Annotated in this window: 55 protein-coding genes and 1 tRNA gene (1 of these 56 only partly in view); 36 read left to right on the forward strand and 20 right to left on the reverse strand. The window is 67.7% G+C overall.

Annotated features, from left to right (window positions below):
• A partial coding sequence (locus IEX50_RS15420; RefSeq protein WP_188699489.1) for a polyprenyl synthetase family protein occupies positions 1-289 on the reverse strand: 289 nt, incomplete at its 3' end.
• A gap of 93 nt (positions 290-382) precedes the next feature.
• On the opposite strand from IEX50_RS15420, the gene IEX50_RS15425 reads away from it, so the two are divergent.
• Positions 383-694: a chorismate mutase gene (locus IEX50_RS15425; protein WP_157177790.1), complete on the forward strand. Its 312-nt coding sequence runs from the start codon at positions 383-385 to the stop codon at positions 692-694.
• The gene (locus IEX50_RS15430; RefSeq protein WP_157177789.1) at positions 691-2016 is read left to right on the forward strand and encodes a serine hydrolase; all 1326 of its coding nucleotides are present in this window, start codon (positions 691-693) and stop codon (positions 2014-2016) included. Before IEX50_RS15425 ends, IEX50_RS15430 begins: the two co-directional genes overlap by 4 nt.
• 244 nt (positions 2017-2260) lie before the next feature.
• Here IEX50_RS15430 and IEX50_RS15435 read toward each other — a convergent pair whose 3' ends face one another.
• Genes IEX50_RS15435 through IEX50_RS15445 form a run of 3 tightly spaced genes read right to left on the reverse strand, consistent with a single transcriptional unit; the run spans position 2261 to position 4652 of the window.
• Positions 2261-3046, reverse strand: a complete 786-nt coding sequence (locus IEX50_RS15435; protein WP_157177788.1) for a LysR family transcriptional regulator — start codon at positions 3044-3046, stop codon at positions 2261-2263.
• A complete protein-coding gene (gene apaG / locus IEX50_RS15440) occupies positions 3043-3441 on the reverse strand; it encodes a Co2+/Mg2+ efflux facilitator ApaG/CorD (RefSeq protein WP_157177787.1) in 399 nt (132 codons plus the stop codon). The genes IEX50_RS15435 and apaG overlap by 4 nt, the downstream gene beginning before the upstream one ends.
• Positions 3438-4652: a trans-sulfuration enzyme family protein gene (locus IEX50_RS15445; RefSeq protein ID WP_157177786.1), complete on the reverse strand. Its 1215-nt coding sequence runs from the start codon at positions 4650-4652 to the stop codon at positions 3438-3440. The genes apaG and IEX50_RS15445 overlap by 4 nt, the downstream gene beginning before the upstream one ends.
• Before the next feature lie 124 nt (positions 4653-4776).
• On the opposite strand from IEX50_RS15445, the gene IEX50_RS15450 reads away from it, so the two are divergent.
• Positions 4777-5319, forward strand: coding sequence for a glutathione peroxidase (locus tag IEX50_RS15450; protein ID WP_157177785.1), 543 nt, complete (start codon positions 4777-4779; stop codon positions 5317-5319).
• Between the two features lie 298 nt (positions 5320-5617).
• Here the strand turns inward: IEX50_RS15450 and IEX50_RS15455 are convergent, their stop codons facing one another.
• The gene (locus IEX50_RS15455) at positions 5618-6892 is read right to left on the reverse strand and encodes a glycosyltransferase (RefSeq protein WP_157177784.1); all 1275 of its coding nucleotides are present in this window, start codon (positions 6890-6892) and stop codon (positions 5618-5620) included.
• Positions 6893-7104: 212 nt separating this feature from the next.
• Between IEX50_RS15455 and IEX50_RS15460 the strand changes: the two genes are divergently transcribed.
• The gene (locus tag IEX50_RS15460; RefSeq protein WP_157177783.1) at positions 7105-7266 is read left to right on the forward strand and encodes a hypothetical protein; all 162 of its coding nucleotides are present in this window, start codon (positions 7105-7107) and stop codon (positions 7264-7266) included.
• Positions 7267-7287: 21 nt separating this feature from the next.
• On the opposite strand, the gene leuB is transcribed toward IEX50_RS15460, so the two are convergent.
• Together leuB and recO are read right to left on the reverse strand one after the other, a co-directional pair.
• A complete protein-coding gene (leuB, locus tag IEX50_RS15465; protein WP_157177782.1) occupies positions 7288-8331 on the reverse strand; it encodes a 3-isopropylmalate dehydrogenase in 1044 nt (347 codons plus the stop codon).
• A 37-nt stretch (positions 8332-8368) separates the two neighbouring features.
• Complete coding sequence (gene recO, locus IEX50_RS15470) at positions 8369-9100, reverse strand: DNA repair protein RecO (RefSeq protein WP_157177781.1); 732 nt, start codon at positions 9098-9100, stop codon at positions 8369-8371.
• Between the two features lie 115 nt (positions 9101-9215).
• Between recO and IEX50_RS15475 the strand changes: the two genes are divergently transcribed.
• From IEX50_RS15475 to IEX50_RS15495, 5 genes are all read left to right on the forward strand, one after another.
• Positions 9216-9944: a class I SAM-dependent methyltransferase gene (locus IEX50_RS15475; protein WP_157177780.1), complete on the forward strand. Its 729-nt coding sequence runs from the start codon at positions 9216-9218 to the stop codon at positions 9942-9944.
• 73 nt (positions 9945-10017) lie between these two features.
• Positions 10018-11550, forward strand: a complete 1533-nt coding sequence (gene ubiB, locus IEX50_RS15480) for a 2-polyprenylphenol 6-hydroxylase (protein ID WP_157177779.1) — start codon at positions 10018-10020, stop codon at positions 11548-11550.
• A 181-nt stretch (positions 11551-11731) separates the two neighbouring features.
• Positions 11732-12757, forward strand: a complete 1026-nt coding sequence (locus IEX50_RS15485; protein ID WP_157177778.1) for a sugar kinase — start codon at positions 11732-11734, stop codon at positions 12755-12757.
• A gap of 60 nt (positions 12758-12817) precedes the next feature.
• Positions 12818-13867, forward strand: a complete 1050-nt coding sequence (locus tag IEX50_RS15490) for a serine hydrolase domain-containing protein (protein ID WP_157177777.1) — start codon at positions 12818-12820, stop codon at positions 13865-13867.
• 46 nt (positions 13868-13913) lie between these two features.
• On the forward strand, positions 13914-15113 hold the full coding sequence (locus IEX50_RS15495; RefSeq protein ID WP_157177776.1) for a M20 metallopeptidase family protein: 1200 nt from the start codon (positions 13914-13916) through the stop codon (positions 15111-15113).
• Positions 15114-15230: 117 nt separating this feature from the next.
• On the opposite strand, the gene IEX50_RS15500 is transcribed toward IEX50_RS15495, so the two are convergent.
• Complete coding sequence (locus tag IEX50_RS15500) at positions 15231-15824, reverse strand: NADPH-dependent FMN reductase (protein ID WP_157177775.1); 594 nt, start codon at positions 15822-15824, stop codon at positions 15231-15233.
• A gap of 15 nt (positions 15825-15839) precedes the next feature.
• A complete protein-coding gene (locus IEX50_RS15505; protein WP_157177774.1) occupies positions 15840-16322 on the reverse strand; it encodes an SH3 domain-containing protein in 483 nt (160 codons plus the stop codon).
• Positions 16323-16502: 180 nt separating this feature from the next.
• Here IEX50_RS15505 and IEX50_RS15510 point away from each other — a divergent pair, with 180 nt between their 5' ends.
• Positions 16503-16790 (forward strand): hypothetical protein, encoded by a 288-nt coding sequence (locus tag IEX50_RS15510; RefSeq protein WP_157177773.1) that lies wholly within the window; start codon positions 16503-16505, stop codon positions 16788-16790.
• A gap of 141 nt (positions 16791-16931) precedes the next feature.
• On the opposite strand, the gene IEX50_RS15515 is transcribed toward IEX50_RS15510, so the two are convergent.
• From IEX50_RS15515 to IEX50_RS15530, 4 genes are all read right to left on the reverse strand, one after another.
• Complete coding sequence (locus tag IEX50_RS15515) at positions 16932-17627, reverse strand: glutamine amidotransferase (protein ID WP_229674106.1); 696 nt, start codon at positions 17625-17627, stop codon at positions 16932-16934.
• 2 nt (positions 17628-17629) lie between these two features.
• Positions 17630-19033, reverse strand: coding sequence for an NAD(P)H-dependent flavin oxidoreductase (locus tag IEX50_RS15520; protein ID WP_157177772.1), 1404 nt, complete (start codon positions 19031-19033; stop codon positions 17630-17632).
• Between the two features lie 91 nt (positions 19034-19124).
• Entirely contained in the window at positions 19125-20255 is a 1131-nt protein-coding gene (locus IEX50_RS15525; RefSeq protein ID WP_157177771.1) for a glycosyltransferase, read from the reverse strand.
• Positions 20256-20531: 276 nt separating this feature from the next.
• On the reverse strand, positions 20532-21395 hold the full coding sequence (locus IEX50_RS15530) for an alpha/beta fold hydrolase (RefSeq protein WP_157177770.1): 864 nt from the start codon (positions 21393-21395) through the stop codon (positions 20532-20534).
• A gap of 50 nt (positions 21396-21445) precedes the next feature.
• On the opposite strand from IEX50_RS15530, the gene IEX50_RS15535 reads away from it, so the two are divergent.
• The 5 genes from IEX50_RS15535 (at position 21446) to cysK (ending at position 27538) form a co-directional block, all read left to right on the forward strand.
• A complete protein-coding gene (locus IEX50_RS15535; protein WP_157177769.1) occupies positions 21446-22834 on the forward strand; it encodes a protein adenylyltransferase SelO family protein in 1389 nt (462 codons plus the stop codon).
• Positions 22831-24294, forward strand: coding sequence for a succinylglutamate-semialdehyde dehydrogenase (gene astD, locus IEX50_RS15540; RefSeq protein ID WP_260161351.1), 1464 nt, complete (start codon positions 22831-22833; stop codon positions 24292-24294). The genes IEX50_RS15535 and astD overlap by 4 nt, the downstream gene beginning before the upstream one ends.
• A gap of 82 nt (positions 24295-24376) precedes the next feature.
• A complete protein-coding gene (locus tag IEX50_RS15545) occupies positions 24377-25198 on the forward strand; it encodes an alpha/beta fold hydrolase (protein ID WP_157177767.1) in 822 nt (273 codons plus the stop codon).
• Between the two features lie 124 nt (positions 25199-25322).
• A complete protein-coding gene (locus IEX50_RS15550) occupies positions 25323-26621 on the forward strand; it encodes an MFS transporter (RefSeq protein WP_229674107.1) in 1299 nt (432 codons plus the stop codon).
• Positions 26618-27538, forward strand: a complete 921-nt coding sequence (gene cysK / locus IEX50_RS15555; RefSeq protein ID WP_157177766.1) for a cysteine synthase A — start codon at positions 26618-26620, stop codon at positions 27536-27538. Before IEX50_RS15550 ends, cysK begins: the two co-directional genes overlap by 4 nt.
• 85 nt (positions 27539-27623) lie before the next feature.
• Here cysK and IEX50_RS15560 read toward each other — a convergent pair whose 3' ends face one another.
• Positions 27624-28493, reverse strand: coding sequence for an HpcH/HpaI aldolase/citrate lyase family protein (locus tag IEX50_RS15560; RefSeq protein ID WP_157177765.1), 870 nt, complete (start codon positions 28491-28493; stop codon positions 27624-27626).
• 77 nt (positions 28494-28570) lie between these two features.
• Between IEX50_RS15560 and IEX50_RS15565 the strand changes: the two genes are divergently transcribed.
• From IEX50_RS15565 to IEX50_RS15590, 6 genes are all read left to right on the forward strand, one after another.
• Positions 28571-29461: a hypothetical protein gene (locus IEX50_RS15565; RefSeq protein ID WP_157177764.1), complete on the forward strand. Its 891-nt coding sequence runs from the start codon at positions 28571-28573 to the stop codon at positions 29459-29461.
• Between the two features lie 48 nt (positions 29462-29509).
• Positions 29510-29585: transfer RNA gene (locus IEX50_RS15570), tRNA-Thr, on the forward strand.
• A 321-nt stretch (positions 29586-29906) separates the two neighbouring features.
• Entirely contained in the window at positions 29907-30764 is an 858-nt protein-coding gene (locus tag IEX50_RS15575) for a galactosyltransferase-related protein (protein WP_229674108.1), read from the forward strand.
• Positions 30761-31834: a glycosyltransferase gene (locus IEX50_RS15580; protein ID WP_157177762.1), complete on the forward strand. Its 1074-nt coding sequence runs from the start codon at positions 30761-30763 to the stop codon at positions 31832-31834. Before IEX50_RS15575 ends, IEX50_RS15580 begins: the two co-directional genes overlap by 4 nt.
• Complete coding sequence (locus tag IEX50_RS15585; RefSeq protein ID WP_157177761.1) at positions 31831-32763, forward strand: polysaccharide pyruvyl transferase family protein; 933 nt, start codon at positions 31831-31833, stop codon at positions 32761-32763. Before IEX50_RS15580 ends, IEX50_RS15585 begins: the two co-directional genes overlap by 4 nt.
• Positions 32760-33725, forward strand: a complete 966-nt coding sequence (locus IEX50_RS15590; RefSeq protein ID WP_157177760.1) for a glycosyltransferase family 2 protein — start codon at positions 32760-32762, stop codon at positions 33723-33725. The genes IEX50_RS15585 and IEX50_RS15590 overlap by 4 nt, the downstream gene beginning before the upstream one ends.
• A 127-nt stretch (positions 33726-33852) precedes the next feature.
• Here IEX50_RS15590 and IEX50_RS15595 read toward each other — a convergent pair whose 3' ends face one another.
• Both IEX50_RS15595 and IEX50_RS15600 read right to left on the reverse strand, forming a co-directional pair.
• Positions 33853-34041, reverse strand: coding sequence for a hypothetical protein (locus IEX50_RS15595; RefSeq protein ID WP_157177759.1), 189 nt, complete (start codon positions 34039-34041; stop codon positions 33853-33855).
• A gap of 189 nt (positions 34042-34230) precedes the next feature.
• Positions 34231-34974: a hypothetical protein gene (locus IEX50_RS15600; RefSeq protein ID WP_198350721.1), complete on the reverse strand. Its 744-nt coding sequence runs from the start codon at positions 34972-34974 to the stop codon at positions 34231-34233.
• A 531-nt stretch (positions 34975-35505) separates the two neighbouring features.
• On the opposite strand from IEX50_RS15600, the gene IEX50_RS15605 reads away from it, so the two are divergent.
• The 10 genes from IEX50_RS15605 (at position 35506) to IEX50_RS15650 (ending at position 49304) form a co-directional block, all read left to right on the forward strand.
• Positions 35506-36054 (forward strand): Lrp/AsnC family transcriptional regulator, encoded by a 549-nt coding sequence (locus IEX50_RS15605; RefSeq protein ID WP_157177758.1) that lies wholly within the window; start codon positions 35506-35508, stop codon positions 36052-36054.
• A gap of 356 nt (positions 36055-36410) precedes the next feature.
• Positions 36411-39389 carry a TonB-dependent receptor plug domain-containing protein gene (locus IEX50_RS15610; protein WP_229674109.1) on the forward strand — a complete coding sequence of 993 codons (2979 nt, stop codon included), beginning with the start codon at positions 36411-36413 and terminating at the stop codon, positions 39387-39389.
• Between the two features lie 26 nt (positions 39390-39415).
• Positions 39416-40990, forward strand: a complete 1575-nt coding sequence (locus IEX50_RS15615) for an amidohydrolase (protein WP_229674110.1) — start codon at positions 39416-39418, stop codon at positions 40988-40990.
• A gap of 38 nt (positions 40991-41028) precedes the next feature.
• Entirely contained in the window at positions 41029-42627 is a 1599-nt protein-coding gene (locus tag IEX50_RS15620) for an amidohydrolase (protein ID WP_157177756.1), read from the forward strand.
• Between the two features lie 450 nt (positions 42628-43077).
• Positions 43078-43701, forward strand: a complete 624-nt coding sequence (locus tag IEX50_RS15625) for a hypothetical protein (protein WP_157177755.1) — start codon at positions 43078-43080, stop codon at positions 43699-43701.
• Positions 43702-43720: 19 nt separating this feature from the next.
• Positions 43721-44206, forward strand: coding sequence for a hypothetical protein (locus tag IEX50_RS15630; protein ID WP_157177754.1), 486 nt, complete (start codon positions 43721-43723; stop codon positions 44204-44206).
• A 12-nt stretch (positions 44207-44218) separates the two neighbouring features.
• A complete protein-coding gene (locus IEX50_RS15635) occupies positions 44219-46771 on the forward strand; it encodes a TcfC E-set like domain-containing protein (protein ID WP_157177753.1) in 2553 nt (850 codons plus the stop codon).
• A 13-nt stretch (positions 46772-46784) separates the two neighbouring features.
• The gene (locus tag IEX50_RS15640; RefSeq protein WP_157177752.1) at positions 46785-47492 is read left to right on the forward strand and encodes a fimbrial biogenesis chaperone; all 708 of its coding nucleotides are present in this window, start codon (positions 46785-46787) and stop codon (positions 47490-47492) included.
• Between the two features lie 158 nt (positions 47493-47650).
• Positions 47651-48799, forward strand: coding sequence for a zinc-dependent alcohol dehydrogenase (locus tag IEX50_RS15645; protein WP_157177751.1), 1149 nt, complete (start codon positions 47651-47653; stop codon positions 48797-48799).
• Between the two features lie 13 nt (positions 48800-48812).
• Positions 48813-49304, forward strand: a complete 492-nt coding sequence (locus IEX50_RS15650; protein ID WP_157177750.1) for a hypothetical protein — start codon at positions 48813-48815, stop codon at positions 49302-49304.
• 69 nt (positions 49305-49373) lie between these two features.
• Here IEX50_RS15650 and IEX50_RS15655 read toward each other — a convergent pair whose 3' ends face one another.
• On the reverse strand, positions 49374-50252 hold the full coding sequence (locus IEX50_RS15655; RefSeq protein WP_157177749.1) for a carotenoid biosynthesis protein: 879 nt from the start codon (positions 50250-50252) through the stop codon (positions 49374-49376).
• Positions 50245-50820: a TetR/AcrR family transcriptional regulator gene (locus IEX50_RS15660; protein WP_184075334.1), complete on the reverse strand. Its 576-nt coding sequence runs from the start codon at positions 50818-50820 to the stop codon at positions 50245-50247. Before IEX50_RS15660 ends, IEX50_RS15655 begins: the two co-directional genes overlap by 8 nt.
• 405 nt (positions 50821-51225) lie before the next feature.
• Here IEX50_RS15660 and IEX50_RS17705 point away from each other — a divergent pair, with 405 nt between their 5' ends.
• Entirely contained in the window at positions 51226-51972 is a 747-nt protein-coding gene (locus IEX50_RS17705; RefSeq protein ID WP_157177747.1) for a Hint domain-containing protein, read from the forward strand.
• Positions 51870-52577 carry a Hint domain-containing protein gene (locus tag IEX50_RS17570; RefSeq protein ID WP_268237811.1) on the forward strand — a complete coding sequence of 236 codons (708 nt, stop codon included), beginning with the start codon at positions 51870-51872 and terminating at the stop codon, positions 52575-52577. Before IEX50_RS17705 ends, IEX50_RS17570 begins: the two co-directional genes overlap by 103 nt.
• A 242-nt stretch (positions 52578-52819) precedes the next feature.
• Here IEX50_RS17570 and mntR read toward each other — a convergent pair whose 3' ends face one another.
• Positions 52820-53233 carry a manganese-binding transcriptional regulator MntR gene (gene mntR, locus IEX50_RS15670; RefSeq protein WP_157177745.1) on the reverse strand — a complete coding sequence of 138 codons (414 nt, stop codon included), beginning with the start codon at positions 53231-53233 and terminating at the stop codon, positions 52820-52822.
• A 109-nt stretch (positions 53234-53342) separates the two neighbouring features.
• Between mntR and IEX50_RS15675 the strand changes: the two genes are divergently transcribed.
• Positions 53343-54701 (forward strand): Nramp family divalent metal transporter, encoded by a 1359-nt coding sequence (locus IEX50_RS15675; protein ID WP_157177744.1) that lies wholly within the window; start codon positions 53343-53345, stop codon positions 54699-54701.
• A 119-nt stretch (positions 54702-54820) separates the two neighbouring features.
• Here the strand turns inward: IEX50_RS15675 and IEX50_RS15680 are convergent, their stop codons facing one another.
• Positions 54821-56014: a phospholipase A gene (locus IEX50_RS15680; protein ID WP_157177743.1), complete on the reverse strand. Its 1194-nt coding sequence runs from the start codon at positions 56012-56014 to the stop codon at positions 54821-54823.
• Between the two features lie 119 nt (positions 56015-56133).
• On the opposite strand from IEX50_RS15680, the gene IEX50_RS15685 reads away from it, so the two are divergent.
• Both IEX50_RS15685 and IEX50_RS15690 read left to right on the forward strand, forming a co-directional pair.
• The gene (locus tag IEX50_RS15685; RefSeq protein ID WP_157177742.1) at positions 56134-56565 is read left to right on the forward strand and encodes a DUF488 domain-containing protein; all 432 of its coding nucleotides are present in this window, start codon (positions 56134-56136) and stop codon (positions 56563-56565) included.
• A gap of 80 nt (positions 56566-56645) precedes the next feature.
• Positions 56646-56670 carry the 5' portion of a Gfo/Idh/MocA family protein gene (locus IEX50_RS15690; protein ID WP_157177741.1) on the forward strand. It continues 1115 nt past the right edge of the window, so only the first 25 of its 1140 coding nucleotides appear in the window; the start codon lies at positions 56646-56648; its stop codon lies beyond the right edge, outside the window.

Below are 56670 nucleotides of genomic sequence, written 5' to 3' on the forward strand. Positions count from 1 at the left end.
CGTGCAGCAGCGTCGCGGTGTGGATGAACTCCACCGCCGCCGCCAGCATGTGATGCCGCGTGCCGGGATATTCGAGCAGCCGCGCACACGCCAGGGTCAGCATCGGCCGCATCCGCTTGCCCCCGCCGGCGATCAGATGGCCCGCCAGCTCCGGGATCAGCGGCACCTGCGACTGCATCCGGTCCAGGATCACGCGGTTCACCGCGTGCATGTCGCTCGCCACCAGCGCCATCAGCGCATCGAGGCTCGGCGGCCGGCCTTGCCGGATCGGGATCAAGGTCGCTGTCATGCGATCCCAAGTGGCCTGCGTTCCTTACAAGTGCAAGGCCGCTTGGCAGCCCCGTCGCCACCCGCAATAAGGGCGTGCCCGAGGAGACACAGCATGCCCGATACGCCGAACACCGCAGCGGACGCCGCCCCAGACCCGGTCCTCGGCAACTACCGCCAGAGCATCGACAATATCGACGCCGCGCTCGTCTTCCTCCTCGCCGAACGGTTCAAGGTCACCAAGGCCGTCGGCGCGCATAAGGCGGCGACTGGCCTGCCCCCCGCCGACCCCGGCCGCGAGACCCGCCAGATTGAAAGGCTCCGCGCGCTTGCCAAGACCGCGGACCTCGACCCGGACTTCAGCGAGGCCTTCCTCCGCTTCATCATCGGCGAGGTCATTCGCCATCATGAACGCGTGCAGGGGTGAACCGACCGCACCCTGCCCTGCTCGCCCTCGCGCCCGCACTCGCCATCGTCCAGATCGCCGCGCCGGCGCATGCAGCCCCGGCGGACCAGGCGGCCGCGACCCGCGCCAACGACCTCATCGCGATCCTCAACGGCGGCGGCCGCCTCGTCGACAGCTTCACGCCGACCTTCCTCGCCGACGTGCCCGCCGCGCAACTCCGCTCGCTCGCCGCGCAGATCGTCAACGAGGGCGGCCGCGCGCTCCGCATCGGCAGCGTCACCCCGGCCGGCACCAACCGCTACGCGCTGACCATCGTCCAGGAACGCGCCACCGCCTCGGCCGTCATGACGCTCGACCCCGCCCCGCCCGGGCGCATTGCCGGCCTCACGCTGACCGCGGCCAGCGCCCGCCTGCCCACGCTCGCCGCCGCCGTCACCGCGTTGAAGGCGCTCCCCGGCACCACCGCGCTGTCCGTCGCACGGCTCGGCGGCGACCGCCCGGTCACGATCGTCGGCGCGAACCCGGACCGTGCGCAGGCGGTCGGCTCCACCTTCAAGCTGCTCGTCCTCGCCGAACTGGTTCGCGCGATCGACGCGGGTGAACGGCGCTGGACCGACGTCGCGCCGCTCACCAACCGCTCCGTGCCGAGCGGCATCCTGCAGGACTGGCCCGACCGCGCCCCGCTGACGCTCCACAGCCTCGCCGCGCTCATGATCTCGCGCAGCGACAACAGCGCGACGGACACGCTGATCGCGCTGCTCGGCCGCGACCGGATCACCGCGATGCGCCCCGCGCTCGGCTGGCCAGCCCTCCCCGGCAACGACCCGTTCCTGACCACGCTCGAAATGGCGACGCTGAAGGGCACCGCCGGCGGTACCCCCGCGGACAACTATGCCCGCGCTACCCCGGCCGCCCGCCGCGCAATGCTCGCCGGCCCGATCGCCGCCAGCCCACGCACCGCGATTGACTATGCCGCGCTCGAAACCCGCCCGCACCACATCGACACGATCGAATGGTTCGCCAGCCCGAACGCCATCGTCAACGCGCTCGACTGGTTCCGCCGCGGCGCCGCGAAGCCGGACGGCGCCGCTGCCGCCACCGCGCTGACGCTGCTGGCGATCAGCCCCGGCCTGCCCGGGACGGACCCGGCATTCGGTTATGTCGGCTACAAGGGCGGGTCGGAGGCCGGCGTCTTGGCGATGAGCTACCTGCTCCGCACCCGCGGCGGCACTTGGTACGCGGTCAGCGCCAGCTGGAACGACCCCACCGCGACGCTCGCGGAACGGCGACTGGTCGCGATCGTCACGCGCGTTGTACAACTTGTTGGGGAAGGGGCGCCGTGACCTTGGGCGTGTGACTGCGCGCCTTATGCGGTCGCAGGTAGCGCAGTTCTACAACCCGCCGGCGCCGGTGAACTGAGCCAAACTGAGGGATATCACCCTCCCCAAACCATCGTCCCGGCTAAAGCCGGGATCTCCCTTCGTCGAAGCTCTCACCCCTACCCCAGTGGAGATCCAGGCCTGCGCCGGGATGACGGCCGAGAATAGGAACAACGCGTGGTCACGCAGCGCCGGCCACCAACCGTCGTCAGCCCAGCAAAGCCCCCACCAAGGCCTTCACCTTGCGCTGCCGCCACTGCGGCACCGGCGCGATCAGCCAGTAGCCGAGCAGCGAGGGCACCTGCCCCTGCACCACCAGCGGCGCGATATCGCCCGCCGCCAGCAGTGCGGGCACCGTCGCGCGGCCGAAGCCCTGCGCGGCCGCATCGATCGCCAACCCAGCATCCGCCACCGTCACCACCGCGCCGTCGACCGCGCCGTCGCCGGCATGGCCCGGCCACGCGATCGTCCGGTCCGGCGCGTCCGGCATCGCCACCGTCACGAACCCGGCATCGCCCAGCGCCGCGCCTTCATGCTCGCCCGGCCCGTCCGCCAGCCGGATCGCCAGATCCAGGTTCGCCTGCGTGAAATCGAGTTCCTCGTCGCTCGCGATCAGGACGAAGCGCAGCTCCGGATCGGTCCGGCCATACGCGGCCAGCCGCGCGCCCAGCCAGCGCGCGGTCAGGTCGCGCGGCGCCGCGATGGTCAGCGTCTTGGACGTCTGCCCCGACTGGATCGCGCGCACCGCCTCCTCGAACTGCAAAAACCCGTCGCGCAGCGCACCCAGCCCGGCCGCCGCCTCGGGTGTCAGCTCCAGCCCCTTCGCCGTCCGCCGGAACAGCACGACGCCCAGCGTATCCTCCAGCGCGCGGACCTGCTGCCCCACCGCCGCCGGTGTCACCGCCAGCTCGTCCGCCGCACGCGTGAAGCTCAGATGCCGCGCCGCTGCGTCGAGCACGCGCAGCGCGTTCAGCGGCAGATGCGTCCGCTTCAACGCGCCACCGCCGGCGCGATCAGCTGGAAGCGCGGGATGGTCGCATCGAACGCCGTCCCGTCCGCGCCCAGCATGTGCAAACTCCCCTCCATCGCGCCGCTCGGCGTCTGGAGCGGGCATCCGGAGACATAGTCGAACGTCCGGCCCGGCTCGATCAGCGGCTGTTCGCCCACCACGCCGTCGCCGCGCACTTCATGTCGCGCGCCGCGCCCGTCGGTGATGATCCAGTGGCGGGTCAGCAACTGCAACGCATGCTTGCCCTCATTCTCCAGCCGGATGTGATAGGCCCAGAACCACCGTCCCTTCGCCGGATCGGACTGCTCGGGTAGATAACTCACCGACACCCGCACGACGCAATCGCGCGTCGTCGCCGCATAGGGGAACAGCGCCTTCATGCCGGCAACCCCGCCGCGGTCAGCGCCCGGTCCAGATCGTCGATCACGTCGAGCGGATCCTCCAGCCCGATGTTCAGCCGCAGCATCCCCTCGGTCACGCCCATCTCGGTGCGGACTTGCTCCGACAGCCCGGCATGGGTGGTCGACGCCGGATGCGTCATCAGCGACCGCGAATCGCCGATATTGTTGCTGATATCGACCAGCTCCAGCGCATCGAGCAACGCATGGGCCTGGGTCCGCCCGCCATCGACGAACAGCGACAGGATCGTGCCGCCGGCCGACATCTGTCGCATCGCCAGGTCGTGCTGCGGATGGCTCTGCAGGTTCGGATACAGGATGCGCGGCACGCGGGCTTCGAGAAACTGCGCGACCTTCAGCGCGTTCTCGCTCTGCCTATTGATCCGCAGGTCGAGCGTCTCCAGCCCCTTCAGCACCACCCACGCATTGAACGCGGACAATGTCGGCCCGGTGTTGCGCACGAACGGCAGCAGCGTCTTGTCGATGAACTCCGCGGTCCCGCACACCGCGCCGGCCAGCACGCGGCCCTGCCCGTCCATCATCTTGGTCGCGCTATACGCCACCACGTCCGCGCCATAATCCATCGGCCGTTGCAACAGCGGCGTCGCGAACGCATTGTCCACCACGCTCGTGATCCCGCGTTCCCGCGCGATCCCGCACACCGCGGCCAGGTCGACGATGTCCAGCGTCGGGTTGGCCGGCGTTTCGAAGAAGAACAGCTTGGTCTCCGGCCGCGCCGCATCGGCCCAGGCCTGCGTGTCGGTCCCGTCGACGATCGTCGTCGCCACGCCGAATTTCGGCAGCAACGTGTCGGTCAGCCAACGGCACGATCCGAACGCCGCGCGCCCCGCCACCACATGGTCGCCCGCCTGCACCTGGCTCAGCAACGCCGCGGTCATCGCCGCCATGCCGCTCGCCATGCAGCGCGCGGCCTCCGCACCCTCCATCAACGCGATGCGCTGTTCCAGCATCTCGACCGTGGGGTTCTGCAGCCGGGAATAGGTCATGCCGACCTGCTCGCCCGCAAACCGCGCCGCGGCGTCGGATGCCTTGTCGTACGCATAGCCCGACGTCAGGAACAGCGCCTCCGACGTCTCGCCATATTCCGATCGCGCCGTCCCACCACGCACCGCCTGCGTCGCGGGGCGCCAGTTGTCGGTGATGCTGCGGTCCTGCCCGGTATGCCTTTTCATGCGCGCTGCTTTGCCCGTGCCGGCGATGGCGTGCAAGTGCATGGAACAGCACCGCCGCCGGCCGGTTGCCCGCATCAGAGACAGGCGATACCCCTGCCCGAACGAAACAGCACAGGTGCCCCCCATGCCGACCGCGCTCACCGACATCCCGCTCAAGACCATCGACGGCGCCGACGCCACGCTCGCCGACTATGCCGGCCAGGTCCTGCTGGTCGTCAACGTCGCGTCGAAATGCGGCCTGACGAACCAGTATGACGGGCTGGAGGCGCTTTATGCCAAGTACAAGGACGAAGGGTTCGCCGTCCTCGGCTTCCCGTCCAACGATTTCGCCGGCCAGGAACCCGGCACGGACGAAGAGATCGCCGCGTTCGTCAAAGGCACCGGCGCCACCTTCCCGATGTTCGCCAAGACCCCGGTCACCGGCGAAAACGCCCACCCGCTCTACCGCGCACTGACCGAAGCCGAACCGACCGCCACCGGCGGTACCGCGATGCGCGACAAGCTCGGCAGCCGCGCCCCGACCGACCCGTCCGCCGTCCTCTGGAACTTCGAAAAGTTCCTCATCGGCCGCGACGCCCAGGTCGTCGCCCGCTTCACCCCCGACACCACCCCCGACGCCGACGCGCTGGTCCTGGCCGTCGAACGCGAGTTGTTCGCAAGCGAGTGAGCGGTGCATCGCGTCAGGTCGGAAACACCAGACGCGATGACACACGGACAGCCGACGCGGGGGCTCACCATGAGACGAACCGCAACAACGTTCGCGAGCCCCGTCATCGGCACGTGTCGACCATGCGATCCGCGTCGCAATGCAGGAGTTCGCCCGCGCCGGACCATCTCGTGCCGGCCGCAATCCGACTTACCTGGCTACGTTCTCAAAACCTGACCCCAGACGCGTTGAATCGCGACAGCCGGACGAACCGACCACGTCCATCGCGACCGAGCCCCGCCGCGGCCCCGATCCACGCTCACACCAAAGCCACGATCCGCCGCGCCGCTTCCGCCGCCCCATCGTCGCCGACCTGATGGCGCGCGACCCATTCGGCACGCGTCGCCATCTTCCGATCCGCCAGCACGCCCGCGATCACCGCCTTGCCGCGTGCAAGATCGAACTGCCCGCGCCCGATCGTGCGACCCAACCCGGCGGCCACCACCCGCGCCGCATTGTCATGCTGATCGCCGAAATGCGGCACGATCACCTGCGGTCGGCCGGCGCGCAAGGCCTGCCCCGTCGTCCCGGCCCCGCCATGATGCACCACGATCGACGCCCGCGGAAACACCGCCGAATGCGCCGCATACCCGACGAACAGGCAATTCCCCTCGCGCCGCGCCGCCCCCGCCTGCCCGGTCAGCAACAACGCGCGGCGCCCTAATGCCCGACTGATCTCGGCGGCCCGCTCATAGAAGCCCCCCGGCGCCGCCACCGCGAACGACCCCAGCGTAAATACGATCGGCGCATCCCCGTCGCGCAGGAACGCCTCGATCTCGGGCGCCAATTCCTCCGTGCCCCCGCTCTCGCTGTCGAAGAACGGAAAGCCGACCAGCGCCGCGCACGCAGGTGCATCCGGCGGCAACATCCCCAGCGCGGACGACCAGCAGCACAGCACCGCCTTCGTCGCCGCGCCATGATCCAGCATCGGCGCACCCGCCGCCGGCCCCAGACCATGCTCGGCCCGCACCGCATCGATCCGCGCGCCATGCCGCCGACGCAGCGCAATCCGCGCCAGCGCGAAGAACGCCCGGTTCCAGCCGCGCCCGATCACGCTGCGCGGATCGTGCCGCATCATCGCAAACCGCGGCGCCGCCGGCGGTCGCCACGCGGAAAACAGCGTCATCGGTTGCAGCACGACGCTCGCCAGCGGCAGCCCGCGCTTCTCCGCGACGATCCCGGCCGACAGCGCGAAGATCGATCCGGCGATCACGTCGGCACCCACCGCCAACGCATCCAGCGCCGCCGTGCTGGACTGCAACGTCGGCATCAGGATTTCGTCGATCACATAGTTCGGATCGTCCAAGATCCGCGCGGCAACCGCCTCCGCACTCAACCCGACCCGCGCGCAGATCGCACGATAACCCGGCAGGATGCCCGCAGCATCGAGCCCCGCCCCGCGCACCTTCGCCACCCCGTCTTCCGGAACGGCCAACACGACCCCGTGGCCCTGCGCAACCAGCGCCCGCCCGATCGCGATGAACGGATGCAGGTCGCCCAGCGAGCCGATAGTAACAAGAACGATCCGGGCCATACCAACCGCTAGCCTACCGCTATTGCAGGCGCGAGACAGTTACGCCGGGGCTCGACGGGCACAGCGACCCTTAACCTCGCCAGTGAATCACAACAATCGGTTCAAACCGGACATCAAACCTACGGAGTCGCTCCGTATCGGAGCGGACTCCGCCTTCATTCACCATCGATCTTAACCGAAAGTAACGTCCTACTCATCGGAAGGATCGAGACATGGCATATCGCCGCAACAAGACCAGCGACACCTGGCACTTCTGTCGGAACTGCACCCTCTGGCCGACCACGAATGTCGTCGAACAGTCCGGCAAGCCGACCACGGGCGAACTCTGCAACCAGTGCCGTTCCAAGGACAGCGCGGGCAACTGCAACCGTTAAGTCAAACCCAGTGCTGGCGGCCTACAAAGCCGCCAGCACCGCGTCCCCCATCGCGTCCGTGGTCATCGCGCCACCCAGGTCCGGCGACCGCGCACCGCCGGCCAGCGCCTTCGCCACCGCGGTCTCGATACGGTCCGCGTCGTCCGGCCGGCCGAGCGAGTGGCGCAGCATCATCGCGGCCGACAGGATCGTCGCCAGCGGGTTTGCCTTGCCCTGCCCCGCAATGTCCGGCGCGGACCCGTGGATCGGCTCGTACAGCCCCTTGCCGCTTTCGTTCAGCGACGCGGACGGCAGCATCCCGATCGATCCCGCGCACATCGACGCCTGATCGGACAGGATGTCGCCGAACAGATTGCCCGTCACGATCACATCGAACCGCCCCGGCGCGCGCACCAGCTGCATCGCGGCGTTGTCGACATACATATGCTCCAGCGCGACGTCGGGATATTCGGCCGACACCTCGATCACCACGTCGCGCCACAGCTGCGACGTCTCCAGCACATTGGCCTTGTCGACCGAGCACAGCCGGCGGTCGCGCCCCATCGCGGTGCGAAAACCGACATGCGCGATCCGCGCGACCTGGTCCTCGTCGTACGACATCACGTCATAGCCCTCGCGCCGCCCGGTCGCGGTGCGGCGCATGCCCTTCTCGCCGAAATACACGTCGCCGTTCAGCTCGCGCACGATCACCATGTCGATCGCCCGCGCGATCTCGGGCCGCAGCGCGGACTCGTCCGCCAGCTCCGGAAACAGCCGCGCCGGCCGCAGATTGGCGAACAGGCCGAGCGCCTTGCGCAGCCCCAGGATCGCCTGCTCCGGCCGCAGCGCGCGCTCCAGCGCGTCGCATGTCGGATCGCCCACCGCGCCGAACAGCACCGCATCGGCGCGCTCGGCCAGCGCCAGCGTCTCGGGCGGCAACGGATGGCCCGTCGCGTGATACGCGGCGCCACCGACCGCCGCCGTCTCGTAAGACAGCGCATCCCCGCACACCGCATCCAGCACGCGCCGCGCCTGCGCGACGACTTCCGGCCCGATCCCGTCTCCCGGCAGCAAAGCGATCAACATGGGCGGTCTCCGTTCTTGGTTCGCGGCTCCCTCTGCGTCAGGTCGCGGCGCGCTGCAACCTCGTGATCAACCGCTCGCGCGCCGGCAGCACCCTGGCGCGTCGCTCGGTCAGCAGGTCGCGCGCCAGGAAATGCCCGGTCAGCCGGAACCCGTCGCCGATCGCATCCCAGTCCGCCGCCGCGCCGTCCGCCAGAAAAGCCGGCAACCGCAACAGTCGATCCGCATAGTCCGCCCCCGCCGCCCGCGACACCGCGGCACCGCTCTTCGGGCTGACATACCCCAGATCCTCCCGCACCCCCGTCGCCACGCACGCCGACAGGTCCAGCCCGAACCCCAGCTCCGCCAGCAGCAGCAACTCGTACCGCACAAGCGCCGCGGCCCAGACGCGCGCCGACGGCGCACTCTCGATCGCCCGCAACGTCCCGTCGAGTGCGGCATGCACCCGCGGATAGGCCTGCGCCTCAGGCAATGCGGTCGCCGCCAGCGCGGTCGCCCACTCGATCGCCGCGGCGGCGGCCGGTTCGGCCAGCAACGGCGCGCGGCTCGTCACCAGCTCCACGGTCAGCGCCGCCAGCTGCGTATCGGCCCGCGCGCGATATTCCGCCCGCACGACATTCCCCGGCACCAGCACCGGCCGCAACCGCCGCGATCGCCCGCCGCGCACATATCCCGGCTGCATCCCGTCCGCCGGCGTCAGCAACCGCGCCACCGTTCCCGTCTCCCCATGCTGGATCACGCCGCACACGATCGCTTCGGTGGAAAGATGCATGGGCGAAGATATGGCACAGCCCGGACAACAAGAAAGCCCCCCGGCCCGAACCCCAAGCCCCCAAGACAGAATGTCCCGCTATGCCCCGCCCGCCGGCTCCGCTATGCGTAACTCCATGGAAACCGTCCCCTTCGGCTATGCCGACATCGATCCGTCCGAAAAGACCGCCCGCGTGGGCGACGTGTTCAAGAACGTCGCCGCGAAATACGACCTGATGAACGACGCCATGTCCGGCGGCATGCACCGGTTGTGGAAGGACCGCTTCGTCCGCCGGGTGAAGCCGCGCGCCGGCGAACGCATCCTCGACATGGCCGGCGGCACCGGCGACATCGCGTTCCGCATGGCCGCTTCGGGCGCGCAGGTTACGGTCGCCGACATCAACGCAGCGATGCTCGCCGTCGGCATGGACCGCGCCGTGAAGCGCCGCATCGACGGCCTCGTCTGGACCGAGGCGAATGCCGAAACGCTCGTCTTCCCCGACCGCCATTTCGATGCCTACACCATCGCGTTCGGCATCCGGAACGTCACCGATATCCCGGCGGCGCTGAAGGAGGCGCACCGCGTCCTGGTCCGCGGCGGGCGGTTCTTCGTGCTCGAATTCTCGACCACCGTCTGGCCCGGCTTCGGCAAGGTCTACGACGCCTATTCGCACAAGATGGTGCCGCAACTCGGCAAGCTCCTCGCCAATGACGAGGCGAGCTACCGATACCTGATCGAGTCGATCCGCCGCTTCCCCGACATGCCGACGTTCAAGGCGATGATCGACGACGCCGGCTTCGTCCGCACGTCGGTCGAACCGATCATGGGCGGCCTCGTCGCGATCCACAGCGGCTGGAAGATCTGACGATGACCCTCGTCCGTACCCCCGCACCGGCGGGGGTCCACCACGCTCGAATCCATGCGGAGCCGCGCACCGCATGACCGTGCCCGCCGTCCATCTCTACCGCCTGCTCAAATGGGGCCGCACGCTCGCCCGCCACGGCGCGCTGAGAGGGATCGAGCGCGACCCGCTCACCCCGCCGATGGTCCGCCGCCTCGCGCGCATCGCCCGCATCGGCGCGCGCGTGCCGAAGGTGCCGGCCTATGCCGACGCGCTGGAGGCGATCGGCCCCGCCGCGATCAAGCTCGGCCAGACGCTTGCCACCCGTCCCGATCTGGTCGGCGAGGACGCTGCGCGCGACCTGACCCGTCTCCAGGATGCGCTCCCCCCGCTCCCCTTCTCGGTGATTGAGGCGCAGATCGTCGCCAGCTTCGCCAAGCCGCTCTCCACGCTCTTCACCTCGATCGATCCCGTGCCGGTCGGCGCCGCCTCGATCGCGCAGGTCCACCGCGCGGTCACCACCGACGGCCGCACCGTCGCGATTAAGGTCCTGCGCCCCGGCGTCGAGGCGGAATTCGCGCGCGCCATCGAAACCTACGAATGGGCCGCGGCGCAGGTCGAGGCGATGGGCGGCGAACTCGCCCGGCTCCGCCCGCGCCTGACGATCGCCACCTTCAAGCGCTGGACCGCACGCGAACTGGACCTGCGACGCGAGGCCGCCTCCGCCTCCGAACTCGGCGAGCGGATGGCCGCCGAACCCGATTTCAAGGTGCCGACGATCGATTGGCAGCGCACCTCGGGCAAGGTCATGACGCTCGAATGGATCGACGGGATCAAACTGTCGAACCGCGCCGCGATCGTCGCCGCCGGCCACGATCCCGCGCATCTGGCGCAAGTCCTGCTCCGCGCCTTCCTGCGCCAGGCGATCGCGGAGGGTTTCTTCCACGCCGACATGCACCAGGGCAACCTGTTCGTCACGCATGACGGCGGGCTCGCCGTGATCGATTTCGGCATCATGGGCCGCATCGACCGCCGCGCGCGGATGTGGCTGGCGGAGATCCTCTACGGCCTCATCACCGGCAATTACCGCCGCGTGGCGGAGATCCATTTCGAGGCGCAGTACGTGCCCGCGCATCACGATCTGGAGGAATTCGCCACCGCGCTCCGGGCAGTCGGCGAACCCATGCGCGGGCGGTCGGTCAAGGACATGTCGGTCGGGCAGATGCTCGACGGCCTGTTCGCGATCACTCGCGATTTCGACATGCAGACGCAGCCGCACCTGCTGCTCCTGCAAAAGACGATGGTCATGGTCGAAGGTGTCGCGACGGCGCTCGATCCGGACATCAACATGTGGGAGTCCGCCGGCCCGTTCGTGAAGGACTGGCTCCGCTCCGAACTCGGCCCCGAGGCATTCGTCGCCAACCGCCTCACCGCGGACTTCAAGACGCTCGCCGCCATCCCCGAACTCGTCCGCCGCATCGAAGCCCGCTTCCCCCCCGAAGGCGCGGCGCCACCTCTGCCCCCCCTGCGCGCCGTCGAGGTCGTTCGCATCGGCGGCGGCTGGCGCTACGCGCTGGTGGCCCTCCTCGCCGGCGGCTTGGGCGCTGCACTGGTCGAGCTGATCAACTGACCATCGCCTAGCCGACCCCCGAACAGTTCCCCGGCGAAGGCCGGGGCCCAGACGGAGGCGCGAAGACCAACCCGGAACACCCTCAACTCACCCAGAAACCGGTCGAACCCTCCCCCCACATCGCCTACACCCCCGCCCCAAAGCTGCCGCCCCGAGCGCTGCCGCAAGCCAGGAGACGATGATGGAACCCCCCAAGCAAACCGGCCGCATCGCCTGCTTCGGCGAGATCATGCTCCGCATGACCGCCCCCGGCCGCGAGCTTCTCATGCAAAGCGCCCGGCTCGACGTCTGCGTCGGCGGCGCGGAAGCGAACGTCGCGACCGGCCTCGCCTGCCTCGGCCATCACGCCCGCATGGTCGGCATCATGCCCGCCAACCCGCTCGGCGCGGCGGCAACCCGCGAACTGCGCGGCCACGGCGTCGACGTGTCGGGCCTCGCCACCGCGCCCGGCCGGATGGGGCTCTATTTCCTCACCCCCGGCGCGGGCTTACGCGCCTCAGACATCGTCTACGACCGCGCCTACAGCGCCTTCGCACTCGCCGCCGCCGACGCGATCGACTGGACCGCCGCCCTTGCCGACGTCGACTGGCTCCATCTATCCGGCATCACCCCCGCGCTCGGCCCCGTCCCTGCGCAGGCCGCGCTCCGCGCCGTGGCCGCAGCGAAAGCCGCCGGCGTCCGGATCAGCTTCGACGGCAACTACCGCGCCCGGCTGTGGGAGGCGTGGGACAGCGACCCCCGCGCGATCCTGACCGAACTGGTCGCCTCGGCCGACCTGTTCTTCGGCAACCACCGCGACATGGCGCTGCTGCTCGACCGGCCGTTCGACGGCGACGGCACCGACCGCCGCCGCCACGCCGCGGAGGCCGGGTTCGCCGCCTTCCCCAACCTCCGCTGGATCGCATCGACCGCGCGCCACGTCGACGATGCCGACCGCCACCGGCTGTCCGCACGGATCGACACGCCGGAACGCGATTGGCAGACAGAGGAAGTCGTCGTCGGCGGCATTGTCGACCGGATCGGCGGCGGCGATGCGTTCGCGGCCGGCATCCTCCACGGCCTGCTCTCCGGCCTCGACGAGGAACGCACCGTTGCCACCGGCCTCGCGCTCGCCTGCCTCAAACATTCGCTGCCCGGCGACGCCAGCCTATTCGGCCAGTCCGACATCGACGCCTTCCTCGCCGGCGGCCTCGACGTCCGCCGCTGAGTTGCCAGATCGAGGGGGGGCAGACGCGCAATCCCGCCCCCCAGACCTTATCTCTGGAATATGCACCCGCTCGCCCCCCTGTCCGCCCTCCTCCTCATTGCCTGCACACAGGCCCCGGCCGAACCCGCCCCCCAAGCGATAGTTAGCACCAAACCCACCACCGGCCTCGACCCCGCCCGTGTCCGCGAAACCCTCGCCACCGCCGCCCGCCTCCCCCGGCTCCGCACGCTGCTCATCCTCCGCGACGGGCGGGAGGTCGTCGCCCAGCGCTTCACCGGCCCGCCGCTCGACCAGCCCGTCTCGGTCAAGTCCGCGTCCAAGACCGTCCTCTCCGCGCTCGCCGGCATCGCCATCCAGCGCGGCGTCCTGACCGGCACGGACCAGACCGTCGCCAGCGTGCTGCGCGCCGACATGCCCGCCAACCCCGACCCGCGCCTGCTCCACATCACGGTCGGCAACCTGCTCTCGATGCAGTCCGGGCTCGAACGCACCTCGGGCGAAAATTACGGCCGCTGGGTCGCTAGCCCCAACTGGGTCCGGTTCGCGCTGTCCCGCCCGTTCGTCGCCGAACCCGGCGGCGCGATGCTCTATTCCACCGGCAACTCGCACATCCTGTCCGCCATGCTCACCCGAGCGTCCGGCCGCAGCACGCACGCGCTGGCGCAGGACTGGCTGGCCACGCCGCTCGGCATCCAGATCCCGCCCTGGCCACGCGACGGGCAAGGCATCTATTTCGGCGGCAACGACATGCTGATGTCACCGCGCGCGCTGGCCGCGTTCGGCGAACTCTACCGCAACGACGGCGTCGCGCGCGGCCGCCGCATCCTGCCCGCCGGCTGGGTCGCGCAAAGCTGGCGCCCGCGCACCACCTCACCGTGGAGCGGCAACCCCTATGGCTATGGCTGGTTCTCCACCACCGCCCGCGGCCACCCCGTCCACTTCGCCTGGGGCTATGGCGGCCAGATGGTCTATATCGTGCCCGATCTCGCACTCACCGTCGTCATGACGTCGGACCCCAGCCCCCACCCCCGCGCCGAAAGCCACGTGCCCGCGCTCAACACCCTGCTCGCCGACAACATCATCCCTGCGGCCGAGACCGGCGCCTCATGACATTCCCGCACGCCGCGCTAAACTCGGGGCAAAGAGGACTCGCACCATGACCGACACCGACTGGACCGCCGCCGGCCTCGCCGAAATGGACGCGATCGTGCCGCTTCGCCGCGCGATCCATGCCGAGCCCGAAACCGGCCTCGACTGCCCGCGCACCACGGAGAAGCTCAAGGCCGCGCTCGTCGGCCTGCCGCTCGAAATCCACTCGGGGCCGTCCACCACCGGCTTCGTCGCCATCCTGCGCGGCGCCGACAATGGCCGCACCGTCCTGCTCCGCGGCGACATGGACGCGCTACCGATGACGGAGGAAACCGGCCTGCCGTTCGCCTCGACCATCCCCGGCCGGATGCACGCCTGCGGCCACGATACGCACAGTGCGATGCTCGTCGGCGCCGCCCGCGCGCTGTCCGCCCGCCGCGCGGAGCTCGCCGGCACGGTCGTCTTCATGTTCCAGCCGGGCGAGGAAGGGCATCACGGCGCACGCCACATGATCGCCGACGGGCTGATCGACGTCGCCCGCCCCGATGCCGCCTTCGCGCTCCACGTCTCGCCCAACATGCCCTCGGGGAAGGTCGTCGGCCGCCCCGGCACGCTGATGGCGTCCACCGACACGCTCCACCTCACGATCCGCGGCGCGGGCGGCCACGCCGCGATGCCGCACGACTGCATCGATCCGGTCCCCGTCGCGTGCGAGGTCGTGCTGGCGCTGCAAGGCTTCATCGCGCGCCGCATCCCCGTCGGCGACCCGGCCGTCCTGTCGATCACCAAGATCAACGCCGGGTCCGCGCACAACATAGTGCCCGACACGGTCGAACTGCTCGGCACGCTGCGCACCCTGTCGGAGGACACCCGCGCCGCCGCCCGCGCCGGGTTCCGACGGATCGCCGAACATGTCGCCGCCGCCCACGGCTGCACCGCGGAGGTCGTAATCGACCCCGGCTACCCGGTCACCGTCTGCGATCCGCGCGCGACCGACCTCGTCCGCACCTGCGCCGACAGCCTCGGCGGCCCCGACACCTGGCAGCCGATGCCCGCCCCGATGATGGGCGCGGAGGACTTCTCCTACGTGCTGCAGGCCGTCCCCGGTGCCATGGCCTTCCTCGGCGCCGCCCTGCCCGGCACCGACCCCGCCACCAACCCCCCGCTCCACAACACCCGCATGACCATCGACGAAGCCGTCATGGCGCAGGGCGTGGCGCTGCATTGCGCGATCGCGGAACGGTTTCTGGAGACCGGTTTAGGCTGAGCCTGACCGCGTCGGCGGGATCAATTCACTGATCCGTTTGGTTCGAGCCCGTCGAGAACCCCGCGCAGAGTTCTCGACAGGCTCGAACCAAACGGGGCGAAGCATGACGCAACGATGTCAGGACGAACCAGGCACCCCCCGCGCCCGAGCCTCCCGCGTCGCCGCAGTCCACCAGGCCAGATCCTCCGCAAACCGCGGAAACGCCTTCTCCAGCGCAGCACCCCCCGCCCCGGTCGGCACCCCGTCCGCGTTCAGAGCATCACCGATCGACCCGACGGTCAGCGTCCGCGGCACCACCGCGATGCCGAGTTCCGGCAGGATCCCGTGCCATGCCAAGTTAGCCCGCGCCCCCGCGACCCGCCCCGCGGAATAGCTCGCGATCGCCCCCGGCCGCCACGCCCATTCCTCCAGATAATGGTCGATCAGGTTCTTCAGCCCCGCCTGCACGTTCCAGTTATACTCGCCCACCACGAACAGATACGCGTCCGCCTCGCGGATCTTGCCCGCCAGCGTCTCCATTGCTTGCGGAGCGGTCCCGGCGGCATGCTCCTTGTACATCCGGTCCAGCATCGGCAGCCCGACCGCCTTCGCATCGATCAGCTCCGGCGCGGCCCCGCGCGCCCGCAGGCCCGCCATGATGTAGTTCACCAACCGGATGCCCATCCGGTCCGATCGGTACGACCCGTAGAACACCAGTATCCGATCAGCCATCAGACCCTCCTCAAATCACTCGACGACCTCGCCCAGCTCGACGCCCCACAACCGGCTCGCCTCGACGAACCCGTCCTTGCCGGCGACGTCGAAATGGCACCAACCCGCGCGGCACTGCGCGATCTTGCCGACCACGCCCGGCGCCGCGCGAAACCGCACCGCCGCGTTGGTCGCCGGCTTTTCGCGCAACGCCACCGCGTCGCCCTGCACCATGCCGGTCCGCCGTTCGGTGAGCAGCACCGACGCCATCCAGCCCTCGGTCCCGTCCGGCTCGCGCACCTTGCGCCAGCTTTCGTGCACCGCCAGCACCTTCAGCGGCAGGCCGACCCGCCGATACCGCCACGTCGCCGGATATTCCCGCCCCGGCCCGGTCCGCATCAGCGCGTCCCCGGCGGTCAGCGACGCCCAGTAAGGCAGCGGCCGCGGCGCCTGCGCCACCCCGGTCGATCCCATCGCCAGCGCGACCACCGCGCCCATCATTGCCAATCGCGTCCGCATCATCCGTCCTCGCACCGCCGTCGCACGGAGCCTTACCCGCCGACCGCCGCGCTCCGCAACGCCGCCGACGGGATGACCATATCGTAACCGAACGGAACAATTTGCTGAACGCCAGATGAAGGAACCGCCTCGCTTTTGTTCCGTTGATCGTCCGTGTTTCGAAAACGAGAGGGAAGAATCATGAAGATTGCGAAATATGTTGCTGGCGCGGCCGCAATGGCACTGGGTCTGGCATCGCCGGTCTATGCGCAGAGCGCAGGCGAGCTGCTCAAGGGTGGCGCGATCGGCGGCGCCGGTGGGGCGGTTGCCGGTGCAGTCATTCCCGGCCTGTCCGTCGGCAACGGCGCGCTGATCGGTGCCGCTGGCGGCGCCGCCGTCACCGCGCTGACCAAGAACAAGCGTTCCTACCGCGACAGCCGCGGTCGCCGCTACTCGCTCGACAAGCGCGGTCGCCGCACCTACCGCTAAGCCGCGGTAACGGAAAGGGCGCGTATCCACCCGGATACGCGCCCTTTTTTTGTGTCCGGAGAACTTTAAAGACCGCTTTTCCCGAGCGAAGTCGCGGGACCCGTCTAGCGTAGCCGAGGCGGCCGACAACAGCCGCAAACCCTAACGCAATCCCGCCAACCACTCCGTCAGCATCGCCCGCCCCGCAGCCACCGCCGGCGGCCCGAGAGCGGCATAGTCCGCCCGAACCGTCGCCGCATCGGTCCCGGCCGCCGCGAGATCCGCCGCCCCGTCATCGATCCACCGCGTAAAGCGCGGATCCTCACCCATCTCCGGATGACATTGCAACGCCAGCAACCGCTTACCCCGACGGTACGCCTGGTGCTGGTACAACGCACTCGAAGCCAGCAGCTCGCACCCCTCCGGCAGATCGAACGTATCGCCATGCCAGTGCAGCACCGGCGTCCCCGCCAGATGCCGCACCGGACTCGCCATCCCTTCCGGACCAATCGTCACCGGCCCGAACCCGATCTCCTGCACCGGCCCCGGATACACTGCGGCCCCCAACGCCGCCGCAATCAGCTGCGACCCGAGACAAATCCCGATCGTCGGCAACCTGGCCTCAAGCCGCGCCGCGATCCGCGCCACCTCACCGTTGATCCACGAATGCCTGTCGCGCTCATACACCCCCATCGGCCCACCCATCAGGACGAGCAGATCGGGCGCCATGAAGTCCGCTTCGCCGAATGCCGGGTCCAGCACGTCGATCCGCGAAAACGCGTATCCCGCCGCCTCGATCGGCTGGCGGAACCCCGCCGCACCCTCATAATCGGTGTGGCGAACGATCAGCGCGCGCAACGTCAGTCGCCGGTCAGGATGCGATCGACCAGCTGCCGCGTCGTCGGCACGAACCCGTTGGAGTAGAACGGATCGCGCCGGAACCGGAATGCGCTATGCCCCGCGAACATGAGGTTCTGCTCGATCGGCCCGCCATGCGCGATGTCCTGCAACGTCTTCTGGATGCAGAAACTGCGCGGATCGGCCAGCCGCCCGGTCGAGTTCCCCTCGGTATCTGCCCAGGACGAGAAGCTGCACTGGCTCAGGCACCCCATGCAATCCGCCTGATCCTTGCGGATCACCTGCATCTCCTCCGGCCGCACGAACACCAGTGTGTTGTCCGGCGTCTTGAGCGCGGAGGTAAAGCCCAGCATGTCCCACTCGCGCGCGCGCAGCAGGTCGCCGCGCGTCACCCAGAAACTCTTGCCCTTCACGCCGACGTCCAGCTGATACTGGTGGTCGCCCGCCGCCTCGCCGCTGAACGCGATCTGCCGCTCGGACCGCGCCTCCAGCTGGCGCAGGAAGGGATTGCGAACCGCGGACGAATAGAAGCCCGTCGGCGAGAATTTGTGGAGCAGGATGTCGCCCTCCTCCAATGTCATCAGCGCGTTCTTCCAATCCTCCGGGATCGGGCTTTCGCGCGTCAGCAACGGCCGTGTCCCGAACTGGAACGCGATCGCGCCCAGCTCCGGATTGTCGATCCAGTCGTTCCACTCCTTCAAATTCCACACGCCGCCGGCCATCACGATCGGCACGCTGTCGGCGATTCCGCCCTCGCGCATCGTATCGCGCAACGCCTTCACGCGCGGGAACGGGTCCTGCGGTACCAGCGGATCCTCCGCGTTGGACAGGCCGTTATGCCCGCCCGCCCGCCACGGATCCTCATACACCACCGCGCCCAGATGCTCGGACGCCTTCGAATAAGCCCGCTTCCACAACGCGCGGAACGCCCGCCCGGACGAGATGATCGGCAGATACTGCACGCCGTACGACACGGCGATCTCGCTCAGCTTGTACGGCATACCCGCACCGCACGTGACGCCGGCGACCATGCCCTTCGTCCGTTCCAGCACGCCGTGCAGGACACGCTGCGCGCCGCCCATTTCCCACAGCACGTTAATGTTGATCGCACCGCGGCCGTCGGCCATCTCGTACGCACGCTTCACCTGGTCGACCGCGCCGTCGATCGCGTACTGCACCAACTCCTCGTGCCGCGCGCGACGCGTCAGCGCGTGATACACCTGCGGCACGATCTTGCCTTCGGGGTCGTAGCTGTCGGCATTCACCGCCGATACGGTACCGATTCCACCCGCGGACGCCCACGCGCCGCTGCTCTGATGATTGGATACCGCGACGCCCTTGCCGCCCTCGATCAACGGCCACACTTCGCGGCCGGCATACACGATCGGCTTGATACCCTTGAACAACGAAAGCCTCCCGGTCGGGTCCATGCCCGGCTGATGATACGTGCCGCTTTATAATAGGGTTGCGCGGAAAGCACGTCAAAGCGGCGTAACGTCAGCCAAGCGCATCCGGCCGCCCGATCGCACCGGCGTAGAGCGCGCGATACGCCGCAATCATCTGGTTCTCGTCAAAGGATTTTTCCGCCACAGCCCGGTTCGCTTGCCCAATCTCCCGCCGCAACACCGGGTCCGCCACGAGGGCACCCAGAGCCTCCGCCAAGGCAGGATCGGGCTCCGTCACCACGTACGGCCGGTTCGGCACGGACACCATCGCGGCCACATCGCCCACCGCCGGTGCCACCACCGCGAGCCCGGCGGCCATCGCCTCCAGCACCGAAATCGGGAACTGCTCGCTCTCGGATGACAGCGCGAACAGGTCAAATTGTCCCAGCACCGCCGCCGGCCGCGAATGGAAGCCCGCCAAGTGCACTCGTTCGGCAATCCCAAGCCGCGCCGCCTCGGCCAGAATCGCCCCCCGCTCCGGCCCCTCGCCGACGATCAACAGCCGCACCTGCCCCGGCAGCGCCGCCACCGCCCGCACCAGCCGCGGCAGGTCCTTCACCGCGCGCAACCCGGCGATCGTCCCGACCACCACGTCCCCCGGCCGCCGCAAGAACCCGGGCAACGGCTCCGGCGCCCCGCCATACTCCCCCACCGCGATCCCGTTCGCGATCCGCCGCACGCGCGCCGCCGGTTGTCGCCAGACCTCGGTCGCGATCCGTTCCAGCCGCTGCGACGGCACGACCAGCGCCGCGACCGTCGGCAAACCCGCCCGCCGGAACCAGACGCGCTTGGCCTTCTGCCCATGCGTCTCGTCCGCGTTGAACCCGTCCTCATGATGCACGATCGGCGGCAGGCGCATCACCAGCGTGTACATCCGCCGCGCCATCACGCCATCCATCGCCCCCCAATTATAGGTGAGCACCAGATCAAACCCCGCCATATACCGCGCCAGCCGCAGATACCGACCCGGGCCCGGTTTCCCCTGCAACGACGGTGCATCGTCCGGAAACGCGACCTCGATGTCAGGCGCGATCGCAGCCCGCGCCCCCATCTCCCCCGGCATCGCGCTCAGCACCGTATGCCTCGCGTGATCCCCGAACGCATTCATCAACCGCACCGCGCGGGCCTCCTTGCCGCCGAGCGAAAAGGTGGAATGAAGGTGAAGAATGCGAACGGCTATCATGCGAGCAAGCCTACCCCACCAAAGTTAAGAACACAGCCCGAAGGCCATCAAAGCCCTCCCCCCACCGGGGGGAGGGTTGGGTGGGGGGTGTGGCAGACTCCAACGGCGTCACAAACGCGACGTCGCGACCCGCCACAACGTCACTTTCTACGATACCCAAACCCCAAGCCCCCCCCCCCCCCCCCGGTGGGTGGAGGGAGAAAGCAACAAAGCTCCCTCTCCCATCGGGGAGAGGGCTGGGGGGAGGGGGTGTGGCTTGAGACGACTGCGTCTCATTCAACCAGCCGCCAAAACCCGCCCCAGAAGCCGCTGTATCCCCGCCCGCGCCTCATCCTCATCCAGGGTCGGCGCATGCCCCACCTCCGGCACGGTCACCACCTCCAGCGAAGGCGCCCGCGCCGCCATTTCCCCCGCCGTCTCCTCCGACAGCAGATCCGACAAAGCCCCCCGCACCAGCAGCAGCGGCACCGACCTCAGCGCGGCGAACGCCGGCCACATATCCAGTGCCCCCTCGTTCGGCACGCGCATCGGCTCGGCGATCGACATGTCGTAATCGAACACGATCCGCCCCGCGGGCGTCAGCCGGCACAGCCGCTTCGCCATCGCCACCCAGTCGCCGATCTGGAAGCGCGGGAACGCCGCCCCGTTCGTCTCCGCAATCGCACGTGCCGCATGAAGCCACGTCGGAAAGCTGTTGTTTTTCCCCACATAACCCTTGATGCGCGCCATCCCCACCGGGTCGAGCACCGGCCCGATATCGTTCAGCACCGCACCCGCAATCCGCCCGCCCCCGGTGGCCGCGAGCAGCATCGTCAGGATCCCGCCGAGCGACGTCCCCACCGCCACGAACCGCTCCAACCCCAGCGTCTCGATCAGCGCCTCCAGGTCCTGCAGGTAAACCAGCGGCACATAACTCATCGGATCGCGCGCATAACCGCTGTCCGCCCGCCCCCGCAGCGACACGCAAATCACCCGCCATTCCGGTGCAAGCGCCGCCGCCAACCCCTCGAAATCGCGCGCATTTCTGGTCAGCCCCGGAATGCACAGGATCGGCGGCTTGGCCGCATCCCCGGCATAGTCGCGGTAATGCAGCCGGATCCCGTCCTTCGACCACCAATATCCGTCCGTCCACGCCGTCATGCCGATACCCTTCACTTGCGCCGCCCGACGCCCCGCCCCCATATCCGCGCATGAGCTTGCCACCGCAACCCGCCGCCTATCGTCCCGAACGGACGATCCTGTCGCTGCCCGACACGCTGTACGATCCGGTGCAGGCGGCCGATTTCCCCGAGACGATCCTGCGGTTCCGCAACGACGCACACGCCGCCACCATCGGTCTCGCCGATCTCGACGACGACGCCTGGGCGCGCCACTTCGGCCGGTTCGCACCGCTCCCCGGCTCGCTCGAACAACCGCTCGCCCTGCGTTATCACGGCCACCAGTTCCGCCACTACAACCCCGATCTGGGCGACGGCCGCGGCTTCCTGTTCGCGCAGGTCCGCGACGGCGCGAACCGCCTGCTCGACCTCGGGACCAAGGGCTCCGGCACCACCCCCTGGAGCCGCTCCGGCGACGGCCGCTTGACGCTCAAGGGCGGCGTCCGCGAGATTCTCGCCACCGAAATGCTTGAGGCGCTCGGCGTCCACACCTCCAAGACGCTCTCGCTGATCGAGACCGGCGAGGCGCTCCACCGCGGCGACGAACCCTCGCCCACCCGCTCCGCCGTCATGGTCCGGCTCAGCCACGGCCACATCCGGATCGGCTCGTTCCAGCGGCTCGCCACGCTCGGCGACGCGGACAGCATGCGCGCGCTCGTCACCTACTGCCTGACCGAACTCTACGGCGAGACGCCCGGCGACGAGCCAGAAGCACAGCTTCTCGCCCACGTCGCCCGCGGCACCGCCCGGCTGGCAGCGTCCTACATGGCCGCCGGCTTCGTCCACGGCGTGCTCAACACCGACAATATCGCCATCACGACGGAGAGTTTCGATTACGGCCCATGGCGGTTCGCGCCGCTCTGGAAATCGGACTTCACCGCCGCCTATTTCGACCACCAGGGGCTCTACGCGTTCGGTCGGCAGCCCGCCGCGATCCACTGGAACGTCGTGCAGCTCGCCATCGCGCTCCGCACGCTTGCGTCGGCCGAGGCACTCGCTCCGATGGTCGACCTCTACTCGCCCGCCTACGAAGCCGCCTTCCGCGCCGCGATCCTCGCCCGGCTCGGCGTCCGGCCGCAGAGCGAGGACCAGGATTTCGCGCTGCTCGGCGCGATGGAAACCGCGCTCGCCGAAACCGACACGCCGATCGACCGCTTCTTCTTCGACTGGCGCGGCGGCCGGCTCCGCACCGCGACGCAGGCTTATACCGACCCGCGCTTCGCCGCCTTTGCCGCCGTCGCCGCCACCTACCAGCCCACCGCCCCACTCGATCACCCCTATTGGTCCGACGCCGCGCCCTGCGGCATGCCGATCGAAGAGGCCGAAGCGCTCTGGGCTCCGATCGCCGCCGCGGACGACTGGGCGCCGCTCTACGCAAAGATCGCCGCGATCCGCCGGATGGGCGAGGCACTGCGCGCATGACCGCGACACTTGCCACCCGTCCTTCGGGGGATCAGTATACCGCAAGCATGACGACGCCTTTTCACTCGATCGAACCGGCGACCGGCGCGCCGGTGTGGAGCGGCCCCGCCGCCGACGTCGATGCGGAGGTCGCGATCGTCCGCGCCGGCTGGACCGAATGGGCCGCCCGCCCGCTCACCGTCCGCGTCGAAACGCTGCGCCGCTTCGCCAACACCGTCCGCACCCGCGCCGAACCGTTCGCCGACCTCATCGCCCGCGAAACCGGCAAGCCGATGTGGGAGGCACGGACCGAGGTCGACAGCGTCATCGCAAAGGTCGACATCTCGGCCGCCGCCTACAATGATCGGACGCCACAACGCCGGATGGAGGGCGCGATGGGCGCGCGCATCGCGGTCCGGCACAAGCCGCACGGCGTCATGGCGGTGCTCGGCCCGTTCAACTTTCCCGCACATCTGCCCAACGGCCACATCGTCCCCGCGCTGATCGCCGGCAACGCCGTGCTGTTCAAACCGTCGGAAAAAACACCGGCGGTCGGCGCCTATCTCGTCGACTGCCTCCACGCCGCCGGCGTCCCGCAATCGGTCGTGCGCTGCGTCCAGGGCGGACCCGACACCGGCCGCGCGCTGGCCGCGCATGATGGGATCGACGGACTGCTGTTCACCGGCTCGGCCACCGCCGGCGCCGCACTCCACCGCCAGTTCGCCGAAACACCCCACAAGCTGCTCGCGCTCGAACTCGGCGGCAACAACCCGCTCGTCGTGTGGGACACGCCCGACATCTATTCCGCCGCGGTCATCGCGGTGCAATCCGCCTATCTCTCCGCCGGACAACGCTGCACCGCCGCCCGCCGGCTGATCGTACGCGACGGCGCGCACGAGGCATTGCTCGACCAGATCGGCCGATTGATCGACCGCATCATTGTCGATCAACCGCACGCCGTCCCCGCCCCGTTCATGGGTCCCGTCATCGACAACCAAGCCGCTGACCGCGTGCAGGATGCATTCCTCGACCTCATCCTCGCGGGAGGCCGTCCGATCAAGCAACTCGTCCGCCCGGACCCGGACCGTCCGTTCCTCACTCCGGCGCTCATTGACGTCACGACGGTCGCCGATCGCCCCGACGCCGAGATCTTCGGCCCGGTGCTACAAGTCATCCGCGTCGCCGATTTCGACGCCGCGATCGCCGAGGCGAACGCCACCCGCTTCGGCCTGTCCGCCGCGTTGATCAGCGGCACGCCCGAGCTTTACGATCGCTTCTGGGCCAACACCCGCGCGGGCATCGTCAACTGGAACCGCCCGACCAACGGCGCGCCGTCCAAGGCCCCGTTCGGCGGCGTCGGCCTGTCCGGCAACCACCGCCCCACCGCCTTCTACGCCGCGGACTATTGCGCCTACCCGGTCGTGTCGTCGGAGGCGGAACAGCCGCGCGCCTCGCTCGGCATCGGCCTGCGCGACGCCTGACGGACCCGCTGACGCGTCGAACGAAGGCAACCCCCGCCCCGCCCCCGCGTTCATGGCGCGGATCCCCGGACGGAGCACCACCATGCCAACGATCAAGACGCAGGACGGCACCGAACTCTATGTGAAGGATTGGGGAAGCGGCCGTCCGGTCATTCTCCTGCACGGCTGGCCACTTACGGCGGACAGTTGGGACGATCAGGCATATGCGCTGGCCAACGCCGGCCACCGCGTGATCTTCTACGACCGCCGAGGCTTCGGCCGTTCGACGCAGCCCTGGACCGGTTACGACTACGACACGCTCGCCGACGATCTGGCCACCGTGATCGACCAGACCGGCGCGCAGGATGCGACGCTCGTCGGCTTCTCGATGGGCGGCGGCGAGGTCGCACGCTACATGTCCCGCCACAGCGGCAAGGGCATCGTCCAGGCCGGCCTGATCAGCTCGGTCGTGCCTTATATGCTCAAGGACGACAGCAACCCGCACGGCGTCGACGGATCGGTCTTCGACGGGATGAAGGACGGCATCCTGAAGGACCGCCCCAACTTCATGGCCACCTTCGCGCAGTCCTTCTACGGCGTCGGCTGGATCTCCAGCCCGGTCAGCCAGGACGTCCTCGACGACTTCTCGCGCCAGGCGCTGATGGCGGGGCTCAAGGGCACGCTCGATTGCGTCGACGCGTTCGGCCGCACCGACTTCCGCGGCGATCTGGCCGCGATTACCGTCCCCACGCTCGTCGTCCACGGCACGTCGGACAGCACCGTCCCGATCGACCCGTCCGGCCGCGCTGCCGCCGCGGGCATCGCGCAGGCCCAGTCGATCGAATATGCCGGCGCTCCGCACGGCCTGAACGTGACCGAAAAGGATCGCCTGACCAGTGACTTGCTGGCGTTCGTAAAGAGCTGATCGCAACCCCGACCAAGCGCCGTCCGCGGCCCCCTCACGGTCCCGGACGGCGCATATCTCCCCTATCCGACGACAAACCCGTACCCGCTTGCCGGGTCGGGCTTGCAACGCCTAGGTACGTCGCGTGAGTAGTCAGCAGACCAAACCGCCGCATCCCTTCACCTTCCCGGACTATCGTTCCTATCTTGTCGCGCGCTTTTCCAGCACGCTCGCGCAGAACGGCATGGTCGTGGTCATCGGGTGGCAGGTCTACGACATCGCCCGCCAGACGATGGATCTGAAGGACGCCGCCTTCCAGCTCGGCCTGATCGGCGTCGCGCAGTTCCTGCCGCTGCTCCTCCTCACCCTCGTCGTCGGCTGGACCGCGGATCGCATCGACCGCCGCTGGATCGCGCGCTGCGCGGTCCTGTTGGAAGCAAGCTGCGCCATCGCGCTCGCCGTCCTCGCCTGGAGCGACAGGACCACGCTCCCCGCGCTGTTCGGCATCGCCGCCCTCCTCGGCGTCGCGCGCGCCTTCGCCGGCCCCGCGTTGAGCGCACTCGCCCCGAACCTCGTCCCGCCCGCCTCGTTGCCGACCGCCATCGCGCTGTCGTCGATCGCGTGGCAGTCGGGCGGCATCGTCGGCCCCGCGGCGGGCGGCTATCTCTACGCGCACAGCCACTGGCTGCCCTTCGCCTGCGCCGCCGCGCTGTTTCTCGTCTCGTTCGTCGGGCTCATGACGATCGGCCCGATCGCCCGCACCGCGCTCGATCGCGGCGCCAATCCCTGGCGGCAGATGATCGACGGGCTCCATTATGTCCGCCACAACCGCATCGTGTTCGGCGCGATCTCGCTCGATCTGTTCGCCGTCCTGCTCGGCGGGGCGACCGCGATGCTGCCGATCTATGCGCGCGACGTGCTCAATGTCGGCGCCGAAGGGCTCGGCCACCTGCGCGCCGCGCCCGCCTTCGGTGCCGCGGCGACCGCACTCTGGTTCTCGTTCCGCCCGCTGAAGAACGAGGTCGGCGTGAAAATGCTGATCGCGGTCGGTGTGTTCGGCGCGGCCACCGTCGTGTTCGGCCTGTCGCGCAACGTCGCGCTGTCGCTGCTCTGCCTCGCGATCCTCGGCGTCGCCGACATGTTCTCGGTCTATGTCCGCCAATCGCTGATCCAGCTGTCGACCCCCAACGACATGCGCGGCCGCGTCGGGGCGGTGTCGTCACTGTTCGTCTCGGGCTCGAACGAACTGGGCGAGGCCGAGTCCGGCTTCCTCGCCGCGCTCATCGGCCCGGTCGCCGCGGTCGTGGCGGGCGGCGTCGGCGCGATCGGAATCGCGCTGCTCTGGTCGCGGCTCTTCCCCGAACTGCGCGCTGCGCGTACCTTCACGCCCCCCGCCCGGCTCGAAGATCCCCCGCTCACCCCCGCTCAGGAGACCCAGTCATGATCGCCGACAGCATCCTTTCGACCATCGGCCGCACGCCCCACGTCCGCGTCTCGCGGCTGTTCCCGGACGCGCAGGTCTGGATCAAGTCGGAACGCTCCAACCCCGGCGGGTCGATCAAGGACCGCATCGCGCTCGCTATGATCGAGGCGGCGGAGGCCGACGGCCGGCTGAAGCCCGGCGGTACGATCGTCGAACCGACCAGCGGCAACACCGGCATCGGCCTCGCCATGGTCGCCGCGGTGAAGGGCTATACCCTTGTCCTGGTCATGCCGGAATCAATGTCGATCGAGCGGCGCCGCCTTATGCTGGCCTATGGCGCCACCTTCGACCTGACGCCCAAGGAACGCGGCATGAAGGGCGCGATCGAACGCGCACTCGAAATCGTCGCCGAAACGCCCAACAGCTGGATGCCGCAGCAGTTCGAGAACCCTGCCAACATCGACGTGCATGTCACGACGACCGCTGAAGAAATCCTCGCCGACTTCCGCGACATGCCGCTCGACGCGATCATCACCGGCGTCGGCACCGGCGGCCACATCACCGGCGTGGCGGAGGTCCTGCGCAAGCATTGGCCCGACCTCAAGGTCTTCGCGGTCGAACCCACGTTGTCGCCCGTCATCTCCGGCGGCCAGCCCGGGCCCCACGCGATCCAGGGCATCGGCGCGGGCTTCATCCCCGCCAACCTCCACACCGATCTGCTGACCGGCGTGATTCAGGTCGACCCCGCCGCCGCCAAGGCAATGGCGCTCCGTTCCGCCTCCGAGGAAGGCATGCTCGTCGGCATCTCGTCCGGCGCCACGCTCCAGGCGATCGCGCAGAAGCTCCCCGAACTTGGCCCCGACGCCCGCATCCTGGGCTTCAACTACGACACCGGCGAACGCTACCTCTCCGTCCCGGATTTCCTGCCGGAACAGTGAGTTAAAGCAAGGCCCTCAACACACCGTCATCCCGGACTCGATCCGGGATCCCGCTTCTTCCTCAACCGGCAAGCGGGACCCCGGATCAAGCCCGGGGCGACGGTTGAGTAGGTTCGTCCCGAGCGTCCAACATCGCCACCACATCGAGCAGCGCCCGCGCCTCGCCCAGATGCAACCGCTCCACCATCCGCCCATCCACGCGGATCACCCCGACACCCTCCTGCCCGTCGAACGCGTCGACAATGCGCCGAGCCCAAGCCACCTCATCCGCCGCCGGACTATACGCCGCGTTGCACGCCGCGATCTGCGACGGATGGATCAACGTCTTGCCATCGAACCCCAGCGCCGCCCCCTGAGCGCATTGCCGCGCCAGCCCGTCCGCGTCGTCGATCGCGTTATGCACCCCGTCGAGCACCACCAGCCCGAACGCCCGCGCGGCCGCCACCGTCATCGCCAGCATGCCGCCAAACGCCGTCCGCTCCGTATCCAGCCGCGCCCGCATCTCCTTCGCCAGGTCGTTCGTCCCCAACACCAGCGCGCCCAGCCCCGGTGCGGACGCGATCGCCTCCAGCCGCAGCACCGACCTCGCCGTCTCGACCATCGCCCACAACGCAACCCCGTCCACCACTTGGCCGCGATAGGCGGCGACATCATCCGCCCCATCCACCTTCGACACCAGCACCGCATCCGGCCTGACCGCCGCCAGCGCATCGAGATCATCCGCCCCCCACGGCGTCCCCAGCCCGTTCACCCGAACCACCAGTTCGCGTGCGCCGAACCCGCCGTCGCGCACCGCCGCCACTGCCTGCGCCCGCGCCGCAACCTTCGCCTCGGGCGCCACCGCATCCTCCAGGTCAAGGATCACCACGTCGCACGGCAACCTGCGCGCCTTCTCGATCGCGCGCGCATTGGATGCGGGCAGGTACAGCGCACTGCGGCGTGGACGGACGATCATCAGGACCTCGCTTCTCGAATGACCATCGCCTAACCCGGCCGTCCCGACGCGGCAATCCGCCGCCCCCGAAAGCCCCGATGCCCCCACGCCGCTTCACCCGTTTCGCCGCGTTCGACTGGTCCGGCCGCGCCATCGCCCGCCCGCCCGGCATCACGCTGGCGGAATGCAGCACGGGCGACGCCGCCCCCATCCTGATCGCCCCCGACCGCGGCTGGTCGCGCCCCGCCGCGCTCGACTGGCTGCTCGCCCAGGCCGAGGCCAAGACCGACCTGCTCGTCGGCATCGATTTCTCTCCCGCGCTGCCGCACGCGGACGAGGGCGCCTACTTCCCCGACTGGTCCGAAACCCCGTCGGACGCCCGCGGTCTCTGGGCGCTCGTCGATCAACTCTGCGCCGCCGAACCGCACCTCTCGGCGTCGACCTTCACCAACCATACCGAAACCGCCCGCCACTTCCGTCATCGCGCGGGCGGCATGACATCCGTGGGTGACCGGTTCGAGGGCAGCATGGGCCGCCTCCGCGTCGTCGAACGCCGCTGCCGCGCGCTCAAACTCGGCAACGCGGTCAGCTGCTTCAACCTGATCGGCGCGTCGCAGGTCGGCAAATCCAGCCTCACCGGCATGCGCCTGCTCCACGCGCTCGCCGGCCGCGTCCCGATCTGGCCGTTCGACGCGGTCCCCGCCCACGGCCCGCTGATCGTCGAGATCTACACCACCATCGCCGCCCGCGCCGCTGGCCTCACCGGCAGCCGCACTAAGCTCCGCGACGGCCCCACGCTCGACACGGCACTCCCCAACCTCGACACCAAACCCCACACCACGCTCGCGCGCTACGACGACCACGCCACCGACGCACTGCTCAGCGCCGCCTGGCTCCGCCACGTCTCACAAGACGCCACCCTCTGGACCCCCGCCGGCCTCGACCAGGCGCTCGCCGCCACGGAGGGCTGGACCTTCGGCATCCCCTAACCGCTCCCTCTTGCCGCGAACGCGCGCGCAAGGCATGGATGCGCCGTGGCCGGGTTAGCTCAGCTGGTAGAGCAACCGCCTTGTAAGCGGTAGGTCGTCGGTTCGAGTCCGACACTCGGCACCACCACCCGCGACATCGCCAGCAGATTAAGTCAGCCACGAACGGCGGACTAAATCCTGGCATCCGGCGCCGACCGCCCGGAAACCTGGACCGGGACCGGGACCGGGACCGGGACCGGGACCGGGACCGACAGGCCGAACCCGCGGGTGGGGATCGCACCAGCGCTCCGAAGGTTTTGCCTTGGTGCAGATGGTGAAGCAGCTATGAGTACCCCACCCCCATCGTTTGCATTTCCTCCGGCAGAGCGATTTCATGAACCAAGTTTCCGTTGTTACCCTCGGCAGGGGGCGTCCCGACCATCTCGTCAACGTTGTCCACGGCCTGATGCGGCAGACACTGCCGCCGACCGAGCTGATCGTCGCCGTCATGCAGGACGAACTCTACGTGCTGCCGGACGCGCCGTTTCCCGTCCGCCAGATCCAGATCGTCGCCGATACCCTGCCCCTGGCGGCGGCGCGCAACGCCGCCGCGGTGGCCGCGACGGGCGACATCATCGTCTTCCTCGACATGGACTGCATCCCCACCCCGACGCTGATCGCCGACTATGCTGGCTTCTTCGAAACGTTCGAAGGGTTGCTAATGGGCGAGGTCCTGTACCTGCCGGGCGACACCGCCGTCGGGGAACTGTCCTACGAACGGTTCGCGGAGGTTGCGGTCAAGCACTCCGACCGTCGCGGCCCGCCGGCGCACGGCATCGAGATCTGCAACGACTATCGCTGCTTCTGGTCGCTGAACTTCGCGATGCGGCGCGCGACCTTCCTTGGCCTTGGCGGCTTTGACGAGCGCTATGTCGGCTACGGCGGCGAGGACACGGATTTCGGCAAGGCGCTGGCCGAAGCCGGCATCCCGATCGCGTGGATCAAGGGCGGCCTCGCCTATCACCAATATCATCCCCACCACATGCCACCGGTCCATCATCTCGACAGCGTGGTGCGCAATGCTGAACTGTTCGAAACCAAATGGGGCTACCGGACCATGGACCATTGGCTCCATGCGTTCCGCCTTATGGGCCTGATCGATCTGGCGCCGGGTCGACCAATCCGCATCCTGCGCCGGCCGGATGCCGCAGATCTGGCACTCACCGGCCAGCAGAGCCACCAGCCCTATGCCAATACGGCGGTCGTCATTCGCCTGCTGGAGGCGCGCCTGGCGGCAACCCGGGAAGTCGCGGCGGCCGAGTGAAGATCGCGGTCCTCTGTCATGTCCGCCAGCCGATCGCCCAGCCCTTCGCCGGCGGAATGGAGTCGCAATGCTGGCATCTGGCGGCGGGTCTCCAGGCGCGCGGCCATGACGTCGTGCTGTTCGCCTCGGGGGATAGCGACCCGCGGTTCGCGATCGATGCCGTCGTGCCCGAACATTATGAGCGGACCTTCCCCGGCGCCGAACATCGCGGCTTCGCACCGCTGATTGCCTACCTGGACAGCGCCTATGCCACCGCATGCGACCGGATCGCCGCCGGTGGCTTCGACGTCGTCCACAACAACAGTTTGCACCGCTTCCCGCTCGCCCCTCAGCCGACGGCGGCGGTCCCCACCGTCACCTCGTTGCACGTCCCGCCCTATGACGCGCTGCGCTGGTTCGTGCAGTCCGGCGTCGTGCCCGGTCATCGGCTGACGGTAACGTCACAGGCGCAACTTTCCGCATGGTGGCCCGACGGGGCGCCGGCCGAAGCGTCGATCCTCTACAACGGCATCGATCCCGACGCTTGGCCGTTCGTGGCGCAGGGCAACGGCAGCGCGGTCTGGTGCGGACGCATGACGATGGACAAGGGCCCCCACCTCGCCGCGCAGGCCGCGCGGCTGGCGGGTGTCCCGCTCAACTTGTTCGGGCCGATTGAGGATCATGATTACTGGGCAACCGCGGTCGAACCGCTGCTCGGTGGCGACATCCGGTACGGCGGCCATCTGGACGCCACCGGCCTCGCCGCGGCGATCGGTCGGGCCTCGGTGTTCGTCTTCACGCCGTGCTGGGACGAACCGTTCGGCCTCGTCGCGGTCGAGGCCATGGCGTGCGGCGTGCCGGTGGCGGCATTCGACCGGGGCGCCGTGCGCGAGATCGTCGGCGGAACCGGCCGGTTCGCCCCGCCCCTAGACGTCCCCGCCCTCGCCCAGGCTATCGTCGCCGCGCGGCACACCCCCCGCAGACCGCAACGCGCCCGCGTCGAGGCGCTCTTTACGCGCAATCGCTGGCTCGACCGGTGCGAGTCCCTGTACCGCGACCTCATCGCCGCCCGGTCGGCCAAGGTCGCATGACGCCGGCGGACCCGATAGCCGCGCAGCAAGCCGCACTCGGCGCGCTGTATCGTACGCATGTCGCGCCCGGTTCGCGGTATGCGCTGGTCGATTTTCCCGACCACGCCAATGTCGGCGACAGCGCGATCTGGCTCGGCGAACTCACGATGCTGCGACAAGTGACCGGGCACGACCCCTGCTACGTGTCCACCTGGCACGATTTCGACGCCGACGCCTTTCGCCGCGCCTGTCCCGACGGCACGCTTTTCCTGCACGGTGGCGGCAACCTCGGCGATATTTGGGTCCATCACCAGCAGTTCCGCGAGCATATCCTGTCCACGATCCGCGACCGCCCGATCGTGCAGCTGCCGCAATCGATCCATTTCCGCGACCCCGCGCGGGCCGACCGCTTCGCCGCGCTGGCCGGCGCCCATCCCGATTTTGTCCTCTACGCCCGCGACCGACGTAGCCTTGAATTCGCCCGACAACATCTCGCCTGCCCGTCGCAGCTCGCCCCGGACTCGGCCTATGCGCTGGGCCGGCAAGCGCGGGGGGCACCGATTTGCGACCTGCTGATGCTCATGCGCACCGACGATGAGCGGCGGGGATATGCCGTGCCGCCGACGTCCGACGCGACCGTCGTCGACTGGCTCGAAGACCGCCCAGGGCTCCCGCCCGGCGTCGACCCCGCGGCGCGCGAAGCCCAGGCGACCGCGCGGGTCGACCGCGGCTTCCGCCTGCTCGCACAAGGCCGCGTCGTCGTGACGGACCGGCTCCACGGCCACATTCTCGCCGATCTGCTCGGCATCCCGCACGTCGCGCTCGACAATGATTACGGCAAGGTCGCCGCTTATCTGGACGCGTGGCCGGCATCGTCCGCGCTGGTGAGGACCGCAACGACGATGGATCAGGCGCTGGATCTCGCCGGGCGGTTCGGCCGCGTCGCGTGACGGACGGCCCCGTCGACGTCAGCCTGCTGATCTGTACGCGCAACCGCGCGCCGTCGATCGCCGCGACGCTCGCCTCCGTCACCCGGGCCGCAGCATACGTCGCCGACACAATCTCCATCGAGGTGATCCTCGTCGACAATGGTTCGACCGATGATACGCCGTCACGGTTGAGGCAGTGGCAGGCGGCTCAGCCCTTTCCGGTTCGCCTTGTCTCCGAACCACGTCCGGGCCTTGCCCGCGCCCGCAACACGGGGCTGGCCGCGTACCAGGGCCGCATCGTCGCCATGACGGACGACGACTGCACCGTTCACGCGAACTATTTCGCCGCGCTCGTGGCCGCGTTCGCCCGCGAGGCTGGCCCCGCAATCATCGGTGGCCGCATCCTGCTCGGCAATCCGGCCGATCTGCCGGTGACGATCAAGCTTGAGGATCACCCGATGGTGGCACCGTCGGGCGGCTTTCCGGGGGGCTTCGTCATGGGAGCGAACCTGGCGTTCGATGCCCGGGTCCTGACGTCAGTCGGACGGTTCGACGAACGGTTCGGCGCCGGGGCGCCGTTCGTCGCCGCCGAGGATACGGACTATCTGTTCAGGGCGAGCCGGCTGGGGATCGCCCTGCTCTACGATCCCGCGATCGTCGTCGATCATCATCACGGTCGCCGCCGTATCGCGGATGAAAACATCCTGCTCGCGGGCTACAGTTTCGGCGATGGCGCGTTGTACGCCAAATACGCGTTCAGTAACGCGCGGTCCGCTCGCGCAATCCTGGCCGACATCTTCGACCTTCGCCTCGACATCACCCGCCCGGTTACGACACATGCCGGAATAAAATACTTCTACTGTTTTCGCCTCCGCCACAAGGCACGCGGGTTTGGGTATTTCTGGCTGAGGACCCTACAATCGACCATGTCTCGAACCGCACAACGTCACGGACGATCCCGAACAATCAGATCAGATCATTAGATTTCCTGGTACGCTGTAACCTCAACGGAACAACCAAACGCAATATCATCCGAGAAAGCCTCCTCGGGACGCCAGCAAGCAACCGAACAACCTGCGTCGGCAGCCAAAGCCAGCACTCCTCAGACCGTTAGCCGGCGGCAAGCCACGCATCGCTGCACATCAGGATGAGTTCACGTCTGGCCGCCGGCTCTGCAAAATGCGCCTCGGCGACCGACCGCTCCTGCGCCGGCAAGCGACGTATGATGTCCGAGACACTGCGACATTGACCAGACCGTGCCAGATCAAATGCCAGTTCAATCGCGGAAATTGTCGTCATTGCGCTCCCCGAGCGGGGTGCGATACCCCGCAACGTCCGTCGTGATATCGGTTTTGTCCGATACCGCCAATCGACGATGGTGGACACCGCCGAACTCTGGTCAAGATCGACCGATCTTGGCGTGCGGCGATCACGTGACCGGCGAATGCCTCCCTCGACGGCCCTCACCAGCCACAGTCCCGCGTTCGCCTACATTGGCGGCGTGATGCCGTCTTTGCCGATCGCGACGGACTTGGCGCCTTCCTTGCCGGCGGTCATGACGGCGAACACCCTCTGGCCCTTGGCGAGTACCGCGCGGGTTGTCGGCTCGAACCGAACGACCGGTATGTTGGCGGGCACCACGACCTGAGCCTTCCCGCCTTTGTAGGAAATCGTCAGCTTGGTTTCGCCCGGCGCCGCCGCGCCTCCTGTCACGGTGCCGTTCGTCATCGTGGATTGCTGATCGACCGTTCCGTTGGTCATCGCGCTTTGCTGATCGACCGTACCATTCGTCATGGAACTCGAACCGTTCGTGCCGCCGCCGGCGGAAGCGACCACTCCCGGAACGTCCCAGGGATAATGCCCCTCCCCGGTACCCCGCATCGCCTCGGGAAAGATGACCAGTTCGACGGCGCGCAGTGCATCATCCGGCCCGGTCGTCGCGGTGCCGATGAAATCGCCGTTCTTCAATTCCGACAGGCTCGAATTCACGACCCAGGCAAAGCCTGTCGTCGCATCCACCGGCACGCTGACCGACTGCCCGTCATAGGTCCGGACCGTCAACGCCTTTGCGTCGATTGCTTCAACGACACCGCGAACCCGCGTGACGGCCGGTGTCGTGCTCGCCGTAGCGCTGGAATTGCTGTCAGCAGGCTGCGTCCCGCCACACCCGCCCAGCACGGCGATCATTCCACTCAGCAAGGCCAGCTTGAGGATCCTCGTCGTGTTCGTCATCGTTTCAGATCCTTCAAGACTGACTGTTCATCGACAGAACGGTGCGAACATTACGCAGCAGTACGGACATCGGCACCGTCGTACCCGCCAAACGTCCAATGGGGATCGCGGGTCCGTTGCTGACGCGGTGCCGCCTGCCGCAACCCTTCGATCAGCCGGTTCAGGACACGCCCGCTATGTGCGGCGCCGCCCTCGCCCGGCGCAAGGCACGGGCGCGGATCCGGACCGCCTCCACTCCACGCGAAGCATGACCTGCGTGATCTACGATCCGCCCAGTCTTCGGACGATCCCGCCTCGCAGGACGCGTGTTCAGTCCTGACGAACGCAGCAAGCAGGCTCTGCAACGTGAAGACCTGTAGCCGCACCCGCCGCACTCTCGCCCCGTCAGAACAACGCCTCGATACAGCTACAGCCCCATGCCTCGCGCTGTGAGGTAGGCTGCCAAGCGGAGCGCAAGAGGCTCAGCCCTTCGCTCGCGACACAAAAACAGGGATGAAAACTATGCCACGAGCCATTGCGTGTTTCATATTTATGAAACAGTCTTCGCACGTGCAGCAAAGGATTCTTGCGCTACAGGGGGCTGTTTTGAACGATTCCACTCTCCATGACCTTGATCGAACCGACTACCGCTTGTTGCGGGAAATTGTCGAAGACGGCCGGATTTCGGATGTGACGCTGGGCGAGCGGGTTCACCTGTCGAGTACCGCCGCATCGCGTCGGCGCAAGATCCTGGAGGAACGCGGCATGGTGCCGCACTATACCGCCAGTCTGGATCTCAACCGGCTTGGTCTTGGGATCGTGGTCCATGTTTCGATCGAACTACAGTCGCAGGCGGAACATCTGCTCAATGAATTCGAAGCGGCGGTCATCAAATGCCCGTCGATGAGTTATTGCAGCTTCGTTTCTGGCGACACGGATTTCATGATGATCGTGCACGTCCGCTCATTCGAGGACTACGACCGCGTCTACCGCAGCGAGATTTCGACCCTGCCACACGTCGCCAAGATCCGCAGCAGCTTCGTCATGCGGCGAGTCGCCGATCGCATGGTACCGCCGGCGCTTTTCCAAGGCCGTACATAATATACGGAACAGGCGCTTGACTGGAGCCGGCGAGTGTTTCGCAGCGTATCGACCCCATCTGACGCAGATATCCGGCGTCGCAGGGCAGATCATGGTTAGCCTTTAGCAGGAAGCTGCGTGCACGCTGCGCTATAGTACGGATCTCGGCAGTTGGTCGACAGTATAGTCACTGTCGCGAATGCCAGAGTAATCGGCATCCGGAATATCGGGGCTGATGTAGCAGAAGCGATGCTCAATTCGCCGCATGGGGTAATGCGGTACATACAGGGCGTCGTCTACGCGAGATGCGTATTGTCTGCATATGGGAGAGGGTCGCCATCGGCATGATTTGATGCACATTGGGGGGACTCATTTACATGACCGTGTTCGCAGCGAAGATTGCCAGCCGCAGGACGATGACGTCACGCACGCTATTGCTCGCGACCGTCGGGGTCATGGCATCGACCATCGCAGTCCGGCCGACACATGCCGCGCAAGTGACCGCCACAGCTGCGGTCGGCGATCCCGCGGCATCGGCCGCCACGCAGGACAGCGAAACCGTCGCGCCGCAAGCGACGACCGAACCGACCGCGGACGGGGATGCGCCGGTCTCCGCGGACGAGGTGACGGTCACCGGCACACGGATCGTGCGCGACGGGTACAGTGCACCGACCCCGGTGACGGTCCTCGGTCGTGCCGAGATCGCTGCGCAGGCACCGGCCAACATCGCCGATTTCGTCAACCAGCTGCCGGCGATCGCGGGCAGCGGCACGTCCGGTACGTCGTCCGGCGGCTTGTCGAACGCGGGCGCCGGCATCAATTCGATCAGCCTGCGCGGGCTCGGAGCCGGCCGGACGCTGGTGCTGCTGGACGGTCAGCGATCGGTCGCGTCCTCGGTCGGTGGTCTGGTCGACATCAACACGATCCCGCAGGACCTAGTCGAGCGGGTCGAGGTCGTGACCGGGGGCGCATCGGCGGCTTATGGTTCGGATGCGGTTGGCGGCGTCGTGAACTTCATCCTGGACAAGAGCTTCAAGGGCCTCCGGATCGGGACGGATCAGGGCATTTCCTCCCGCGGGGACGGACGGAACTACAAGTTCACGGCCAGTGCAGGTTTGTCGCTGGCCGACGACCGGCTGCACATCCTGCTGAACGGCGAATATTTCAAGCAGGAGCCGGTCGATACCATCGATCGCGACTGGAACCGGTCGGGCTATTTCCAGATCAACAACCCTGCCTACACCGCGACGAACGGCGAGCCGCAGCGGCTCGTCGGGTCCGGCTTCGGACCAAGCGGGTACACGTCCGGCGGGCTCATCGGCTCGGGTCCGCTGCGGGGCACTTACTTCCTGGGTGCCGGACAGACGGCGCGGCTGACCTACGGCGCGACATTGAGCCCGTGGATGGTCGGCGGCGATACCCAGACGACGCTGGACGGGCATATCGGCACCAACTCGCTGATCCCGGATGACAGGCGGATCGGCCTGTTCAACCGCACGGCGTTCGACATCACGCCCGATATCACGGTATACGGCCAGCTCGCCTATAACCGGTCCGACAGCAGCAGCTTCTATCAGCAGACGCCGAGCACCGGCGTCGTGATCCAGCGCGACAACGCGTATCTGAACCAGCAATATCCGTCGGTCGTGGCGGAGATGCTGGCCAGTGGCGTCAACAGTTTCACGATGGGGACGAGCAACGCCGGCTTCCCCGTGCCGGGCAGCAGCATCCGCCGCGAAGTGTACCGGCTGGTAGGTGGGGCGGAGGGCAAGTTCGAGTTGCTCGGCAAGCGCTGGACCTGGAACGGCTATTACCAGCACGGCGTGACGAAGTCGCATGAGGAGCTGACCAACACCTGGAACAACGCGCGGATGGCGCTGGCGCAGGATGCGGTGGTTTCGAACGGACAGATCGTGTGCCGGTCGACGCTGACCGATCCGACCAACGGTTGCGTGCCGATCGACCGGATCGGTACTGACGGACCGTCCGCCGCCGCGCTGAACTATATCTACACCGACGATCAGCCGCAGCGCGATCAGACGATCAAGCAGGACGTCGCGGCAGCAACGGTCAGCGGCGGGCTGTTCGACCTGCCCGGCGGGGCGGCCGCGGTGGCGGCGGGTCTCGAATATCGCAAGGAACAGATCAACGGAACGGTTGATGCGGTGTATAACACCGGCTGGTTGTACGGGAACTTCCTGGTCAATCGCGGTGAATATACTGTCAAGGAAGGGTTCGTCGAAGTCGACCTGCCGTTGTTCACCGGGTTCAACCTGAACGCGGCGGGGCGCTACACGGATTACTCGACATCGGGTGCCGTCCAGACGTGGAAGGTGGGCGCGACGTTCCAGCCGATCGACGATATCCGGTTCCGCGGGACGATCAGTCACGATATTCGCGCGCCCAATCTTCAGGAGCTGTTCGCCGCCGGCACCGCGCGGACCAACACCGTCATCATCCCGGCGAACGCGAATGCGTGGGCGACCGGATCGCTGCAGTTCGTGCAGAATCAGATCGGCAACCGCGACCTGCGCCCTGAAGTGGCCGATACCTGGACCGTCGGAACGGTGGTGACGCCAAGTTTCCTGCCCGGTTTCTCCGCGTCGTTCGACTATTACGACATCAAGATTGACAAGGCGATCGGTAACGTCACCGCGCAGGATACCGTCGATCTATGTTACTCACTGGCGATCGCCGAATATTGCGCGAACATCCAGTTCACCGGCAGCACGCTGACCAGCATCCTGCTGCGCCCGATCAATTTCGCGACGCAGCGCGAAAAGGGCTTCGACATCGAGGCGAGTTACCGGTTCGACCTGTCCGCGATTGCAGAGACGTTACCCGGCAAGTTCAGTCTGCACGGCGCGGTGACCCACTATATCGAAAACGTCATCGACAACGGGATCAGTTTTCCGATTGATTATGCGGGGGTGAACGGCGGCAGCCTGGCCGGCACCTATTCCTCGCCCAGCTGGGTGTACCGGATCAGCGCCTTCTACGAAGTTGAGCCGGTGACGTTGAACATGGTCGTCCGCGGCTTCGGGTCCGGGGTGTACGGCAATGATTATATCGAGTGCACGTCCGGCTGCCCGGCATCGACGACCCAGTACCGCACGATCAACGACAACAATATCGACGGTGCGACCTATGTCGATCTGTCGATCGGGACGAAGCTGAAGGGGCTCGGCGGCGACACGACGCTGACCTTCGTCGTGAACAATCTGCTCGACCGCGATCCGGAGCTGATCGGCAACGGGCCGGACGGGAACAACGTGCCGGCCTACGCCCAGACATCGCGGTCCAACTACGACGTGATCGGTCGCCAGTTCCGCATTTCCGCCCGCGCCCGCTTCTGATGACGCGGCTGACAAGGATGATCACGATGCGCAAGACGATGATGGCGGGCCTCCTGGCCGCCACGCTGCCCACCGCTGCGCTGCAAGCGGCGGCCCCCAAGGCCCTGAAGGCGGAGGCCGCGGCCGCGGTGGACGCGCAGGCCAAGCAGATCCAGGTGATGGTAGACCAGGTGTTCAGTTTCGCCGAACCCGGTTTCCAGGAGGTCCGGACATCGGAATATCTGACCGGTATCCTGGAGAAGAACGGCTTTACGGTGACCCGCGGCGTGGCCGGCATCCCGACCGCGTTCACCGCGACATGGGGCAGCGGCGGGCCTCTGATTGCGCTGGGTAGCGATATCGACGATCTGCTCGGCGTGTCGCAAATTCCGGGCATCCCCAACCAGAAGGCGATGATCGAGGGCGCGCCGGGCCATGGCGAAGGCCATAATGCGGGCATGCCGCTGGTCATCGCCGCCGCGATCGCCGCGAAGAAGGTGATGGAGGAACGCAAGATCCCGGGCCGGCTGATGCTGTGGCCGGGGGTCGCGGAGGAATTGCTCGCGACCAAGGCCTTCTATGTGCGCGACGGCCTGTTCAAGGGAGTCGACGCCTGCATATTCACCCATGTCGGCAGCGAGTTCGGCACCGCGTACGGCGATCTCGGCCAGAACGGGATGGTGTCGGTCGAATACACCTTCCACGGCAAGACCGCCCATGCGGCCGGTAGCCCGTGGGACGGTCGCAGCGCGCTCGACGGGGTGGAGGTGATGGACACGGCGTGGAATTTCCGCCGCGAACATCTGCCGCTGACCCAGCGGTCGCATTATGTGATTACCAACGGCGGCGGACAGCCGAACGTCGTGCCGGACAAGGCGTCGGTCTGGTATTATTTCCGCGACCGGACATTCGGCGCGGTGCGCAACCTGTACGAAATCGGCAACCAGATATCGGAGGCCGCAGCCAAGGCCACGGGCACCACCGTCACACGTCAGACGCTGGGCTATGCCGCGCCGAATTTTGCGAACAAGCCGATCGCGGAAGCAGCACAGCTGAACATCGAAGCGGTTGGCATGCCGAAATGGTCCGCCGACGATCAGGCGTTTGCCCGTGCGGTGCAGGAAACCAACCAGCGCAAGGTCGAACCGCTGAAGTCCGCGGTCACACCGCTGTCGACGCCGCAGAACCGGCCGGACCGGCAGGGCGGCGGATCGGACGATATCGGGGATATCATGTGGGCAGTGCCCACCATCACCATCCGCTTCCCGTCGAACATCCCAAACGTGATCGGCCATCATGTGACCGCCGCGATGGCGATGGCGACGCCGATCGCGCACAAGGGTGCGGTCGCGGGCGCGAAGGCGCTGGCGATGACGGTGCTGGACCTTATGACGACGCCCAAGCTGGTCGCCGATGCCAAGACCTACTTCACCGACGTGCAACTGAAGACGGACAGCTACGCGCCCGTCCTCACCGCGGCGGACAAGCCGGCGATCTGGCTGAATGCCAGGACCATGGCCGAAATGCGTCCCGCCATGGAGAAGCATTATTACGACCCGGCCAAATACGACACCTATCTCGAGCAGATCGGCGTCACCTATCCGACGGTGAAGCCGCAATGATCGGCCGGGACCTGTCGATCGCAGGGGGTCGCCACACCATGACGCACATCATCCGCACCAGGCTGGTCGCGACGTTGCTGGCGACGGCGGTCCTGCCGTCGCCAGCGCAGGCGGCGGCACCGGCGGCGTTGAAGGCCGCAGCGGTGGCGGGCGTCGAGGCGCAGGCGAAGGACATCCAGGTCATGGTCGACCAGGTATTCAGCTTTGCCGAACCCGGCTTCCAGGAGGTGCGCACCTCCGAATATCTGGCCGGCATCCTGGAAAAGAACGGGTTCACCGTGACGCGTGGGGTGGCCGGCATCCCGACTGCCTTCACCGCGACATGGGGCAGCGGCGGGCCGCTGATCGCGCTCGGCAGCGATATCGACGGGCTGCTCGGCGTGTCGCAGACGCCGGGGGCCGCAACGGTGGAGCCGCTTGTCGCTGGCGCGCCCGGACATGGCGAGGGGCACAACAGCGGAATGCCGATGATGATCGCCGCGGCGATCGCGGTGAAGAAGGTGATGACGGAGCGCAAAATTCCCGGCCGACTCATGCTGTGGCCCGGGGTGGCGGAGGAACTGCTCGGCACCAAGGCCTATTATGTTCGCGCGGGCATGTTCAGGGGCGTCGACGCCTGCATCTTCGCGCACGTCAATACCGGGTTCGGCACGGCGTACGGCAATCTCGGGCTGAACGGCATGGTGTCGGTCGAATATACCTTTCACGGCAAGACGGCCCATGCGGCGGGCATGCCGTGGGACGGTCGCAGCGCGCTGGATGCGGCCGAGATCATGGACGTCGCGTGGAATTACCGGCGCGAGCATCTGCCGCTCGGTCAGCGGTCGCACGACGTGATCAGCCGCGGCGGTGGGCAGCCCAATGTCGTGCCGGACACGGCGTCGGCCTGGTACTACTTCCGCGAGAAGGATTTCGCGGCGGTCCGCAACCTGTACCAGACGGGGAACGAGATCGCCGATGCCGCGGCGCAGGCGACGGGCACCACCGTGACGCGGCAGTTGCTGGGCTATGCTGCGCCAAATTTCGGGAACAAGCCGTTGGCCGAGGCTGCCTATGCCAATATCCGGGCGGTCGGCATGCCGGCATGGTCCGCCGACGACCAGGCGTTCGCCGGCGCGATCCAGTCCAGCAACGGGTTCAAGCCGAAGCCGCTGGCAACGAAGATCGAGCCACTGTCCACGCCGGAGACACGCAAGGGCCCCGGCATGGGCGCCTCGGACGACATTGGTGACGTGATGTGGACGGTGCCCACCATCACGATCGGATATCCGTCGAACGTGCCGAACATCATCTTCCACCACGCGACGGCGGCGATGGCGATGGCCACGCCGATCGCGCACAAAGGCGCAGTTGCCGGTGCGAAGGCCGTCGCGATGACCGTATTGGACCTCATGACGACGCCGAAACTGGTCAGCGCGGCAAAGAGCTATTTCACGGACGTCGAGCTCAAGACCGACCGCTACGCCCCCGTCCTGGAGGCAAGCGATCGCCCGGCCATCCAGCGCAACGCCGAAACCATGCGCGAACTGCGGCCGGCGATGGAGAAATTCTACTATGATCCGGCCAAATACTCGACCTATCTCGAACAGCTGGGCGTGAAGTATCCCGGCGCCGGCAAGGCACCCGCCGGATCCTGACGGGACGACGACGGAGCCGTGCCGACGAACGGCACCGGCCGGCTCCGGTTTCATCACGCGACCTCCGGCTGACTACCGAGCCGTAGGCAGCGTAACGCGAATCGAGGAACCCGTCTGGCCGCGCCGTCGCCATGACAGGTCACGCAGCGGTGGGCTTTACCGGTCCGGCGACGATCGCGCTCCGCGGCCACTCCACATTCAAATCGCGACATCCGGCGCGCACCATCGCGGGACTGCACGTACGGTTCGACTAAAGTCACGAACTGTCACCGGGTTCCCCCACGGCCTTCGTCCTTGGTCTAAGCAGGACCACGGTTTTACACTTTGTTAATTTGAAAAGGCGAATGAGTTCCTATCGCAAGACAGTACAGCGGCCGGACGTTCTCAAATTCATAAGAACAGTCTCGCTCTTTCTGCTGCCTTGCTCTTTATGAGGATAGGCTCGTCGTTATGGCACAGACAATCGGACTGAACGAACCCCGCATGGCCGCCCAGCGGAGCGGACACGCGACCACGGTCCTTTCGCGGCTGCGCAACACGGCACGTGCCGGGTCCGTGGCGCTGGCCTGCATGGGCGCGGTGATCGCCGCGCCGGTCTCCGCGGCCACCCAGGGATCGCTCGGCGCCACCTCCACCGGCAGCATCCAGATCAGTGTTTCGGTGCCCAGCCGCGTGCAGATCACCGGCCTCAGCGACATCACCCTCGCCAATGTCGAACCGAACACTGCGGCGATCAGCTCGCAGAACAACTGCGTGTGGAGCAACACCGCGACCAAGGGCTACACGATCACCGCGACCGGCAGCGGCGCGTCCGGCGCCTTCACGCTGGCCTCCGGCGTCCTCCCGCCCGTCGCCTATGATGTGCAGTGGAACCAGGCTTCGGGCCAGACCACCGGAACGACGCTGACCCCCGGCACCGTCTCCACCGGCTACGTCTCGACCGCGCTTATCCCCGGCTGCGCCACGGGTTCCAGCTCCAGCATGACCGTTACCATCGCCACGGCACAGCTTCAGACGATGCCGTCGCTCACCACTTACACCGGCACGCTGACGCTGCTCGTCAACCCGGCCTGAGGGGGCGGCGGGCGGCATCATGACGCTCCCGCACGCCGCCCTTGCCTGCGCGCTGCTCCTGATCGGACTGTCATGGTCCGGCACGGGCAGCGCGCAACAGGTGCGGATCAGCCGGCTGACCGACTACACCTTCACGATCACCAACGTGTCGCAGAACATCAGTCTCAGCAGGAACGCCTGCATCTCGGCAACGAGCCTGACCGGGCGATACGGCATCCGCGCGACCGGCGGCGGCACGGCGGGCGCGTTCACGCTGGCCGGGCCCGCCGCGGTAATGGCCTATGACGTCCAATGGAATGACCGGGCGGACCAGACGTCCGGCACTGCGCTCGTTCCCGGCGTCGCCCGCTCCGGCCTGACGACCAGCGGGCTCGGCCTGAACCTTGGCTGCGCACTCGGCAATGATTCCGCCAGCCTGATCCTGACATTGCGTTCGGGGGATCTCAGCCGGGCCACCGCAGGTGCCTATACCGGTACGCTGACGCTGCTGATCGCGGCGGAATAGCGCCGGTCGTTCATGACCCGGCGTCCTCGACCGACCGCGCGTCCGGTCTCCGCCCGCCCTGTCACGCTGGCCATGCTCGCGCTCTGTCCGGCGACGGCCGCGCCTGCCGCCCCGTCGCTGTTCCGGGTCAGTGCGCCCGCCGGCTTCGACACGCTGCTCGCGCCGCAGGAAACCGTGGTCGACGTCTATTCCGGCGGTCGCCCACTCGGCCAAGCGCGGGTCCGGTTCAGCTCCGGCCGGGTGACGTTCCTGGACGTTGACGCCCTCCTCGCGCTCGTCCCAGACCTGATCGATCCGGCAACCGCACGCACCGCGCTGGCCCAGCCCGACCTCGACTCGCACGCCGGGCTGATCTGCCCTGCCGATGCCGACCCGACGACCTGCGGCACACTCAAGCCCGCCGACGCCGGCGTCATCTTCGACGCGGCGCGCTTCCGGATCGACCTCTTCTTCCACCCGCGCCTGCTCGCGGTCCACCGCGCCAGCGAGCGCCGCTACCTGCCCACCCCGGACGCACGGTTGTCGCTGATCGACCAGATCGGCGGCACGATCGCGGGCAGCGCCGGCTTCGTCGACTACACGATTCAGAACCGGGCGATCGTCGCGCTGGGCAATGCCCGCATCCGCAACGACCTGTCCTATTCTTCCTATTACGGCCTCGTCGCCGATACGCTCGCGGCCGAACTCGATACGCGCGACTATCGTTATTCCGCCGGCGTGCTCTGGGCGCCGGGCATCGATCTCACCGGACGCCGCAAGCTGCTCGGCGTCGGCGTGCAGAGCCAGATCGACACCCGGCTTGATCGCACGCTCATCGCCGGCAGCCCGCTGGTCGTCTCGCTCGCGCTGCGGTCGCGGGTCGATATCCTGCGCGACGGCCGCCTGCTGACGTCGCGGACCTACGAGCCCGGAAACCAGTCGCTCGATACGACGAGCCTGCCCGACGGCGCCTACGAACTCGTGCTCCATATCGTCGAGGCGGGCGGCGCCACCCGCGACGAACGGCGTTTCTTCACGAAGAACGCCGCAATCGCCGCGATCGGCGACCCGATCGTCTTCGGCTATGCCGGCGTGCTGGCCAACGACCGCCGCGGCCGGCTGGTCGCGCCCTCTCGCACGTTGTTCTACGAAGCCGGCATCGCGCGCCGCTTCACGCCGCAACTGGCGCTCGATGCGACGCTGATGGGCACGAACCGCACTGCGCTGCTCGAAATCGGCGGCTACTGGCTCGGCCCGGTGGCGCAACTGCGGACCGCGGGGCTCGTCTCGGTCCGCGGCCAGACCGGCGTGCTGGTACAGGCCGCCTCGTCCGGCACCGCGGGCCTGACCTATACGTTCGACCTGCGCCGCGTCTGGAGCCGCCGGGGGCGCGACCTGATCCCGATCATGGACGGCATCCTCGACCGGCCCGGCCTCGTCACGCCGGACCGCGCGCAATTCGCTGCGGGCGCCTTCACGCAATTCTACGGCACGATCAGCTACTCGCTGCCGCGTGGTCAGGCGGGCCTCAGCGGCTTCTACCGGCGCGATGCCCGCGCCGGCCGGTCCTACGGCATCGGGCCCAGTGCATCGGTCCCGCTGGTCCAGCGCGGCGGGTTCCAGCTGATGCTGCGCGCGGACGCCACGCTCACCAATCGCGGCCATTCCGCCTATGTCGGCATCAGCCTGCAACGCCTCCGCGGCGCCACGTCGCTCGCCGCGACGGGCGGCTTCCGCGCCAACCAGGGCGACGAAGCGAGCACCGCCGCGACCGCGGTCGGCGGCATCGCGGCGTCGTGGCAGAAGGACAATGTGCTCGGCGGCGACCTGTCCGCCTCCGGCGGTCTGGAACGCGAGGTCTACGGCACGCTCGCCCGCGCGCACGCCGATCTGCGGACCGGGCTCGGATCGCTGTTCGCCGACGTGGCGCAGCCGATCGGCGGCAACAACGGGTCGACCCAGTACAGCCTCAGCTTCCAGACGAGCGCCGCCGCGGTTGGCGGCAACCTCGTCATGCAGGGCCGCGATCGCCACGACAGCGTCATCGTCGTGCAGGTGAGCGACAACGCCGATGACGCCGCGCACCCACCCGCCACTCCCGCCCCGTTCGAGGTGCTGGTCGACAACGCGGCGCGCGGTATCGTCCGGGCGGGCGGAACGCTGTCCGTCGCGGTCCCAGCCTACCGCCAATATGCGGTGCGGCTCCGCCCGGTCGGCGAGGAACTGACCCGGCTCGACGGCGGCACGCGGCAGGTCAGCGTCTATCCCGGCACCGTCGCCCGCGTCGCCTGGTCGGCCTCGCGCGTCACCGCCATGTTCGGCCGGATCGTCTGGCCCGACGGATCGCCGGTCGCCGACGCGGCGATCACCACCATCGGCGCGATCGGCAGCACCGATGCGGCGGGCTATTTCCAGGTCGAAGCCGCATCGAATGCGGTTCTCGACGTCCGTTCGTCGGACGGGCGCCGCTGCCGCATTGCGGTCCGCGCCGGCCCGGCGAAGGAAGGCTATGCCGCACTCGGCAGCCTCACCTGCCGGCCGGTCGCGGCGGGGCTGCGTTTGGCCGATGTGAAACCAGATCAATGATGGGGAAACGGGTATGACGATCAACAACGGTTCGCGGCGGCTGCACCGCCTTCTCGTTCTGGCCGGCGCCGCAATCGGCCTCATGGCCGCCCCCGCCAGGGCGGAGCTGGTCCTGAGCCAGGTCGTGCTCGATCTTATGCCCGCCGGCCCGCCGCGTGCGGATGTCGAGGCGTTCAACAATGGCGAGGAACGCATGTACGTGGTCGCCGAACCCGCCAGCATCCTCGACCCCGGCACACCGCAGGAGCGCCGCGTCGCCAGCAACGATCCCGCGGTCAGCGGGCTGCTCGTCACGCCGCAGAAGATGATCCTCGAACCTGGCGAGCGAAAGCTGATCCGCATCGCCGCCATCCTGCCACGCAGCCCGCGCGACCGGATCTACCGCGTGACGGTGAAGCCGGTCGTCGGCGAACTCGCGGTGTCCGGATCGGCGCTGAAGGTTCTGGTCGGCTACGACATGCTTGTCATCGTCCGCCCGGCGGTCCTAACCGACACCATCACCGCCCGCCGCGCCGGCACCACGATGACCCTCACCAACGCCGGCAGCACGAGCGTCGAGCTGTACCGCGGCCGCCAGTGCAACGCGGCCGGCGCCGACTGCCGCGACCTTCCGGCTAAGCGTCTCTACGCCGGCGCCGACTGGCAGCAACCGATCGATCCCGCCCGCCCCGCGGACTATTTGGTCAAGAGCGGCGCAACCGTAAAACCGATGCGCTTCTGACGGCCTTCCGGACAGGTCCCAACCAGACGAGCAACAATCAAAGCACGGTTAACCTCGTATAAGTCCCGCCCAAGTTCTTCCGGTACCATCCGCTTATTATGGCGACAGCCCCCGGGACCCGTCCCGGACGGCCGCACGACGCGGAACCGGAGCAGCATATGTTGGCAATGAACTACCGCGGGCCGTACCGCGTCCGCGTCGATGAGAAACCGATGCCGACCATCCTGCATCCCGAGGACGCGATCGTCCGCGTCACGCGCGCCTGCATCTGCGGGTCGGACCTGCATCTCTACCACGGCCTGGTCCCCGACACGCGCGTCGGCATGACCTTCGGCCACGAATTCTGCGGCATCGTCGAACAAATCGGACCCGAGGTCCGCAACCTGAAGGTCGGCGATCACGTCCTGGTCCCGTTCAACATCGCATGCGGCAAGTGCCAGTTCTGCCAGCAGGGCCTGTTCGGCAACTGCCATGAATCCAATGCTCAGGCGACGGCGGTCGGCGGGATATTCGGCTATTCGCACACCGCCGGCGGCTATGACGGCGGCCAGGCGCAGTTCGTCCGCGTCCCCTATGCCGACGTCGGCCCGATGGTGATCCCCGACTGGATGGACCCGGACGACGCCGTCCTGCTGACCGATGTCGTTCCGACCGGTTACCAGGCGGCCGAAATGGGCGGCATACAGCCCGGCGATACGGTCGTGGTGTTCGGCGCCGGCCCGGTCGGCCTGATGGCGGCGCGCTCCGCCTGGCTGTTCGGCGCCGGTCGCGTGATCGTGATCGACCATGTCGAATACCGGCTCGATTTCGCGCGGGACTACTGCCCGGCCGAGGTCTATAGTTTCCGCGAAATCGACGACATGGTCGTGTTCCTCAAGAAACAGACGGACTCGCTCGGCGCCGATGTCTGCATCGACGCGGTTGGCGGGGACGCAGCAGGCAGCGCACTGCAGACCCTGATCGGCACGAAGCTGAAACTTGAGGCCGGCAACGCGATCGCGCTTCACTGGGCGATCAACGCGGTGAAGAAGGGCGGCGTGGTGTCGATCGTCGGCGTCTACGGCCCGACCGGCAACATCATTCCGATCGGCAATGTCGTGAACAAGGGCATCACGATCCGCGCCAACCAGGCGTCCGTCAAACGCCTCCTGCCGCGGCTGATCGACCATATCGAGGCGGGGCATCTGAACCCCAAGGCGATGATCACCCACCGCGTCCCGCTCGCCGACATTGCCGACGCCTATCACCTGTTCTCGGCGAAACTCGACGGCTGCATCAAACCCGTGGTCCTGCCCCATGGCGCATGAAGGAGAACCGGTCGTGACCAACGCATTGGTGGATCTTGCCACCGTTCCCGGCTGGGGGGTCGATGCGGACGTCCGCAACAACCCGACCTGGCCGATCCGGCACCGCGAAGATCTGCGCACGCTCGGCCTCGATTGGGACCGCCCGGCACAGCAGTCGCCCGATGTCGAGATCCTGCAATCGATCGAACATGACCGCCTCCCCGCGGTGGTCGGCACGTCGACGCCGCCCAGCGGGCTCAGCGGCATGATTCGCCGCTACGCGTTCCGGCGCAGCGAGTCCGACTGGTGGCACTGGCTGCTGCTGATGGGCGCGGACCGCATCAACGTGGTCGAAGGCGTAGTCGAGGATCTCGGCCACGGCAGGATCCCGAACATCCCCGCCGAAATGGGCGCGCGTGCGGAATGGGCGCACAACAAGAGGGGGCTCGCCACCAAGGCCGCGGTCATCGCCGGGGCCACGCTCGCGATCCTCGCCGTCCTGCGCTTCAGGCGAAACGACCGCTGAGACCCGCCATCGGGAACGAGCCCGGCGGTCGAACCCCGTGTCGGTTCGCACGCGAAAGCCACGCCGGCGCTAAGTGTTCCGGACGAGCTTTGCCAGCGCGATGAAGGCAAAGACCAGCAGCCCGAAGATATTGATCGTCATCATGGCTTCCGCCAGCTGCGACAGGCTCCACGATACGCCCGCCTGGTCCGTCACGAACGCGGCGCTGCCCGCCACGCCGATGAAGGAGCTGACGGAACTGAGACCGAGCGACAGGTAGATCAGGACCGGCGGCAGCAGCGCGCCGGCCGCGGCGCTCCGCACCCCCGAACTCCGCGCCAGGATCAGCGCGAAGACCTGGAAAAACGAATAGGTGACCAGCCACCAGCCGAGATAGTTGGTGTAGGGGACACCGAACAACCCGCCACCATCGCGCCAGACCCACGTATGAGCGACGGTGGACGCGACCGAATCGCTGCCGACGTCGAACGCCGTCATGACCGCCGCCGCCAGCACCGGCAGCAGGACGACGTCGATCCGCCCGCCGCGCGTGCTTAGGCTCAGTCCCTCGTCCGCGCGATCGAGGATCGTCGATGCGACCAGCCAGCTGACATAGCCCAGCCCGAAATAGATCAGGCCGATCGCGATCGGCACGTAGAAGAGTTTCGGCGACCCGGTGTAGTGATAATGACCGAACGGAAACCCGGTCATGATGCTCAAATTCTCGAAGAAATTGCTGAGCACGAACGTCACGACGAAGAACATCATAAACCGTTTCCAGCCGTAACGCCGGACGCCGTGGATCGCCGCGAACGGGATGGTCAGCAGCAACGCCACCACCGTTCCGCCATTGCCGCCGTTCAAGGGCAGCAGCACCGCGGCCGCGACGGCGGCGATCGCAAAGCCCCATTGTGCCTGATCGAGGATTCTCCCGATCGGCGTCGATGCCGGCTGTTTGACATCAGTCATGATCGTTCCACCTAGACGCTGTGGAGATCGGCTCCGGCGATGCACGAAGCGCGGGCATGAGAATGGCATCGACGAGGCTCACCAGGGTCGCCTCGTCCTGCGGCCGCAGCATCAGCGCCGCGTTCACGATGACCGCGGGCGCCACCTGACCGATCAGCTCGTAGGCGGCGGGCAATGACCCGATCTCTCCGCGATCGCGGGCGCGGTCCAGCACCATTCGCCACGCAGGCACGGCGACCGACTGCAGATGCGCGCCGAGGCTTTCCGTCGGGATGGGGTCCTGCCGCGATGCCAGGAACAGCGCCGCGATGATGCGCAGCCGTTCCGGGGTCAGCGCCTGCGCCACCGACCGCGTCCACATCAGCAGCTCCGCCCGCAGGCTTCCCAGGTCCGGCACGTCGAACCCGATGAGCGACAGCTCCTCGCGAAGCGCGGCCGTCACCAGCTCCGTCTTGCCGGGAAAGCGCCGATAGATTGCCGGCGGCGTGGACCCCGCCCGACGTGCCACTTCCGCGACGGACAGCGCGTCGAACCCGACCTCGGCCAGAACCTCGACCGCCGCCGCCATGATGCTCCGGTGCAACCGCTCGCTCTGCGGACGGCCACGCGAGGGCGCTTCGTTTTTCGTCTCCATCCTTTTAGGATACGATGTCGTATCGTAATGTCAAACTGGGCGGCTTAACGGAAGTTGCATCGTTCCACGCTTGTCCGCCCTGCCCGTCAGACGTGGCGCCTGTCGCAGACAGCGAAAACGATCCGAACGGCATCTCCGCTGACCACAAAGTTGATGAGAGTTTTCTGATATCTCGGACGGACCTGTCACAAACATGTCTTGCATCCACTATGGTGACCACCAGTACCAAACTGGATCAATCACCCTGGAATAGCGCATCGAGTCCGCTAGACGACCCGGTCTAAACTTGCGAACCTGATCCCGACGTAACATTCGACGTCTTCAGGGGGCTCGCGCTACATGACCAGGATCGTTACCAACTTCTCGGCACTGAACGGGGTCACGCCCGCACCAAATTCCTATTATTCCGTCACCGGCTTTTCGAACCGGAGCATCGGAATCACCACGATCAACGGTTCCACGACCGCGAGCTATTCGGCCACCGCAACCGGCTTTAGCGCCACGTCGCAATTCTCCGGCCAGATCCTGACCAGCCAGAACAACGGCCTGATCATCATCAACAACCAGCAATATCAGGTCTTCGGTGCCAGCGCCGACGGTCGCACGCTGTTCTTCGGTCCGGACTCCGGCAACCAGAACCCGGCGTACGCTCTCTCCTCGACGCAGGCCCCGCCGCCGGCCAATACGGCCTACACCAGCGTTGCGCCCTACACCTCGCCAGCTTGTTTCGCGGCGGGCACGATGATCCTGACCACCGACGGCGAACGCGCGGTCGAGGATCTGGTCGTCGGCGACCTGATCGTGACCGCCGGCGGGCAACATCGGCCAATCATCTGGCTCGGGTCGCGCGTCATCCGCCCGGCATCCTGGGGCCAGCGCGACATCGTCGATCCGGTTCGCATCGGCCGCGGCGCGCTCGGTGCCGACCTGCGTCCCGCGACCTGTTCGTGTCGCCCGGCCACCGGCTCTACCTGCACGGCCACCTGTTCTGCGCGATCGATCTCGTCAACGGCGCGACGATCGCCCAGCAGCCGGTCGACGAGGTCGCCTACTACCATGTCGAGGTCGAAAGCCACGATGCGCTGATCGCCAACGGCCTGCCTGCCGAGACGTTTCTCGACGTCGGCAACCGGCTCGGGTTCGATCACGGTCTGGTCACCCCGCTCCGCCCGCAACTCGACGCCGCCGGGAACGAAATCGCGTTCGCCCCGACCGACCGCTCAGGCGCCCTGCTCCGCCGCGTCCGGACCGAGGCTTTGGCGATCGCGACGGCAATGGGCTGGACCCGCGGCCACGATCCCCGCATCACGCTCACCACGGACGGTCAGGTGGCCCAGGCGCAGACCATCGACGGCCGGCTCCACTTCCACCTCGCCGAATCGTCTTCGGTCGTGACGATCCGCTCCGCGGCGGCCGTGCGCGGCGGTATCTATCCGGCGGTCACCGACACGCGCCGGCTTGGGTTCCAGATTTTCGACCTCACCGTCGATGGCGAGCAAGTCGACCTGACGTCCGAAATCTTCGCCGCCGGCACCCACGGCGTGGAAAGCGACGGCGCAACCGCGTGGCGCTGGACGGACGGCGCCGCCGAACTGCGCTTCGCCCGTCCCGTCCAACACATCGCCATCACGCCGGGCGAACTGCCGACGGTTCTGGTCCCGGCCCGGGCCGATCGCGCCGTCGCGGCCTGACGGCACTCGATCGGTCTGAGGACCGAGCGCGGCGACATGGTCCGGCTCCCGGCGGGTCCATCTTGCTACGTCGATCCCGGTCCGCACATCCCTGGGCGGCGCGTACAAGATGCCGTGCTGCTCGGGGGGGGCCGCGGTTTGGGATGGCAACCGCTTCACTTGCAGCGGAGCCATTCCAAACCGCGCCCTCCCGCCAGAGGTCGGCTGACATGGTGCAGTCCGCCCAGTCCGGCGTGCGGCCACTACCCGCGAAACGCCTCCATCGCGCGCAGCGTCTCGGCGCTCAGATGATGCTCCAGCCCCTCCGCGTCCAGTTCCGCCACCGCGGGCGACACGCCCAGCCGCAGCAGGAACCCGATCACGATATCGTGCCGCCGCCGCGATGCGTCGGCCATCGCGACACCCGCCGCGGTCAGGCTCAGCGACCGGTACGGACGATCCTCGACCAGCCCGTCGCGTTTCAGCCGGGCCAGCGTGTTGGCCACCGTGGCGGTCGTCACGCCGAACCGCTCGGCCAGGTCCGTCACGCGCGCTTCGCCTTGCTCGGCGACCAGGTCGGCGATCAGCTCGACATAATCCTGCTGCACCTCGCTGCGGTGCGCCTCCCGCACCTTGATGAACCGGCGCGCCTGCTCGCCGGGGTCCGGTAACGCCATCGCTCGTCCTCCGCGCTTTATCTGCCACAGGGCCGTGACAAAGCAAAGTTAGCCTTGGCTAAATCCTGTCGATTGCCTACATCGCAATGAAACAGGGGAGACATCGTCGATGCAGGACGATCATCAACCAACGCCGCCCGTCGCCGCGGGCCCGACACCCACGCCGCGCCCGCTCGTCCCCAGCCTGCCGGAGGTCTTCCGCAGCATCGCGGTTCCCGGCGGCGCGAAATTCTGGCGGAAACTCGCGGCCTTTTCCGGCCCCGGCTACCTCGTCGCGGTCGGCTATATGGACCCCGGCAACTGGGCGACCGACCTCGCCGGCGGGTCGCAGTTCGGCTACACGCTCCTCTCCGTTATCCTGCTGTCGAACGTCATGGCGATCCTGCTGCAATCGCTTGCGGCCAAGCTCGGCATCGTCACCGGCCGCGATCTCGCCCAGGCCTGCCGCGACAGCTACAGCCGGCCGGTCGGCATCATGCTCTGGGCGCTCTGCGAACTGGCGATCGTCGCGTGCGACCTGGCGGAGGTCATCGGCACCGCCATCGCGCTGCAACTGCTGTTCGGGCTCCCGCTCGTCTGGGGCATCTGCCTCACCGCGTTCGACGTGCTGCTGATCCTGCTGCTCCAGCAACGCGGGTTCCGCCTGCTGGAGGCGTTCATCGTCACGTTGCTCGTCGTGATCGCGGGCTCCTTCATCTACGAACTGTTCCTGTCGCGCCCCGAATTGTCCGCCGTCATGGCCGGCTTCGTGCCGCAGACCGCGATCCTCACCAACCCGGCGATGCTCTACATCGCGATCGGCATCATCGGTGCCACCGTGATGCCGCACAATCTCTACCTCCACAGCTCGATCGTGCAGACCCGCGCGTTCGACACCGACACGCGCGGCAAGCGCGAGGCGGTGCTGTTCGCCACGATCGACAGCACGATCGCGCTGATGCTCGCGCTGTTCATCAACGCCGCGATCCTGATCCTCGCCGCCTCCGCCTTCCACGTCGGCGGCCAGACCCAGGTCGCCGAGATTCAGGACGCGTACCAGCTGCTCAGCCCCACGCTCGGCGCGGCGGCGGCCAGCACGCTCTTCGCGGTCGCGCTATTGGCATCTGGGCAGAACAGCACCGTCACCGCCACGCTCGCCGGCCAGATCGTGATGGAGGGCTTCCTCCACGTCCGGCTCCGCCCCTGGGTCCGGCGGCTCATCACCCGGATGCTCGCCATCGTCCCCGCGGTCGCCGTCGCGCTGATCTACGGCGAACAGGGCACCGCCCGCCTCCTCGTGCTCAGCCAGGTCGTGCTCAGCATGCAGCTCCCCTTCGCGGTCATCCCGCTGGTCAGCTTTACGAGCAACCGCGAGAAGATGGGCGACTTCGCGAACCCGACATGGCTGAAAATCGCCGCCTGGACGATCGCCGCCATCATCGTCGGCCTGAACGTGAAGCTCCTACTGAGCGTCGCCGGCATCTGGTGAGGACGTGAGACCCGGCAGTTCCCCGGCGTAGGTCGGGGCCTAGGTGAAACCGTTGCGCCTAGGCCCCGGCCTCCGCCGGGGAACGCATCAGCGATGCAAAGTACAACAGCCCGGCACCATCACCGAACAAACCCGACCCCAACCCGCACTCGCGTCTGCCGCTTCGTATAATCCAGCAGATTCTCGCCGTACCCGGCGAACGCCTGCCCGAACAGATACAGGTTCAGGTCCCCCGGCACGACGCGCTGCAATGGATAGCTCAGCATCGCATCGATCGACCCGCGCCCGGTGGTCAGCGCCACATTGGTGATCGTGGTCAGCCGCCATCCGTCCGCCTGGCCGATCTCCGCGAACAGCCCGGTGTTGCCGCGATACCGCTTGATCAGCGGATTGTCCTCAAGACTGCCGACATAGAACCACGCCCGCGGCGCCAGCGTCACGACCGTATCGCCGATCAACGTCGTCGCCTGCGGCTGAACATAGAAGGTGTTGAGCGACCGCGAGTCCAACCCGTCCCGCCCGTTCGATTCGTGCCGCAGCCCGACCTGACCGCCCAGCACGACGCGGTCCGTCACCGCCTTGGCCGGCACGAGGTAGAACACCTCCGGACGATACTCGACGTTGCGGAAGGGGGACGATTTCGCCCCGAGGTTCCAGAAAAGCCGCTGCGAATAGCCGAAGTGGAACCCGTTCTCCCACGGCGCGTCGCCGCCCACCGCACCGGCCGCGCCGAACAGCTGGTATTTGAACCCGATCTCAATCCGCGCATCGGTGTTCGTCCCCGGCCCGTACGCCGCATAGATCGGGCCGTAGTTCGACAGGTTGCCGACGAACGCGTTGCCCACATCGGGCTTCGCGGCAGGCGCATCGACCACATCGGGGATCGACGCGGGCGCCACCAGCGCCTGCGCGGTCGACGACGGCAGGGTCGCCGTCCCGTCCACCGCGAACGCATAGCCGCCCACGCTGCCCGGCTGCAGCGACAGCGTCGCCACCGTCGCGCCCGCCGCATCGGTCGGCAGGGTCAGGCGGTACCGCCCGCGCACATAACCCTGCGTCCCGCCCGCCACGGCCTCCGCATCCACCTCGCGCACCAAAGTCACCGGCCGCCGCACGCCGCCGCGCGTCAGCTCCGCCGGCATCCGCGCGGGCAGGCGCGCCGCACCGTCCAGCACGACGATCTCCACCATCCGCGCGGTCGGGTCCGTCCCCGCCGTCACCCCGCCGATGATCGGCGCGGGTTGCGCCCACGCCGCGGCCGGAACCGCGCTCGTCAGCAGGAGGGACAGCAGGCGGATCGATCGGGTGCTCATGACATGCGCTATGCGGGATGCGTGGCGGAACGAACAGCCCTCCAGATCAATGTCGCCCCGTTCGGAACCCGACCCCCTCGCGAACCGCTCATCGAAACAGGGCCGTATGGGAACACGCGATGAAGATCTGGACGATCGGTTACGAAGGCGCGACGCAGGCGGAGGTCATCGCCGTGCTGTCCGCGGCAAAGATCGAAACGCTCATCGACATCCGCGCCGTCCCGCTCTCGCGCCGCCCCGGCTTCTCCAAGAACGTGCTGGCCGCCGGGCTCAAGGAAGCCGGCATCGGCTACCTCCTGCTGAAAGCGCTCGGCACCCCGCCGGAGGGGCGCGAGGCCGCGCGCAAGGGCCGCCACGACATCCTCGAACGTGTATACGACGGCCAGCTCGAACTGCCCGAGGCGATGGTCCAGTCCGCGCAGATGCTTGAGGAAGCGACGCTGCACCGCTCCGCGCTCCTCTGTTTCGAACGCGATCCGAAGGGCTGCCACCGCTCGATCCTGATCGACCGCGTCGCGCCGGACGCCGAGGTGGTCGACCTGTTCACCTGATGCGCCGCACCGATGGAGACGTCGCACGCCAAGTGCGTTGAACCCCCCGAACTCCGGAAACGAACCGTCAGGAACCGTCCATGAGCATCGCATCCGCCCTCGGTC

Origin of the sequence: Sphingomonas prati (assembly GCF_014643515.1) — a bacterium.
In the GTDB taxonomy this organism is placed as follows: domain Bacteria; phylum Pseudomonadota; class Alphaproteobacteria; order Sphingomonadales; family Sphingomonadaceae; genus Sphingomonas_R; species Sphingomonas_R prati.

Bases quoted from the DNA above. Each gene is read 5' to 3' on its own strand.
- IEX50_RS15510 (WP_157177773.1), top strand. From the start codon at position 16,503: ATGAAGATTGCGAAATATGTTGCTGGCGCGGCCGCAATGGCACTGGGT.
- leuB (WP_157177782.1), bottom strand. From the start codon at position 8,331: ATGTTGATCGCTTTGCTGCCGGGAGACGGGATCGGGCCGGAAGTCGTC.
- IEX50_RS15530 (WP_157177770.1), bottom strand. From the start codon at position 21,395: ATGACGGCGTGGACGGACGGATATTGGTGGTCGAAGGACGGGATCCGG.
- IEX50_RS15455 (WP_157177784.1), bottom strand. From the start codon at position 6,892: ATGGCCCGGATCGTTCTTGTTACTATCGGCTCGCTGGGCGACCTGCAT.
- mntR (WP_157177745.1), bottom strand. From the start codon at position 53,233: ATGGCGTTACCGGACCCCGGCGAGCAGGCGCGCCGGTTCATCAAGGTG.
- IEX50_RS15625 (WP_157177755.1), top strand. From the start codon at position 43,078: ATGGCACAGACAATCGGACTGAACGAACCCCGCATGGCCGCCCAGCGG.
- IEX50_RS15635 (WP_157177753.1), top strand. From the start codon at position 44,219: ATGACCCGGCGTCCTCGACCGACCGCGCGTCCGGTCTCCGCCCGCCCT.
- IEX50_RS15500 (WP_157177775.1), bottom strand. From the start codon at position 15,824: ATGGCTGATCGGATACTGGTGTTCTACGGGTCGTACCGATCGGACCGG.
- IEX50_RS15525 (WP_157177771.1), bottom strand. From the start codon at position 20,255: ATGATAGCCGTTCGCATTCTTCACCTTCATTCCACCTTTTCGCTCGGC.
- IEX50_RS15630 (WP_157177754.1), top strand. From the start codon at position 43,721: ATGACGCTCCCGCACGCCGCCCTTGCCTGCGCGCTGCTCCTGATCGGA.
- IEX50_RS15475 (WP_157177780.1), top strand. From the start codon at position 9,216: ATGGAAACCGTCCCCTTCGGCTATGCCGACATCGATCCGTCCGAAAAG.
- IEX50_RS15585 (WP_157177761.1), top strand. From the start codon at position 31,831: ATGACGCCGGCGGACCCGATAGCCGCGCAGCAAGCCGCACTCGGCGCG.
- IEX50_RS15675 (WP_157177744.1), top strand. From the start codon at position 53,343: ATGCAGGACGATCATCAACCAACGCCGCCCGTCGCCGCGGGCCCGACA.
- IEX50_RS15490 (WP_157177777.1), top strand. From the start codon at position 12,818: ATGCACCCGCTCGCCCCCCTGTCCGCCCTCCTCCTCATTGCCTGCACA.
- IEX50_RS15535 (WP_157177769.1), top strand. From the start codon at position 21,446: ATGAGCTTGCCACCGCAACCCGCCGCCTATCGTCCCGAACGGACGATC.
- IEX50_RS15605 (WP_157177758.1), top strand. From the start codon at position 35,506: ATGAAACAGTCTTCGCACGTGCAGCAAAGGATTCTTGCGCTACAGGGG.
- IEX50_RS15640 (WP_157177752.1), top strand. From the start codon at position 46,785: ATGACGATCAACAACGGTTCGCGGCGGCTGCACCGCCTTCTCGTTCTG.
- cysK (WP_157177766.1), top strand. From the start codon at position 26,618: ATGATCGCCGACAGCATCCTTTCGACCATCGGCCGCACGCCCCACGTC.
- IEX50_RS15680 (WP_157177743.1), bottom strand. From the start codon at position 56,014: ATGAGCACCCGATCGATCCGCCTGCTGTCCCTCCTGCTGACGAGCGCG.
- IEX50_RS15655 (WP_157177749.1), bottom strand. From the start codon at position 50,252: ATGACTGATGTCAAACAGCCGGCATCGACGCCGATCGGGAGAATCCTC.
- IEX50_RS15425 (WP_157177790.1), top strand. From the start codon at position 383: ATGCCCGATACGCCGAACACCGCAGCGGACGCCGCCCCAGACCCGGTC.
- IEX50_RS15615 (WP_229674110.1), top strand. From the start codon at position 39,416: ATGCGCAAGACGATGATGGCGGGCCTCCTGGCCGCCACGCTGCCCACC.
- IEX50_RS15645 (WP_157177751.1), top strand. From the start codon at position 47,651: ATGTTGGCAATGAACTACCGCGGGCCGTACCGCGTCCGCGTCGATGAG.
- IEX50_RS15575 (WP_229674108.1), top strand. From the start codon at position 29,907: ATGCGGCAGACACTGCCGCCGACCGAGCTGATCGTCGCCGTCATGCAG.
- recO (WP_157177781.1), bottom strand. From the start codon at position 9,100: ATGCATCTTTCCACCGAAGCGATCGTGTGCGGCGTGATCCAGCATGGG.
- IEX50_RS15545 (WP_157177767.1), top strand. From the start codon at position 24,377: ATGCCAACGATCAAGACGCAGGACGGCACCGAACTCTATGTGAAGGAT.
- IEX50_RS15495 (WP_157177776.1), top strand. From the start codon at position 13,914: ATGACCGACACCGACTGGACCGCCGCCGGCCTCGCCGAAATGGACGCG.
- IEX50_RS15505 (WP_157177774.1), bottom strand. From the start codon at position 16,322: ATGCGGACGCGATTGGCAATGATGGGCGCGGTGGTCGCGCTGGCGATG.
- IEX50_RS15685 (WP_157177742.1), top strand. From the start codon at position 56,134: ATGAAGATCTGGACGATCGGTTACGAAGGCGCGACGCAGGCGGAGGTC.
- IEX50_RS15445 (WP_157177786.1), bottom strand. From the start codon at position 4,652: ATGAAAAGGCATACCGGGCAGGACCGCAGCATCACCGACAACTGGCGC.
- IEX50_RS15595 (WP_157177759.1), bottom strand. From the start codon at position 34,041: ATGACGACAATTTCCGCGATTGAACTGGCATTTGATCTGGCACGGTCT.
- IEX50_RS15560 (WP_157177765.1), bottom strand. From the start codon at position 28,493: ATGATCGTCCGTCCACGCCGCAGTGCGCTGTACCTGCCCGCATCCAAT.
- IEX50_RS15620 (WP_157177756.1), top strand. From the start codon at position 41,029: ATGACGCACATCATCCGCACCAGGCTGGTCGCGACGTTGCTGGCGACG.
- IEX50_RS15610 (WP_229674109.1), top strand. From the start codon at position 36,411: ATGACCGTGTTCGCAGCGAAGATTGCCAGCCGCAGGACGATGACGTCA.
- IEX50_RS15565 (WP_157177764.1), top strand. From the start codon at position 28,571: ATGCCCCCACGCCGCTTCACCCGTTTCGCCGCGTTCGACTGGTCCGGC.
- IEX50_RS15600 (WP_198350721.1), bottom strand. From the start codon at position 34,974: ATGACGAACACGACGAGGATCCTCAAGCTGGCCTTGCTGAGTGGAATG.
- IEX50_RS17705 (WP_157177747.1), top strand. From the start codon at position 51,226: ATGACCAGGATCGTTACCAACTTCTCGGCACTGAACGGGGTCACGCCC.
- astD (WP_260161351.1), top strand. From the start codon at position 22,831: ATGACCGCGACACTTGCCACCCGTCCTTCGGGGGATCAGTATACCGCA.
- IEX50_RS15460 (WP_157177783.1), top strand. From the start codon at position 7,105: ATGGCATATCGCCGCAACAAGACCAGCGACACCTGGCACTTCTGTCGG.
- IEX50_RS15450 (WP_157177785.1), top strand. From the start codon at position 4,777: ATGCCGACCGCGCTCACCGACATCCCGCTCAAGACCATCGACGGCGCC.
- IEX50_RS15660 (WP_184075334.1), bottom strand. From the start codon at position 50,820: ATGGCGGCGGCGGTCGAGGTTCTGGCCGAGGTCGGGTTCGACGCGCTG.
- IEX50_RS15485 (WP_157177778.1), top strand. From the start codon at position 11,732: ATGGAACCCCCCAAGCAAACCGGCCGCATCGCCTGCTTCGGCGAGATC.
- apaG (WP_157177787.1), bottom strand. From the start codon at position 3,441: ATGAAGGCGCTGTTCCCCTATGCGGCGACGACGCGCGATTGCGTCGTG.
- ubiB (WP_157177779.1), top strand. From the start codon at position 10,018: ATGACCGTGCCCGCCGTCCATCTCTACCGCCTGCTCAAATGGGGCCGC.